Here is a 56,816-nt window from a genome sequence, read left to right as displayed (position 1 = left end):
CCGCGCATGGCATCAGGAGTCGGACCTGGGGCCGGTGGTGCGCTACGCGTCGGACGCGCTCGAGGAGCTGTCCGCGGCGCTGGTCGCGCGCCGCGTGCCGTCAGCGCTCGAGCGCGAGGCGCCGGGCCTGGAGGGCACGGACGCGCTGGCGCGCACGCAGTTGTCTCGGCTGGTGCGCCAGTTGGGGGTGCTCCACCATGCGGTGGAGCGGATGCCGCCCGCGCTGCGCGCCTCGGAGGAGGGCGCTACGCCCGCTCCAGCTTGACCATCAGCCGGCGCAGGTCCTCGTTCACGCGCACGAAGTGGGAGTTGCCCTTCTCGTCCTCCAGTTGCTTCCTCAGCGCGGGCAGGGACGCCTCGCGCAGCTTCTTCGCCGCGCCGGGCGCGTCCGCCAGCCAGTCCACCGCCTGGATGAGCGTGGCGCGCGCCTCGGTGTCGCGCTCGTTGAGCCGGGCCGCCAGCGTGGGGCCCTGGTCCACCGCCCCGGAGCGCCCCAGCTCCAGCGCCGCGCGCTGCAACAGCGCCGCGTCCGCCTTGGGCAGCCGCTGCGACCAGCAGCCCGCGTCGCCACTGCACGCCTGCGCCGCCTCCAGCACCGCCCCATACCCCTGCAACTGCTCCGCGCGCTTCTTGCCCAGCGCCGCGGCATCCTGGCACCCGTCCTCGCCCGTCTCCTGGCAGTCGGCCGCCGTGCGCGCGGGCTCCGCCGCCGCCAGCTTCGCGAGCACCGGCTGCTCCCGCGCATCCCCCAGCAGCGCGATGCCCTTCACGGCGATCTCCCGCGCGTACCAGTCCCCGGTGCCCGCCGCCTTCTCCAGCGCGGGGAGCGCGTCCCGGCTGCCCAGCAGCGTCAGCGCCCGCACGTACGCGTCGCGCACCGTCGGATCCGGCTCGCCCACCAGCCCCGCCAGCGGCTTCACCGCCTCCTGCGCGCGCATCCGCCCGAGCGCGTCCGCCGCCTGCATCCGCACCAGCGCCTGGATTTGCGGATCCGAGTGCGTGAACGACAACTGCTTCAACAGCGTGGGCACCGCGCGCTTCTCCCGCAGGTCACCCAGCACCTGCGCGGCCTTCATCGGGTAGCTGGCCGGGTTCACCCCCTGCGCCTTCGCCCACGTCAGCAGCTCCGCGTCCTTGCCCTCCAGCACCGGCAGGAGCGCGTCCGCCGCGGGCGCGCCCAACTGGAACAGCGCGAAGCTGCTCTCCACGTAGAAGGACACGCCCCGGCGCTCCTTCGTCAGCGTGCGCATCAGCGCCGGCACCGCGCGGGGGTCTCCAATCTGTCCCAGCGCCTCGATGGCCTTCTTGTTGAGGAACGGCTCCGCGGCCTCGTCCGTCGCCAACTGGATGAGCGGCTCCACCGCCGGCTTCGCCCTCAGCGCGCCCAGCACCTGGATGGCCTCGATGCGCGTGTAGTTGTCCTTGCTGCGCAGCAAGGGCACCAGCGACGGCACCGCGCGCTCATCCCCAATGCGCCCCAGCGCCCCCACCACCGCCTTGTTCACCTGCTGCGCCGGCACGTCCGCCGCGCCAGGGTCCAGCGCCGCCGTCAGCGGCTCCAGCGACGTCGGGTGGTGCAGGTCCCCCAGCACCCGCGCCACCGCCGCCTTCACCTCCGGCCGGCGCTCCGAGGACAGCCTCGCGTGCAGGAAGGGCAGGAACTGTTCATTGGCGTTGCCGGACGTGCGCAGCGACTCAATCACTCGCACCTTGTCGTCGGGGCGCTTCGCTCCCTCCAGACTGGACTGCCAGTACTCCGGCGTCTTGGGATCCTCCTTCTTGCAACCCCCCAGGGCAAGGCAGGACACGGCCAGGGACAGGGCGACGAATGAGCGGGACATGGGGCTCCTTTACGTCCGAACGTCTGGGCTTCCGTCGGGTGTAGACCTGTCCACACGAAGGACGCAAACCTCCCCCACCTCCTGGGGTACGCTGGTCAACGACATGGCCCCTGCCGAAGACAGTCGTAACGCGTCGCGTCCGACCATCGTGCGCCGGACGTACCTGCTCGACCGAGAATTCCAGCTCAAATACATCCTGCTGCTCACCGGCATGGGCGCCGGCAGCATGCTGCTGTTCGGCGTGCTGTCGCAGCAGGTGCACCGGATGTCCGCCGAAGGGGGCCTGTCCGGCGAGGAGACGCTCTGGTGGCTCACCGGCGTGGCCACCGTGGGCCTGGGCATCGCGCTCGGGCTGTTCGGGCTGCTCTTCACGCACCGTGTGGCGGGCCCCGTCCACGTGATGAGCCTCTACGTCGCGGCGCTCGCGGCGGGCCGCTATCCGCGCCTGCGTCCGCTGCGGCGCAAGGACGAGCTGCGCGCCTTCTTCGCGCGCTTCAGCGAAGCGGTGGACCGCATCCGCCAGCGCGAGGCGGACGAGGCGCTGGCGCTGGAGAAGGCGCTGGACGTGCTCAAGGACGTGGCCACCACCCCCGAGGCGCGCGAGGCCCTGTCCACGCTGGAGGCGCTGCGCGCGCGCAAGCGCCAGGCGGTGGACACCTCCGCGCCGCCCGCCACCTTCAAGTCCGTGGCCTGACGCCATTCCTTCTTCCACACGGGATTTCCCTCACATGAGCAGCCGACCCCGCATCGTCTTCATGGGCACGCCCGAGTTCGCCGTGGCCTCGCTGGAGGCCTGCTTCGACGTGGGCGACGTCGTGGCCGTCGTCACCCAGCCGGACAAGCCCAAGGGCCGGGGCAACGCCGTCACCGCGCCGCCCGTGAAGGAGCGCGCCCTGGAGAAGGGCATCCCCGTGCTCCAGCCGCAGAAGCTGCGCACGCCGCCGTTCTCCGAGGAGCTGCGCCAGTACGCCCCCGACGTCTGCGTGGTGACGGCGTACGGGAAGATCCTCCCCAAGGACCTGCTGGCGCTGCCCGCGAAGGGCTGCGTGAACGTGCACGCGTCGCTGCTGCCGCGCTTCCGGGGCGCCGCGCCCATCCAGTGGGCGATTGAACACGGCGACAGCGAGACGGGCGTGTCGCTGATGGTGATGGACGAGGGCCTGGACACCGGCCCCGTGCTGGCGATGAAGCGGCTGCCCATCGCGCCGGACGAGACGAGCGCCACGCTGCACGCGAAGCTGTCCGCGCTGGGCGGCGACATCCTGCGCGAGTCCCTGCCGCGCTACCTGAACGGCGAGCTGACGCCCCGGCCCCAGCCCTCCGAGGGCATGGTGCTGGCGCCCATCATCGACAAGGAGAACGGCAAGCTGGACTTCACGAAGCGCGCGGTGGAGCTGGACCGCCGCCTGCGCGCCTTCACGCCGTGGCCCGGCGCGTACACGCTCCTGGGGGGCAAGGTCTTCAAGGTGCACCGGATGCGGGCCGCGGAAGGGAAGGGCGCGCCCGGCACGGTGCTGTCCGCGGGGCCGGAGGGCATCGAGGTCGCCTGTGGCGAGGGCTCGGTCGTCTTCCTGGACGTCCAGCCGGAGGGCAAGCGGGTGATGCGCGCGGCGGACTTCCTCTCCGGCCACAGATTGCAGCCGGGCAGTCAGCCGTTCACGTCTTGAGCGCGCCGCCGGGCGCCATGTGGAATCCTCGCGTCATGGAGTCGTACGGATGGGCATGAAGCTGCTGGTGTTGCACGGGCCGAACCTCAACCTCCTGGGCGAGCGCGAGGACGTCGCGGGGGGGCGCCTGACGGACCTGGACGCGGCCCTGCGCGCGAAGGCGAAGGCGCTGGGACTGACGCTGACCATCGTCCAGTCCAACCACGAGGGCGTCCTCATCGACACGATCCACGCCGAGCGCAAGAACGTGGAGGGCATCCTCATCAACCCGGCGGGGTACTTCACGTCCTACGCGCTGAAGGAGGCGCTGGAGGCGGTGGGGCTGCCCGCCATTGAGGTCCTGCTCAAGCCGCCCGCCCGCGAGTCCGTGGTGGCGGAGGCGTGCGCCATGCAGGTGCTGGGGCTGCACGGCTTCGACCCGTACATCCAGGCCCTGGAGACCTTCGCGAGCGGCATCTTCCACCCCGCCATCCCCGGGCCGGTGAAGACGCTGGGCCGCCGCAAGAAGGGCGCCGACGCGGACGACGACTCCCGCCCGAAGCCCAAGCTGGTGGGCCGCGTGCACCCGCTCAAGAAGGACGACGCGCCGGAGCCCACGCCGCTGGCCGCGCCCGCGCGCTCGCTGCGGCGCACGGCGGAGGCCGGGGGCCCGCTGAAGACGCTGGGCCGCAAGTCCGTGCCCACGGTGGTGAAGGCGGACGGCAAGCCGGGCAAGACGCTGGGGCGCGCGGCGAAGGGCGGCGCCACGCCCGCGTCGGACCTGCTCACCCGGGCGCTCGTGCGCCAGAAGATCGCGGACCGGCTGGCCGGACGGCTCAGTGAAGCGGAGCTGGCCACCTGGGCCCGCGCGAAGTATCAGCAGGTCCAGCGTGGTGAACCGGCGGAGAGCGGCCACCGCGAGCTCCTGGAGGACAGCCTCCAGAGCCTGACCCTGTCCCATCTGCCCGCGACGCGGATGTCGGACGAGCAACTGGTGGACCTGATGACCCGGCTGGAAGAAGGATGAACGCCCGTATCCTCGCCATCAACATCCTCGCGCGCGTGCGCGCCACGGATGCCTACCTCAACGTGGTGCTGGACACGGTCCTGTCGGAGACGCCGCCCAAGGACCCCCGCGACGCGGCGCTCGTCACCGAGCTGACCTACGGCGCCACCCGCCGGCAGCTCGCGCTGGACTACGCCATCACCCGCTTCGCGGACCGCAAGCTGGACGCGCTGGAGGACAAGGTCCTGGCCGCCCTGCGCGTGGGCGCCTACCAGCTCTTCCACACCCGCGTGCCCGCGCGCGCCGCCGTGGCGGAGACGGTCCAGGCCCTCAAGGACGTGGGGCTCGCGCGCGCGGCGGGCTTCGTCAACGCCATCCTGCGCAAGCTGTCCGAGCTGCCCTCGCCGCCGCTGCCCTCCCAGAAGGACCCGGTGGAGTACCTGTCCGTGCGCGAGAGCCACCCGCGCTGGCTGGTGGAGCGGTGGATCCGCCAGTTCGGCCGCGAGCGCGCGGAAGCAATGCTCGTCGCCAACAACACGCCGCCCGCCGTCGTCATCCGCGCCAACAGCGCCAAGGTGACGCGCGACGCGCTGCTCGCGCAGTTGAAGGACGTGGGCGTGGACGCGCGCGCCACGGAGGCCTCGCCCGTGGGCATCATCCTGCCCTCCGTGGGCCGCGTGGAGGACGTGTACGGCTACTCCGAGGGGCTGTGGCAGGTGCAGGACGAGGCCGCGCAGTTGGTGGGCGTCTACGGCGCCATCCCGGAGACGGCGCGCGTGCTGGACGCGTGCGCGGCGCCGGGCGGCAAGGCCTGTCACCAGGCGGAGGGCCACGACGTCGTCGCGGTGGACCTGCACGCCAACAAGCTGCGGAAGATTGAAGGCGAGGCCCGGCGCCTGGGGCTGTCCGGCCGCCTGAAGGCCTACGCGCACGACGCCTCCGAGCCGTTCCCGGAGAGCTGGGGCGAGTTCCACGCGGTGGTGGTGGACGCGCCGTGCTCCGGGCTGGGCACGCTGCGCCGGCACCCGGAGCTGCGCTACCGCCGCAAGGAGGAGGACGTGGCCCGGCTGGCCACGCTCCAGCGGCGCATCCTGGAGAACTGCCAGGAGGCGGTGCCGCCCGGCGGCCTGCTCGTCTACGCCGTCTGCACGCCGGAGCCGCAGGAGGGGCAGGACCAGGTGGACATGTTCCTGCGCAGCCACCCGGAGTGGACGGCCGAGCCGCCCGTGCTGCCCGGCCTCAAGCTGCCGCTCGCGCAGGCCTGGCTGCGCACGCTGCCCGGGCCGGAGGGCTACGACGGCTTCTTCGCGGCCCGGCTGCGAAAGCTCTACTGAAGCGCCGCCGGGGCTTCAGTCGTCCTGCGGAATCTGGGCGGCCTGCTTGAAGGCCTCCAGCACCGCGGCGGACGCGCGGTCCAGGTACTTGCCCTTGCGGATGAGCAGGCCGATGGGGCGCGACACCGGCCCCTCCGCGAAGGGCTTCGCCACCAGCGAGCCGCCCTTGATCTCCGCGTGGGCCGTGGCGATGGGGAGGATGGCCACGCCCAGGCCCATCTCCACCGCGCGCTTGATGGTCTCCACGTTGTCCATCTCCATCACCGGCGTGATGTCGATGTTCTTCTCGCGGAACAGGCGGTCCAGCGCCTTGCGCGTGGGGGCCTCGCGGTCGAAGGCGATGAAGGGCACGCCCGACAGCGCGGTGAGGCTCACCTTCGCCTTGCTGGCGAACGCGTGGTTCGTCGCGCAGACCACCGCCAGCTTGTCGTCGCGGAAGGGCAGGATGTCCACGCCCGCGCGCGGCTGCGGATAGGCCACGATGCCAATCTCCGCCGCGCCCAGAATCACGTCGTCGTAGACCTGATCATTGCGCCGGTAGTTCAGGCGCATGTTGACCTTGGGGTGCGTCTTCAAGAGCTGCTTCTGCACCACGTTCAGCTCGTGCAGACCCACCGAGTAGATGGTGGACACGGTGGTCGCGCCCTGGACCTCCGTGGCCTGCTCGCGGATCTCCTGCTCCACCTCCGCGAAGCGCGCCAATATCTCCTTGCAGCCCCGGAACAGGCGCTCGCCCGCCGGCGTGGGCGTCACCTGCCGCGCGCTGCGGGAGAGCAGCTTCTGCTCGTAGCGGTTCTCCAGCGCGCGAATCTGCTGGCTCACCGCCGACTGGGTCACGTGATTGAGCTGCGCCGCGCGCGAAAACGAGCCCGTCTCGACCACGTCACAGAACATCTTCAACGATTCGAGCTGCATGGGGCGTCTCCTACCCTCAAACCTAATGGCCGGGCCAGTAGTAATTAGTTGACCTACCCCGCATGCGAAAATGGCCTACAGGGAAAAGTGCCCGGCTGCTTGCGCGCCGCGGCGGAATCCTTGGGCTCTCAACCGCTGGAGTCATGGCCGTCCTCGGGCGGACGCGGGCGGGTGAGGGCGAAGAGCGCGGCGCCCAGGGCGACGAGCGCTCCGCCAGAGAGCGTCTGCACGCGGCCCAGGTCGCGGTCCGTCTCGTGGAGGAGCTGGCACTCCTGCGGGGACAGGTGGGCGCAGTCGGCGGGGACGAAGAAGGCCCTCACGCCCAGCCCGAGCAGCCCCACGCCGCCCAGCATGAGGCCGGCGATGCCCCCGAGCGCCGCGGCGCGCAGGACGGAGGCACCCCGGTGCGAGGGCAGGGAGGTCATGGACCGGGAGGCGTAGCACCGTCCCGGGCCGGAGGGGACAGGGGAGGGTGTCCCGGGCGTATGCTTCCGGACCATGCGAATCCTGTATGGGGTCGTCGGTGAAGGGATGGGCCACGCCACGCGCTCGCGCGTGCTGCTGGAGGCGCTGACGAAGGAACACGAGGTCCACATCGTGGTGTCCGGGCGGGCGCAGCACTACCTGGCCCAGCGCTTCCAGAACGTGCACGGCATCTGGGGGCTCACCATCGCCTACGAAGGCAACTCGGTGAAGAAGTGGCAGACGGTGCTGCAGAACCTGCAGGGCGCCGTGAAGGGCTGGCCGCAGAACGTGCGCCAGTACTTCGACCTGGTGGAGGGCTTCAAGCCGGACGTGGTGGTGAGCGACTTCGAGACGTTCAGCTACCTGTTCGCGAAGAACCACCGGCTGCCCGTCATCAGCGTGGACAACATGCAGGTCATCAACCGCTGTCAGCACGACCCGGCGCTGCTCGCGGGCCATGAAGAGAGCTTCGAGGCCACGCGCGCCATCGTGAAGGCGAAGCTGCCCGGGGCCTTCCACTACCTCATCACGTCGTTCTTCTACCCGCCCGTGCGCAAGCGCCGCACCACGCTGGCGCCGTCCATCCTCCGCCCCGAAATCCTGGCGGCGAAGCCGGAGGCCGGTGAGCACCTGCTCGTGTACCAGACGGCGACGACGAACACGCACCTGCCCGAAATCCTCAAGCAGTCCGGCGTGCCGTGCCGCGTGTATGGCCTGCGCCGCGACCTCAAGGAGGACGTGGTGGAGGGCAACCTCACCTACCGGCCCTTCAGCGAGGCGGGCTTCATCGACGATTTGCGCACCGCGCGCGCGGTGGTGGCGGGCGGCGGCTACACGCTGATGAGCGAGGCCGTCTACCTGCACAAGCCCGTGCTCAGCATCCCCGTGGGAGGTCAGTTCGAGCAGGTGCTCAATGCCCTCTATCTGGAGAAGCTGGGGTACGGGATGTATGTGAAGGAGTTGAGCCTGGACGCGCTGAGGACGTTCCTCTCCCGCGTGCCCGCCTGCGCGGAGGCCCTCAAGGGCTACGAGCAGGACGGGAACGTGAAGATGCTCACCGCGCTGAACGACCAGTTGGCGCAGGCCTACGAGCACCGCGGCCACTGGCGCATGGAGCTGGCGGAGATGGACGGCAAGGCGTAGCGGCCGCCTCCTCGTCAGTGCAGGGACACCTGGTTCTCGTTGTTGCGCTCCGCCGCGCGGCGGCTCATCTCCGTGAGCCAGGAGCGGGTGAGGGGTGTCTCGCTCTGGTGGCCCTTGTGGCGCTCCGGGGTGCTGTCCTGGGGCAGCAGCCGGTTGACGGCGTCCAGCACGCGCGCGGTGAGGTTGGGCGCCAGGGCCCGGCCCACCGCGCCCAGCTTCGCGGGCATGCCCACCAGCGCCTCCGAGTCACCCCGGCGGCACGCCTCGATGATTTTGCGCGCCACGCGCTCGGCGCTCATGGACACGCCCATCATCGAGTTGCTCACGTGGAACCACGCGTACTCCTTCTCGTGGTCCCCCTTGAAGTCCGCGTTGCGCGGGCTGCCGGTGCGGATGAGGGACGGGCACGCCGTCGTCACGCGGATGCCGTCCTGGGCCAGCTCCGTGCGCAGCCCGTCCGACAGGCCCACCAGCGCGAACTTGCTCGTGGAGTACGGCACCAGGTGCGGGATGCTCAGCTTCCCGCCCATGGAGGACACGTTGACGATGCGGCCCTCGCCTCTCGCCTTCATGTCCGGCACCACCGCGAGCGTCGTGTACAGCGGCCCCCACAGGTGGGTGTCCACCGCCTGCTCGAAGTCCTCCAGCGTCATGGACTCCAGCGGGCCCACCATGATGACGCCCGCGTTGTTGATGAGCACGTCCACCGCGCCCCAGTGCTCGTGGACGGCGCCCACCATGGTGTCCACCTGCACCTGGTCGCGCACGTCGCAGCGCAGGGTGAGCACCGCGCCGCCCAGCCGCTCCAGGTCCGAGTGGGCGCGCTGGAGCGAGTCCACGTCACGTCCGCAGATGGCCACGCGCGCGCCCTCCTTCAGCAGCATGCGCGCCATCACCAGCCCCAGCCCCCGGGAGCCGCCGGTGATGAGCACCGTCCTGCCCTTGAAGCTGTAGCGGGGCCGCAGCGCGCGCTGCAGCCCCACGACGGCCCCCACCCCGGCGGCCAGCGCGCCCAGGGAGAAGCCCTTTCGCTCGGTGTGTCGTCGGTCAGCCATGGTGCGACTCTCCTGGAGGGGAAGGGTGGGCGGACAGGACGCTCAGGGGTTGGAGGCCGCGGCCTGGTCCTCCTGCTCGCGGGACACCTCGCCGTGGAGCGCGGGCGGCTCCTCACCGGGCAGGTCCTTGAGCAGCGCGCGCACGCGGCGCAGGGCGTCCTTGCCGCCGATGCGGTTCTTCAGCCGCCCATCCGTGCCGAAGAGGAGGAAGGCGGGGTGCTTGTCCACGCCATAGGCGCGGGCCATGGAGCCGTCGTCCATGGCGATGGGGTAGCGCAGGCCGTGCTCGCGCGCGAAGCCCTCCACCTTGTTGGTGTCCCGCAGCTCCGTCTCGTCGTGGGTGACGTCCACGCCAATGACCTTCAGGCCCTTGGGCCCGTAGTCCACCACCCACTGGTTCACGGCCTCGAACTGCTTCGCGCAGTCCTCGCAGTCCATGGTCCAGAAGTGGAGCAGGACGGGCAGTCCATCGAGCTCCGAGACGTGGACCGGGGCGTTCACCCACCCGCCATCCGGGTCCAGGAGCGTGAGGGGGATTTTCGTCGAGGCCATACGGGCTCCCTATGGGAAGTGGAAAGCGCTTCAACGGGACGTGACTCAAGCTATGCATGCGCCACCGGTTGCTCCCGGCTGCGCGCCCGTCCGCTCGCCTGTCCGGCAAGGGCTGTTGGCCCGCTCCGCCCACCGGTGGGCAGGCGGGCATGGAGACCGTGATGCGCATCCCCGACTTCGACCTGGAGCGGTACTTCGCGCGCTGGGAGTTCGCCGCGCCCTACCTCCTGTGCGCCTCCGACGTGGAGGGCTGGCGCATGGCGGACCTGCTGGCGCTCGCGTCGCCGGAGGACCGCGCCCGCTGGGACGGGCTGACGCTCGGCTACACGGAGACGCCCGGCCTGCCCGCGCTGCGGGACGCCATCGCGGGGATGTACCCGGGCCTGACGCCGGAGGACGTCCTCACCTTCGCGGGCGCGCAGGAGGGCCTCTTCGTCGCGATGAACGTCCTGATGGGGCCCGGCACGCACGCCGTCGTCACCTGGCCGGGCTACCAGTCGCTGTACGAGGTGGCGCGCGCCTCCGGCGCGGACGTGACGCTGCTGCCCCTGCGCGAGGAGGCCGGCTGGGCGCTGGACCTGGACGCGCTCACCGCGGCGCTGCGCCCGGACACGCGCATGGTGGTGGTGAACTTCCCGCACAACCCCACGGGCTCGCTGCCGGACCGCGCGACGTTCCAGAAGCTGTGCGCGCTGTGCGAGGCGCGCGGCATCCACCTCTTCTCCGACGAGGTGTACCGCCTGCTGGAGTACGACGCGAACGACACCCTGCCCCCCGCCGCGTCGTGCTTCGCGAAGGGCGTGAGCCTGGGCGTGATGTCCAAGGCGTTCGGACTCGCGGGCCTGCGCGTGGGCTGGCTGGCCACGCGGGACCAGGCGCTGCTCGCGCGCTGCCGCGCCTTCAAGGACTACACCTCGCTCTGCAACAGCGCCCCCAGCGAGCTGCTGTCCCTCATCGCGCTGCGCGCCCGCGACCGGGTGCTGGAGCGCAGCCGCGGCCTGCTCACCGCGAACCTCGCGCGGCTGGATGACTTCTTCGCCCGCCACGCGGACACCTTCCACTGGGTGCGCCCGCGCGCCGGCAGCGTGGCCTTCCCCCGTCTGCGACAAAACATTCCGGTCGCGCGTTTCACTGAGTCACTGGTTACCCGCGAGGGTGTGTTGCTGTTGCCCGGCCACGTGTATGGCTTTCCGGGCAATCACTTCCGGTTGGGGTTGGGGCGCGCCAACCTGCTGGAAGCACTGGAGCGGCTGGAACGCTTCGTGCGGGAGGGCGGACTCGACGCGCTGGCGTGACGTCCTCCGCCGGCGCGGTGCGTCAGGGTTTCCACTGACGGCTGGACTTTCGGGTTATCGCCTTCCCCTGAAACAACCCCTAGAGTGGTTGTCCCCTCGCCCGGCCTGCGGCCGTGCGCAAAGCCCTCTCATCCCCCCGAGAGGCCAGGAGACACACCCCGATGAAGATGCTGATTGGCGCGGCCGTGACCGCCGCGACGCTGTTGGTGGGTACCGAAGCCGCCGCGACGAACTACACGCTGTGGATCCACGGCCGCAACGGCGGCACGACGAAGCCGGGCAACTACAACGACTTCAGCTACTGGGGGCCGTCCACCACCGCGGCGGGGGTGAACAAGAAGGCCGTCAACTGGAACGGCACGCAGCGCGTGGGCGCGGAGAACTACCGCATCCGCAACGCGCTGGACTGCTTCTGCACGGGCAGCAACTCCTGCTACATCGCCGTGCACAGCGCCGGTGACCTGCAGATCGGCTACGCGCTGTCGCTGTACGGCGCCAGCACGCGGCAGGTGAAGAACGCCACGCCCAACTCCAACGGTGAATGCGGCAACGCGGGCACCGCCACGCAGAAGGGCTGGAACATCAAGTGGGTGGCCGTGGCGTCCGGCGCGGGCGGCGGCAGCGAGCTGGCGGACCACGGCGACTGGGCGATGAGCGAGCCCCTGGTGAGCGACCTGGTCACCACCACGGCGCGCGCCATGTACAACCACAACGCCACGGCCAACGTGGAGTTCCTCATGTTCGCCGGCTCCAAGGGGACGCTGTACTCCGGCATCCTCCCGGGCCAGGACGACGAGGCGGTGTCCTACCACTCCACGGGCGGCGTCTCCGGCAGCAGCGGCGGGTCCTACTGCAACCCGGGTGACTGGTTCTGCGGCGGCACGCTCAACCTGCTCAAGAACGCGTGCAGCGACGGCCGGGCGAAGTGGAGCTTCCACTCCGTGTACTTCCGCGACGACGGCGAGTCGTTCAACCACTACGCCAACGGCAACTGGGGCGGCATCGTCTCCAAGGTGCGCGAGTACATGGTCCAGTACGCGTACTAGACTGACGGCTTCCCCCGCCCCCTCCGGCGAAGCCCGCTCATGACACGCGAAGACGGCCCCGTCCCCTCCGCCTCCCGGCTGCGCCACGGCCGGTGGTTGCTTGCCCTCGTGCCCCTGGTGCTCGTGGGAGGCGCGTTCTTCTGGTGGCAGGGAAGCGAAGGGGCCGAAGCGCCGGAGGGCGCACCGGAGCCCACCTCCGCCCCGGTGCCCGACCTCCGCGAGGAGGCGCGGGCACCGGCGGGGCGCTCCAGCGCGGCCATGGCGGCGGCCGAGCCCGCCGCGCCGTCACTGCTCAGCCCGGAGGCCCGCGAACGCGAGGCCCGCCGCGAGCTGTGGCAGAAGCGGCTGGAGCGCGCGAAGCGCTCGTTGGAATCCTATGTGGCGGCCACGCGCTACCCGCCCGAGTCGCGGCCGAGCCGCGAGCATCCGGATCAACTGGAGCTGGCGGAGCCGGAGCGCACCCGGCCGCTGAGCCCCAAGGCGGCGGAGGACGGCACCTCCGACGTGCAGCTCCGGCTCAAGCAGGACAAGGTGTTCGTCGTCGGTGACGAAGCGGTGCTCTTCTCCGTGGCGTGCGAGGACTCGCGCCGGGCGCCGCGCCCGTGCGAGGTGGTGTCCGCGCTGGCGCACGAGGCGGACCACCTGGCGGACGCGGGCGGCGTGCCGGGCGTGCCGGTGACGTTCGTGGACTCGGGCCAGGGCGGCGACGCGGTGGCGGGTGACGGGGTGCTCACCGGGCGCCTGCAGCCGTCGAAGCAGGGCTTCGCGATGTTCTCCGGCACGCTGCGCGTGGTCCTCCGCGTGCGCTCGGGGTCGCTGGAGGACTCGGCGTTCTTCGACGTGCTCTACACGCCCGCGCCGCCGGCCACGTTCACCGGCAGGGTGCGCGAGGTGCTGGAGGGCGGGTCGTTGGATCTCTACCTGCCCGTCCAGGTCCGCAAGGCGGGGCGGTACGTGGTGTCCGGCCGGCTGGACGACGAGGGCGGCGTGCCGTTCGCCGTGGTGTCGTTCAACGAGGAGCTGCAGGAGGGGGCGCAGGAGGTGAAGCTCAACGTCTTCGGCAAGGTCGTCCGGGACGACAAGCCCACGTTCCCGCTGACCCTGCGCGACGTGGAGGGCTTCCTGCTCAAGGAGATGGGAGACCCGGACCGCGAGCTGATGGTCACGCTGCGAGGGCCCGTGCACACCACGCGCGTGTACTCGCTCGAGCAGTTCTCGGACGCGGAGTGGAGGAGCCCGGAGCGGGACCTCTACACCCGCGAGCTGGAGAAGGACGTCATGGAGGCGCAGAAGCAGCTCGACGCCGCGCTCAAGGACACGCCCGAGCCCTGAGCGTCAGGGCCCGGCCGCGAGGGGCTCAGGATTCGAGCGGAGGCGGCGGGGGCGTGTGGGCCGCGTCGACCTCCACGAGGTCCGCGTCCTGCACGTCCTCGACGCCGGGCTCCACTTCGGAGACGGGCGCCTCGCGCCGCGCGGGCGGGAGCGCCGTGCCCGTCGAGAGGGCCTCCGCGTAGGCCGCGGCGTAGGCGGCCTCGGCCTGGACGGCCTCCATCGTGAAGTCGTCCGCGTCCGCGAGGAAGTCATTCGACGACGGGGCGCTCGGCGGCGCATCCGGCGGCAGCGCCTCCGGCCCGCCGTCCTCCAGCGTGGCCAGGAACCCGTCCGCGTCCTCCATCGCGCCGGACGCTTCCAGGCCCTCCGCGTCGCCCGCCGCGTCCGGCGCCGGCGCGTCCACGCCCAGGTCGTCGCCCAGCGCGGCCAGCTCCTCGTCGCTCAGGCTGGACAGGTCACCGGACTCCAGCAGGAAGAGCAGGTCCTCCGCCTCCTGCGCGGAGACGGTGCTCGGCATGGTGTCCAGGTTCTGCAGCTCCCACGCGGCCGCGTCGGGCGACAGGATGTCCGAGGGGTCCAGGGACGGATCCGCCGCGGGGGCCTCCGCGCGGCGCTCCGCCTGCTGGAAGTGGCGCGCCTGCAGGAGCGGCGTGGACGCCTGGGGCAGGCCCAGCCGCTGCGCGTACGCGGGGGCGGCGGCCTCGAAGGTGCTCTCCCCCGCGAAGGTGCGCAGGTGGGGGTTCTCCAGCAGCGCGGCGCGGGTCTCCGGGGCTTCCTCCGAGGAGGCTCCGTCCGACGTCAGCCCCAGGTCCGCGAGCAGCGCGCCGGCCAGGTCGCCCTCGGCGTCCGCATTGAAGTCGCTCTCGTCGGAGAAGCCCCGCCGCACCGGCTCCACCGGCGTCATGGGCTCCTGCTTCACCGGGGCGGTGACCTCCAATTCGTTGGAGATGGACCAGGCCCGGGACGTCGAGATGCCAGAACCCACGCGGCGGATGGATGTCATGGTTCTCCTCGGGGGGTGGCCCGCAGGTCGGACAGCTCCTGCATTGTCCGCCGGGGGCGGCGGGAGTTGCTAGGGGGACGCGAGCCATCCCCATTGGCCCCGAGGCCCGGTATCCTACCGGCGCCCATGAGTCCCACCCTGGCCGCACACGTGGACGCCCATCCCGCGTCCTCCCACGAAGTCCGCCCTGGCCTCCAGGGTGTCCCGCCCGTTGAAAAGTCGCGGCGGGACGGGGTGCAGGCGACCGCAACGTCGGTCCGCGGACAGGGGCGTGCGGGGGCGCGGAGGGAACGCGCACCCGGACGTCCTCCAGAGGCGAAAACCCCATGGGGGAACCCCGGCCAGGAAGCGACCGGGCCGTTGGCCTCCCGTTTGCTGTCCGGGAGCCCAGCCAGGAGGCGGTGGTGATGAGATTCGAGTGCGCGGGGCAGACCCACATCGGCCGGCGTCCGCACAATGAAGATGCGTACTGCGTGCTGCCCGAACGCGGGTTGTTCGTGGTGGCGGACGGGCTGGGGGGGCAGGAGGGCGGGGAGGTCGCCAGCCAGTGCGTGGTGGACACCTTCGCGGGGTTCAGCGACCGGTTGGATCGCGACCGCGACGGCACCTGGCCGGACGCGGTGGACCCCGCGCGAAGCCGCGAGGAGAACTACCTGGCCGCCTGCACCGCGCTCGCCCAGCGCACGTTGCGCGTGCGCCGCGTGGGCAAGCTCAAGGAGATGGCCTCCACGGTGGTGGCGCTCGCGGTGGGAGAGCGCAGCGCGGCGGTGGCCCACGTGGGCGACAGCCGCCTGTACCGCCTGCGCGAGGGCCACCTGGAGTCGCTCACGCGCGACCACTCGCTCATCGAGGAGCTGCGCGCCGCGGGGCGCGAGCCGCCCGGCAACCCGGCCAACCTGCGCCACCTCATCACCCGCGCCCTGGGCACGGAGAACGCGGAGCCCACCGTGCGCCGGCTGGAGGCGCAGCCCGGGGATGTCTTCCTCCTGTGCTCGGACGGGCTGTATGAGCCCCTGGGCCCGGAGCTGATGAAGGAGCAACTGCGCGCGCCCTCCGCCCAGGCCGCGTGCGACGCGCTCGTCACCGCCGCCTACGAGGCCGGTGGCCGCGACAACATCACCGCCGTCGTGCTGCGCGTGGCGGCCTGAGCGTCTACCCGCCGCGTCACATGCTGGGAGTGCGTGGGCCCTGGACCCCACAGGTCGGTCCCGACCGCCGACCCGACGCGATGGGTCCGCCTGGACGGAGGGGGAGTCACCCTGCACAGGGACTTCATTCCTTCGCATCTTCCAGGTTAATCTGGGGGCTCCCCCTCGCGTCTCCCTCCCCCCTCCGAGCACCCGTTGCGTATGACGCTCAGCCTTGCCGCGCGCCTGACCGCGGCCCTCACCGCCGTTGTCATCACCCTCACGCTGCTGACCGTGACGCTGCTGGGGCTCTCGCTGCGCTCGCGCGTGGAGTCGGAGATGGCCTCCGCCCTGGCGCGGGACGCGACCCGCTGGCAGGCGTTGAAGGACCAGGAGCTGCGGGTGCTGGCGGAGCTGGGGCGCGTGGCGGCGGCCAACCCCGTGTTCACGGCGGCCTTCGCGGAGGACCCCTCGGAGGCGAACGCCCTGATGACCGAGCACCGCATGGTGCTGGGCGTGGACCTGATGGCGCTGGTGGGCGTGGACGGGACGGTGCTCGCCTCGTCCGGTGAGCGGACGCTGCCGGGCATCGACAAGGTGGTGCGCCAGCAGGGGCAGGTGCTGCTGCCGGCCACGGGCGTGCCCCTGTTCGCGGTGTCGCAGCCGCTGCGGTCCAACGGCGTGCCGGTGGGCTTCCTGGTGGTGGGCGCGGAGCTGGGCGCGGAGGACCTGCGGCGGCTGGAGGACGGGAGCGAGGACCTGGAGGCGCTGCTGCACGCGGGGCCCCGGCTGGTGGCCAGGTCGGTGCACGCGGTCCAGGCGAAGGCGCTGCTGGCCGCGGCGGGCGCGGGCGGGGCGAACGGCGCCGAGGTGGACGTGGGCGGCGTGTCGCTGCACGTGTCGCGGGTGGACGTGGGCGAGGGCCTGGAGCTGGTGCTGGCGCGCGGCGCGCAGGCGGAGTGGGCGCGGATGCGCTCCACGCTGATGGCGGTGCTGGGGCTGGGGCTGCTCGTGGCGCTGGTGGCGGGCGGGGGCGTGTTCCTGCTGGTGCGGCGGATGATGGCGCCCCTGGGCGCGCTGACGGCGGCGGCGGCGCGGGTGGTGGCGGAAGGGGACTTCAGCGGCACGTTGGACATCCACTCCCAGGATGAGATTGGCCAACTGGCGTCGTCCTTCGGGGACATGATGGCGCGGCTGCGCGCGGTGCTGATGGCGCTGAAGAACTCCGCGCAGGAGCTGGAGGCGACGGCGCTGGAGCTGGCGAACTCCGCGTCGGACCAGAACCTGGCGGTGACGCGGCAGGCGGCGGCGCTGCACCAGACGCAGATCGCCGCGCGGCAGCTCCAGGAGAGCTCGCGGGCGGCGGCGCAGCGGGCCACGGGCGTGCTGCGCGAGGCGGAGAAGGCGGGCGCGGTGGGGCAGGCGGGCGAGTCCGCGGTGGCGGGCAGCGTGGGCGGGCTCACGCACATCCGTTCGCAGGTGGAGCGCATCTCCAACACGGTGTCGGAGCTGCGGCAGAGCACGCGGCAGGTGGGCGACATCACCGGCACGGTGAAGGACCTGGCGGACCAGTCCAACGTGCTGGCGCTGAACGCGGCCATCGAGGCGGCGCGCAGCGGCGAGGCGGGGCGGGCGTTCGCGGTGGTGGCCCGGCAGATGCGGTCGCTGGCGGACCAGTCCGCGACGGCCACGGCGCGCGTGCAGTCCATCCTGGCGGACATCGGCCGCGCCATCTCCGAGGCGGTGCAGACGAGCGAGGGCGGCACGCGCGAGGTGGAGGGCGGCCTGGAGCAGGCGCGCGCGGCGGGAGAGAGCCTGCGCGCGCTGGCCGAGGTCATCCAGAACAACAGCGTGTCCGTGAAGAGCATCGCGGACATGGTGAGCCAGCAGGACGCGGGCATCGCGGAGCTGTTCGCCGCGCTGAGCGACCTGACGCGGCTGGCGGACGAGACGGTGGAGCGCGTGGCCACCAGCGCCGTGGCCGCCGCGCGCCTCACCACCGCGTCCCACGAGGTCAGCAACATCGTGGGCCAGTACCGCCTGTGACGCGGTGAGGAGCGCTACGCCGCCTCGCCGCCGTCGATGGCGTAGGCCGCGCCGGTGATGGGCGCCGCCGCCTCCGACGCGAGGAAGAGGCACATCGCGGCCACCTCCTCCGGCTGGATGATGCGGCCCATGGCGCTCATCGCGGCCAGGGCCTCGCGGGCCTGCTCCTCGCTGCGGCCCGTCGTCTTCGTGATGGCGGCCGTCGCGCCCGCGAACATGTCCGTCTCCACCCAGCCCGGGTTCACGATGTTCACGGTGACGTTCTTGCGCGCGTACTCCACGGACAGCGCGCGCGTCAGGCCCAGCAGCGCGTGCTTGGACGCGCAGTAGGCGGACGTGTACTTCGCCCCGCGCGTCGCGGTGATGGAGCCGATGTTGATGACCCGGCCGCCGCCCGCGGACGCCATGGCGGGCATCAGCTCGCGGCACAGCAGGAAGGGCGCCGTCACGTTCACGGCCATCACCTTCGCCAGGTCCGCCGTGGACGTCTTCGTCAGCGGCGCGGACACGGTGATGCCCGCGTTGTTCACCAGCACCCGGGGCGTCCCCGCCGCCAGCACGGTCTTGCACGCCGCGAGCAGCGCGGGCTCGTCCGCCACGTCCACCGTGAGCGCGCGGATGCGCTCGCCGCCTTCCTTGCGCAGCGCCTCCAGCGACTCCGCCGAGCGCGCCAGCGCCCAGACGTCATAGCCCTCGCGCGCGAACGCCAGGGACACCGCGCGGCCAATGCCCCGGCTGGCGCCCGTCACCACCACGGACTTCGTCGTCTCGTTTGCCATGGCCGGACAGCATAGGGCCAACGCGCGCGGAGCCGGGCGCACGGTGCAGGGCGAAATGCATCATCCGCGCTGCCGGAGACGCTTGCGCCGCGGTCGCCGGGGCAAGGCCTGCTGGCCGCTTCCCGCCGGAGGTTCGCGTCCACGCCCGGTCCCCGGCGTTTGACGGCTCCCGCGGGGCGACGTCAAAGTCGCCGCCATGCCCCGCGCCGACATCACCGACCTGTTCCGCATCGACGACCTGCTGTCCGCCGAGGAGAAGGCCGCTCGCGACGCGGTGGCCCGCTTCGTGGACGCGGAGGTGCTGCCCATCATCGGCAAGCACTTCCGCGACGGCACCTTCCCCGCGCACCTCATCCCGGGCCTGGCGGAGCTGGGCGTGCTGGGCGCGAACCTCCAGGGCTACGGCTGCGCGGGGATGAGCTCCGTCAGCTACGGCCTGGTGTTGCAGGAGCTGGAGCGCGGCGACTCCGGCCTGCGCAGCTTCGCGTCCGTGCAGGGCTCGCTGTGCATGTTCCCCATCCACGCCTACGGCAGCGAGGAGCAGAAGGCGCGCTTCCTGCCGGGCATGGCGAAGGGGCAGCTCATCGGCTGCTTCGGCCTCACCGAGCCCGACTTCGGCTCCAACCCCGGCGGCATGCGCGCCCGCGCCCGGAAGGACGGCGACACCTGGGTGCTCAACGGCACCAAGGCGTGGATTACCAACGGCGACATCGCGGACGTCGCGGTGGTGTGGGCGAAGACGGATGACGGGGGCCCGGAGTCCGTGCGCGGCTTCCTGGTGGAGAAGGGGATGCCCGGCTTCAGCGCGCGGGAGATCCCCGGCAAGTTCTCCCTGCGCGCGTCACGCACCAGCGAGCTGTCCTTCCAGGACGTGCGCGTGCCGGACCGCAACGTGCTGCCCGGCGTCGTGGGCCTGCGCGGTCCGCTGTCGTGCCTGAACAACGCCCGCGCGGGCATCGCGTTCGCGGTGACGGGCGCGGCCATCGCGTGCTTCGAGGGCGCGCGCGAGTACGCGCTGGCCCGCACGCAGTTCGACGGCAAGTCCATCGCCGGCTACCAGCTCACGCAGGAGAAGCTGGCGGACATGCTCCAGGAGATCGTCAAGGCGCAGCTCCTGGGCCTGCGGCTCGCGCGCCTCAAGGACGAGGGCCGGAGCAACCCCGTGATGGTGAGCCTGGCCAAGCGCAACAACGTGAAGAGCGCGCTCGACATCGCCCGCGTGGCCCGGAGCATCTACGGCGCCAACGGCATCACGGACGACTACCCGCCCGTGCGCCACATGCTGAATCTGGAGAGCGTCTTCACCTACGAGGGCACCCACGAGGTGCACACGCTGGTGCTGGGCAAGGCCATCACCGGCATCGACGCGTTCGGCTGAGGGCGAGCGCGCAACGGCCGGTGGAAGCCGCGCCTCCCCTCGCCCCCGGAAGGGGAGGAGGGGAGGGCACGGGAAGGAACGTCAGGACTGGGTGCCGCCTTCGCCGCTCGGCTCGGACGAAGGCTCTGCGGCGGGGGCCTCGGCGGACGCGTCGCCCTCCTCGGAACCCTCCGCGGCGGCCTCGGGCTCGTCGGCGACCTCCGGCGCGGTGCCGGAGGCCTCGGCGGCCTGCTGCGCCTTGAGCTCCTCGTCGTTCATGAAGCCGACGGGGTTCTCCTTGCGGTTGAGGAAGCGCACGGCCTTGGCGGACAGCGCGTACATCTGCTCGGCCGCGGCGGCGGGCACCAGCGAGTGTTCAATCTGCGCGGGCTCCGGACGCTCCACCACGCCCAGCTCGCCGTCCTCCAACTGCTTGGCCTGCGCGGGGCTCAGCTCCATGCGGCGCAGCTTTCCCTTGCGCGTCATGAAGTAGAACGCCGTCTCGCCCGGCTCCTGGGGCACCTGGGCGCCGAGCACCAGCTCGCGCAGGGCGCGGTCCAGCTCCACCTGCTTCTTGGACTCGGCGCGCTGGTAGGCCTTGGAGCCCGGCATGGGCGGCAGCTTGGGGATGGGCTTCTCCGCGGACGCGCCCGGACGCGCGCTGGCGCCGAACCCGCCCTGGGGGCCGCTCCGGAAGCCTCCGCCCTGGCGCGGCGGACCGCCCGCACCCTGGCGCGGAGGACCTCCGGCGCCGCGCGGCGGACCGCCACCGCCCTCGCGGCGCGGCGGACCTCCGCGGTCCTCGCGGCGCGGCGGGCCTCCGGCTGTCCGATTCTCATCACGACCGCGAGGGGCCGGGGCGCGTGGAGCGCTCCCCCGGCTGTCCTCCTGGCGCCGTGGCGCCGAGGGCGTGGAGTCGGACTTCTTGGCCTGCTCCTCGGAGACGAGGCCCGCTTTCAACAACTTGTCTCGCAGGTTCTGCATGGGTTGGGCGTTCTATCCCTTGCACGGCCGCACGCAAGCCACCGCTTGCCGCTCCTGTCCCCCCCACGTAACTTGCCGCCCCCGCCGTCCTGGTCGTGGAGGTTCCGTGAGAAGTCTGACGAAGTCCGCCGCCCTCGCCCTGGTCCTGGCAGCCACCGGCTGCTCCGACCCCGTCGACAAGGCGGCCAAGGCCCGCATCTTCTCTCCGGAGGACCCGCCGAAGGTGGTGGCCTCGGCGAAGGAGAAGCTGCCGCCGGAGGACGTCGCGGACAACCCCCAGGTGTCCCGCCGCATCCTGGGCATGGACGCCGCGGAGGTGACCGAGCGGCTGGGCCCGCACTCCTTCCAGTCCACCCTCGGCTACGAGTGGGCCGGCCCCAACGGGAACACCCCCGTGAAGCTCACGGAGACGCGCTCCTTCCGCGCGGGCCCCGGGGGCGTCAACGGCGACTTCCACGGCATCCTGGAGAACTCCCGGGACCAGGGCCTGGAGGTGATGCGCGTGAAGGGGCAGGTCTTCGCCCGCAACCGCTACGGCCCGTACCGCCAGCGCCTGCGCGACCGGGGCATGGCCGAGCGCACCCGCACGGAGCTGACGGGCGCCATCCGCGACTTCGACAGCCTCTTCCAGGGCCGCATCAAGCTCACCCCCGCGGGCACCGTCACCCACGAGGGGCGCACCGCGTGGAAGTACAACGTGTCCCTGGGCGCCCCCCAGGAGGGCGGCACCCCGCAGAAGCTGCCCGCGGCCTTCACGCCCAAGAACGCGGACGAGACGACGAAGCGCCGCGCCAACTTCTTCGCGCACCGGCTGCCGCGCTCGCTGGAGGGCGAGGTGCTGGTGGACGCGGCCACGTCCGTCGTCCTCAAGGCCCGGCTGGACGGGCGCATCGGCGTGCCCCAGGAGAAGACCCCGGAGGCCGCGGAGCTGCGCATGACGCTGGAGTCCGCCCTGACGGAGATTGGCAAGGACCCCCAGTTGCAGCCGCCGCAGGACTTCCTGCCGGACGCGGACAAGCCCCAGGGCATCGCGGACGCGCTGGACCACTTCGGCATCCCGCGCAACAAGGCCGGCGACTCGACCGCCACCCCGGGCGCCACGCCCGGCGCCCCCGACCCGGAAGACGAGGGCGAGGGCAACTGACGCACCCCGCCGCGCCTCGCCGGACCTCCAGGCCCCCGGAGGCTGTGACGGCCGTGTCCTGCACGGGCCTCCACCTCCGCGCGCCCCTTCCTGTAAGTGCCTGACGCGGCTGGGGAACCCCCCTGGCCCTGGCCTTGCTCTCACGGGAGGCCATGTTCCGCACCGCCCTCCCCCTGGCGTGTGCCGGGCTCGCACTCCTGGCGACCCCGGCCCACGCCGAACCCGCCCGCAACCTGGGCATCACCGTCGCCCCGCTGGGGGCCTACGTGCTCCAGGGCGACGCGGAGGCGGAGTCCACCATGGGCTACAGCGCGGGCCTGGGCTGGGCGTACCGCAAGCCGGGGGCGGTGCTGGAGGTGGGCGGCCACCTGGCGTCCAGCCGGCACCTGACGGAGGTGACGCCCATCTCCGTGCGCGTGGTGCCCCTGGGAGACACCCGGGTGCGGCCCTTCCTGGGCGTGGGGGCCAGCATGCTGGTGCCCCACTCACGCCCCCAGCCGGTGGCCCCGGACGCGCTGGGCAGCCGCGTGCTCCAGGTGGGCCTCGAGCTGTGCGGCGGCGTGGGGGTGGAGCTGGGGGAGCACCTCTTCCTCTCCGCCGAGGCGCGCTACCAGAACTTCTCCGCCAGGGGCTCCCCCTTCTCCGGGGAGCGGCAGGCCCTGCGCTCCACGTACCTGGGGCTGGGGATGCACCTGTAGCTGTAGCGGGTGGGGCGGGTCGCTACAGACTGGCAGCGCCCTGTTGGAAGAAATTTTGACGGCCCTCTTGCGTCCTCTACAATCCTCGTCGGTTGCGGCCCAGACGCATCTGACATGCTCGGGTGTTCAGGCGTGCACAACGAAGGGAGCGGAGATGGAGCGCAAGGTCGGAAGTAGCACGTTGACCGCGAAAGAGGTCAAGGCGGCGCTGGAGAAGTCCACCACGCTGACGGCCACGGAGGAGAAGGCCCTGCGCATGCGCCATGGCGCGGGCGCTCCCAGCAAGAGCGCGCCGCTGCCCCGCGCCGCCGGTGCGAACGCGGAGCTGGCGGACGAACTGCTCGTCATCGAGATGCAGTTGATGAAGGCCATGCGCGCGCGCACCGGCCAGACGCGCACCGCGGCCAACGCCTCCAAGGCGCCGGCCCGCGAGGTCGCCCCGGCCAACGCGGCGAAGGACAAGATCGTCCGCGCGCTGCGCGCCAAGAAGAAGTAGGGGGCCGGACTCCCTACTGGTTGAGGATGGCCACGAGGCGCGCTCCCGCCTCGGGCAGCGCCAGCGGCGTGCCCGAGACCTCCGTGGCCAGTCCCTCCGCGTCGGCGGCGCCGCCCCGCGCGAAGAGCCCCTTGAGCCAGGTGAAGGCGGCGGGGTTGCGCCAGAAGTCCTCGTTGAACCGCTCCAGGAGAGAAGCGGTGAGCCGGGTCTCCAGGGCCCAGGCCCGCAGGTAGCGGGTGACGTAGAGCTGCGAATCCACGTCATGCAGGAAGAAGCCCGGGTGCGGCTGCGCGAAGAGGGCGCGGCGCTGGCCGTCGGCGTACTCGTCCGCGCGGTCCGCGGAGGCGCCCTTCGTGGTGAGGGACAGCTCGTAGGACAGCTTCGCGCAGTGGCGCCGCAGCACGGCCAGGGCCTGGAAGGCGGCCAGGCGCACGACGTCCTTCGTCGTGCCGGACGGCAGGCCCAGGTAGCGCTTGAGCCAGGGCGGGGACAGGAGCAGCCGCTCGAAGGTGGCGGCGAAGGCCTCCGTGACGGAGGCGTCGCCCAGGCGGCGCAGCTCCATGGGGGCGTCCGCGTCCACGTGGGCCAGGTGCCACGCGTGGCCCAGCTCGTGGAGCAGGTCGCCCAGCGCGTCCATGCCGCTCCGGGGCTGGAGGACCAGGTGGACCTCGTGGGGCACGCGCACGGCGGCGACGAAGGGGCGTGACGCCTTGCCGGGGCGGGCCTCGTCGTCCAGGCGGATGCGGCCGCCGGCCTCCGGGTGCAGGCCCCAGTCGGACAGCCAGCGCATCACGGCGGGGACGGTGTCCTCGCGGCGGAAGTGCGCGTCCATCCACGGGGCGCGCAGGGCGTGCTGCACGTCGTGGCGCCGCGCCTCGCCGCCGGGCAGCGGGCGCAGGGTGGGCTCCAGCTTGCGCAGCACGTAGGCCAGCACGTCGCGGTAGGCGTCCTCGGTGCGCTTGAGGGTCTCCTCGGCTCCTTCCGCCAGCTTGCCCGCGTCGATGCCGGTGACGTCCTGGCGCAGCGAGGGGTAGTCCGGGAAGCCCAGCACCTCCGCGGCCTGGAGGGCGGCGTCGCGCCGGTCTCCGTAGGGGCCGCGGTGGTCCCAGAGGAAGTTGCCGACGCCGCGCTCCAGCAGGGAGCGGCGGGAGCGGTTGGACTCGCGCGGGAGCTGCGACAGGGCCTGGGCCAGGGACAGCGTCGTGTCGTCCGCGGGGATGTGGGAGCGGGCCTCCAGCGCGACGACGGCGTCCGCCGCGGGCAGGGCGAGCGACTCCTCCACCTGGGTGGCGATGAGCTCGCGCACCAGCGTGATGCGGCGGATGGCGACGGGGTCGGGGTCGCCCTTGCCCTTCGCGCGGGCGAGCGCCTCGTTGGCGGCGGCGAAGGTCTCTGGCGAGGACAGCTCCGGGAAGGAGGCGTAGAGGCGCGCGACGGGGAGGTCCGGGGAGCGTCCGGCGCCGTAGCGGTACTGGAGGGTGGCCAGCTCGGCGAGGAAGTCATCCAGCCGCGACCGGACGGAGAGCAGGGGGCGGTCCATGGCGGCGCGGAAGGTAACAGGAAGCCCGCGTCAGGGCAGGGAGCACGCGCATAGAGTGTCGCGCCATGTCCTCCGCCCCCGCCGCCTGTCCGCATGCCCCCCTGGAGTCCCGCCTGGACGGGAAGGGCGCGCGATGAAGCGCCGGACGTTCCGGGCGGAGGGGGCGCACGTGGGGCGCGCCCTGGCGGAGGCGGTGGCGGAGGAGCTGGGGCTGCCGGTGGCGGACGTGCGGCGGCTGGTGGACGTGGGCGCCGTGTACGTGGCGGGGCGGCGCGCGCGGGACGGGGCCGTGAAGCTCCAGGCCGCGCAGGTGGTGACGGTGGTGCTGGAGGAGGCGGGGCAGAGCCCGCTGGAGGCCGTGAGGCCCGCGGGCTCCTTGCGCGTGCTGTTCGAGGACGCGGACGTCATCGCGGTGGACAAGCCCCCGGGCCTGAACGCGCAGCCCACGGAGGGCCGCGTGGGCGGAAGCCTGGTGGATCTGGTGGGAGAACACCTGGGCCGGCAGGCGGGGCTGGTGCACCGGCTGGACCGGGAGACGTCCGGGGTGACGGTGTTCGGCAAGACGCCCGCCGCCACCTCCGCGCTGGCCGAGGCGTTCCGGGAGGGCACCGCGCGCAAGCGCTACCTCGCGGCGACGGGGCCGGGGCTGCCGGCGGGCGGCACGGTGGACCTGCCCCTGTCGAAGGACCCGTCGCGGCCGGGGCGCTGGCGGGCGACCCGCGCGGCCAATGGCGTGCCCGCGTGGACGGACTACCGGACGCTGTTCGCGGGTGAGGCGTTCAGCCTGGTGGAGCTGCTGCCCCGGACGGGCCGCACGCACCAGCTCCGGGCGCACCTGACGGCGCTGGGGAGGCCCATCCTGGGGGACTCGCGCTATGGCGGCGCGGCGAGCGCGGGCGGGCTGATGGCGCCGCGGTGCCTGCTGCACGCGCACGCGCTGGAGCTGGGGCATCCGCGCACGGGCCGGCCGCTGCGGCTGGAGGCGCCGGTGCCGGAGGACCTGCGGGCGTTCTTCGAGTCGGCGGGCGTGCGCGTTCCGGAGGGGCCCATCGTGGCCATGGACGCGTCCTGAGAATCTGGAAAACCCGGGCCCTGTGCTGGCGGACAGGGTGCCCGTGTCCCGCGCATCGTGTGTAGACTGGGGGCTTCATGGGTGGCGGGAGACACGGCAAGGGCCCACGGACGCCGGAGCCCTCCCTGCGCGGACCGGAGCTGGGCTCGCGAGGAGAGGACGTGCGAGGCGCGGTGGCCCGGATCTGCCGGGACGCGGCCCGGTTGCTCCAGGAGGGGCAGGCGGCGCGGGCGTATTCCGGGCTGGTGTCCGCCAGCCGTTCCCTGCCGATGACGCCCCGGCTGGCGGCGGTGCTGGTCCGGTGCGCGCTGAAGGCGGGCACGGAGCGCGCGGTCATCACCCTGCTGGACGCGGCGATGGTGACGGAGCGGGGCGAGGTGCGCCGCGAGGTCCGCCGCCAGTTGTCGCGGGTGTTGCGGCGCACGGGGCAGGAAGCGCGCGCCGCGGCGGTGCTCAACGGGTTGTTGATGGACGCGCCGGACGACGCCCGGGCCCGCTTCGTGCTCGACGTGCTGCGCGAGCGGGTGGCGAAGGCGAAGCCGGTGCCGCGGCCCCCGGCGGAGGACGACGAGTCCCGGACGAAGACCGTGGAGGTGTCCGCGCTGGCGCTGTCGGATCCGGAGCTGGGCAACACGGTGGTGGAGATGCCGGTGGTGGCGGTGCCGGCCCCGCAGGCGTGGACGCCCCGGGCCGCCACGGTGCAGGTCCCGCTGGGCGAGTGGGCGGAGCCGGCACGGGCGGCGTCGCGAGGGCCGGAGTTTCCCTGGGATGACGAGGGGCCGGGCAAGGCCCGGGTGGTGACGCCGCCGCAGGTCGCGAAGACCGTCGCACGGAGTGAGGCGGACTCCGGCATCGGGCCCGTCGAGTCACCCCAGCTCGCTGACCAGCAGGAGGCTGGCGAGAAGGGACCGGATGCGGTGCGCCCTGAAGTCGCGGCGCAAGCACCGGGCGATACGGCCCCCGAGGGCTCGGGTGCATCGTCGTCCGTGGACGAAGCGCCTCGGGTTGAGAGCGCTGTTGGCGAGGCGAACGCTTCGTCATCCGGGAACACCGCGGATGCGCCTGCGCCCGTCGTTACGCCGTCGAACACCTCGCCGTCCGCGACGGTGCCTGAACACGTCATCACGGCGTTGAGCGCACTGATGCTGTCGGGCCCGGCAAAGGCGCCGGAGCGCGTCGAAGCGGCAGCGTCGTCAGGCGCTGGAACGTCGCCAGCGAGCGCAACGCAGACGCCGCTGCTTCCGGACACGGCAGCCGCGTCCGAAGTGAAGGCCGTTGCGACCGAGTCAGCGGCGTCGGATGCGGTGCGGACACCCGACGAGAAGGTCGAAGCATCGACGCCTGTTTCCGCGCCGTTGTTCGAGTCGACGCAGGTGTTCGGCAGGAAGCTCGAGGACGCGCCGCCAGCCGAGGCCGCACAGCCCGTATCGCTGAATCCAACCGAGGAGGCTCCGGCCTCGACGATGGCGGCGTCCGCGAAGACCGCTGGTCCTGACGCGCCGGAATCGGAGCGGATGGCGCCACGTCCGCCGGATGCGGTGCTGGTGCCGGGAGCGCCTTCCCAGGCCTTCGACGCGGACGAGTCGACGTCGGAGGTCCTCCCTCCACCTCCGTCCGAACCGGCCGCTGAAGCGGAAGCCAGGGCGCCGAGAGAGGACGCATCGACCGCGAAGAAATCATCCCCCCGCCAGCCGGATGCGGTGCTGGTGCCGGGAGCGCCAGCGATGGCGTTCGACGACGAGGAGTCGACCTCGGAGATCATCCCGCCCGAGCGGGTCGAAGCGGAGAAGGGCGCTTCCGCGTCAACGCAGTCCCGGGACGGGAAGCCATCGGCTCCGCGACGGGCCTCCGTGCTCGTCCCCTCCACTTCGAAGCCCGGGTTCGACGAAGAGGAGTCAACTTCAGAGGTCGTCTTCCCGCAGGAGGGGGCCGCCACCGCCGTGCCCCCGCCACGCACCGCGGACGAGGGCTCGGAGCGGGCTCAGTCCCAGCGCCAGGAGGCGCAGCTCATCGCGCGCAGTGCGTGGCGCGAGCTGGCCCAACTGTACCTCAGGCGCGCGGACCGGGCGAAGGACGCACCCGAGCGCGCCGAAGCGCTGACGCGGCTCGCGGAGGTGATGGAGAACGAGCTCCAGGACTCCGCGGGCGCCGCGCGCATGTACCGGGAGATCGTCGAGCTGACCGGTGAGCGCACCGCGCTGCGTGAACAGGTCCGGCTGTTGTCGCAGCGGGAGGACGCGTCGCTCGTGCGCCGTGCGCTCGATGACGCGATCTCCCGGGCGAGGACCTCGCGGGCCCGCGCCGTGGCCCTGCTGACGCGAGGCGAGCGGCAGTTGAACATGGGCAACCCCGCGAAGGCGCGCGAGGACTTCGAGGCGGCGGATGCGCTCGTGCCCGGGATGCTGCCGGTGCTCGCGGGGCTGGTGCGCAGCGTCTCCGACGACGAGCGCTTCGCCCAGGTCGAGCGCCTGCGCGCCGCCTGCGCCGCCGCGCCTCGCCGCGCGCCAGATCGCCTGGAGGCGCTGCGGGTGCTCGCGCAGACCGCGGAGGAGTCCCTGGGCGACCTGCGCATCGCGCAGTGGGCCTGGGCGGAGGTGCTCGCGGAGAGCCCGGAGCAGGAACAACCCCGGGAGCACCTGCTGGCGCTCGCGCGCCGTCTGGGGGACCTGCCTGCGCTGAGTGCGTTGCTGCACGCGCAGCTCGCCCGCGAGCCTCGGGGGCCGGCCGCGCGCAAGGCGCACCTGGAGCGGGTCGCCACGCTGGAGGCGATGGGCGACGCGGGAGCGGCCCTGGCGGAGCTGCGCCAGGCCGTGCGCTTCGAGCCGGGGCACAAGGAAGCCTGGCTGCTGCTCGCGGACCGCTGCACCGAGCGCGAGCAGTTCGGCGAGGCCGCCTGGGCGCTGGAGAACGCGGCCACCGCGACGGAGGACGACGAGGAGCGCCAGCACACGTGGGAGCGGCTCGCGCTCTTCTGCCGCGAGGTGCTGCACAACACGGAAAAGGCCCGCCTCTACGCGCGCCGCGCCGAGAGTCTGCGCAAGTCCCGCGAGCAGCGCGCCCGTCCGCCGTCGCCGGAGCCCGCGCGTCCGGCGCCAGCGCAGGCCGTCGGGGTGCCGCCGCCGTCGGTGCTCGTCGCGCCGCCGGTCGCCACGGGCCGGGTGCCCGCGGCGAAGCGCAAGGACCTGTCCGACGAGGTGACGTCCAACACGGATGTCCCCTCGTTGCTCCAGGCGGAGGAGGCCTCGGCCGCCAATGCACCGGAGAAGCGCTCGCCCGGAGCGGACCCGAAGGCCGGGGCTCCAGGAGCCAGCACGGCTTCGCGCAAGGGGCGTGGCAACGCGGCAGGAGATGAACCCGACGCGTCTCCTGGCAACAAGAAGCGAGGGCGCGCGGGAGCGCGGAGTGACACGGCTGAGCGCGCGTCGCGGAAGGAACCCGAGCGAGGCTCGGGAGCGTCTCCTGGCAAGGCCCCCTCGGGACGGCACGCGTCGGTGGGAGATACCGCCCAGGGAACGGAAGCGCAGCGCCGCCCCGCATCCGGGAAGGCTCCAGTGGGAAGCCCGGTGTCCCTCGCGGATACAGTGCCGGGAGCGGAGGTCGAGCTTCCTGGCAAGGCCGCTCCGGGGCGTCACGCACCGGAGGACACCGCAAAGTCCTCCACGGAAGCCCCTCGGCAACCCAAGGCGCCCTCGGGACGTCATGCGCCGGTAGGTGCCGCACCGTCCCCTGCGGAAGCCACGCGCCAGCCCAAGGCACCCTCCGGAAGCCATGCGCCTGTCGGTACCGCCGCGCCGGGCCCAGACGCCGCACGCCAGCCGAAGACCCCGTCCGGTCGTCACGCTCCCGTTGGCGTGTCGGCCGCAAGCACGGACCCCACCCGCCAGCCGAAGGCCCCATCCGGCCGTCACGGCTCAATCGCGAGCACGCCGCCGGAAGCAGAGCCCCCGCGTCGCGCCGCGAAGGCGCCAGCGGAGAGCCCTGTCCCCGTCGCGGAGTCCGCCCCCACTCCCAGCGGCATGGCACGGGCCGCGAAGCCGTCTCGCGGCGGCTCGGCGCAGGAACCCGGCCCCACGCCGGACGACGCCACCTCCGCGCCCGACCGCAAGCCGCGCGCAGCCGCCACGCCTCCTCGCGAAAGGACCACGGCCTTCGGCGCCGCGCTCCCCCCAGACGCGGAGCCCGAAGCCCCAGCGTCGCGCAAGGCCGCGCCCACCCCCGAGGACAACGCCTCCCGCTCCTCCAAGCACGCGGGCACGCAGGTGCGTGAAGCCCCGTCCCGCGTGGAGCGTGCCCCTCGCGCCGGCCACGCGCCCCGACTCCCGCTGTCCGCCAGCGGCGTGGAACCTCCCGCCGCCCCCCGTGCCCCGCTGTCCGCCAGTGGCGTGGAACCTCCGGCCCCCGCGCCGCGCGCCATGGCCGGAGCCTCGCGCCCCGTCGCCCCTCCCGCGAAGGGCCGCGGCGCTCCCGAAGCCCCGCCCGACATCCCGCTCCTCAGCCAGATTCCGTCCGAGGACGAAGACGAGGACGCCCAGGAGCTCGGCGCCGGGCCCGTGGAGGCCACGAGCGTCATCGCGTGGGAAGCGCCTCCCGGCCGCATGGACCCCGTGCGCCGCATCCATCGCGCCGGCCGCCCCGAAGGCACCGTCTCCGGCCCGGCCCCCACGCGCCCCCAGGCCCAGGGCCGCCCCACCGTCGGCTCCACCGAGACCCGCGAGACGCCCGCCGCCGTCCCGGACCCCGCGCCCCCCGCGGACGCCACCTCCGCGGAGCCGCTCGTCTTCAAGCTCGTGCGCGAGCGCCCGCTCGACCCGAAGCCCTACCGCGGCCTCGTGGACCACTTCGACCAGCGCGGTGACGTCACCCGCGCCGCGCTCATGCGCGAGCTCGCGGACGCCCTGGAGGGCCGCGACGTCCCCGCGCCCCGCGTGCAGCGCGCGCCCCTCACCCACCAGGAGCGCGCCGGCCTGCGCCACCCGGGCCTGCGCACCCCGTCCGGCGAGCTGCTCGCGTGCGTGGGCATCGCGCTGTGCCGGCTGTTCCCGTCACCCGCGCGCATCGCCAACACCACGGAGCCCCTGCGCGCCTCCTCCGGCCCAGGCGCTGGCGCCGTGCTCGACGCGCTCAACGGCGCCGCGCGCCTTTTGGGCGTGCCCCTGCCGGAGCTCGTCGCGGGCGACGACGACAGCGCCAACATCACCCCGCTGCACACCACCGCCCCGCGCCTCGTCGTGGGCCGGCTCCTCGTGCAGCAGCCCCCGACCAACGCCGAGCTGCGCTTCCACGCCGGCCGCGCCCTGTTCTCGCTGTCGCCGGACCTGCTCGCCCTGCGCGCCCTGCGCAAGGACCACCTGCTGCGCGCGCTCGCGCTCCTGTCCTCCGTCCTCAAGAACCCCAAGGACGCCGGTGACGACGCCCGCGTGGTGCGCGAGTCCCTGTCCCCCAGGGCCCTGGAGCGCGCCGCCCTCCTGATGGAGCCCGGCACCCGGGACTTCGACGCGAGCCTCCTCGTCGCCGCCGCGCGCGACTCCGCCAACCGCGCGGGGCTCGTCGCCTGCGGAGGCCCCGGGCCCGCGCTCACCGTGCTGCGCGCCCGCCGCCCCCACGATTCAGAGCTGGAGGAGCTGGTCCGCTTCGCCGCCTCCGAGCGCTACCTCGCCCTGCGAGACGCCTCCGAAGCCGGCCGGGGCCGCTGACGCTTCAGTTCACCAGCAGCCGCAGCGTGAGCGACAGCACGCGCCCGTTCAGCCCGCCCAGGTCGTGCTGGTACGCCAGGTCCACGCCGCCGCCCCCGGGCGACAGGAAGCCCGCGCCCACCGTCACGCGCGAAATCTTCTGGAAGCCGTCGTACGTGTAGCCCGCGCGCAGCGGAATCGTCTGGTCGAGGATGTACTCCGCGCCGGTGTTGTACGTGAGCACCGCCGAGTCGCGCGTCTCGAAGTCCCCGCGCATGTCGAACGCCACCACCACCGCCTGCCCCACGTAGGCCGCGTGCGCGGAGAAGTAGCGCGTCAGCTCCACGTTCTCCGTGTCGATGAGGTTGTGCCCCGACACGCCCAGCGAAAGCTGCTCGCTCAGCCGCAACAGGATGCCCGCGTCCATCGTGATGGAGTTGGCGAAGCGCGACTGGCCGTTCAGCCGCAGGTAGTGCCCCGACAGGCCGATGAGCAGCGACTCGCCCAGCGGCAGCGCCGCGCCCAGCGTGCTCAGGTTCGCGGACGTGCGCCCCCCGCCGCGCCCCAGCGACAGCCAGTGGTAGTCCACGCCCAGCGCCAGCCGGCCGCTGCTGGAGTCCGCCAGGGTGACGCCCAGGAAGCCCTCCTTGTTGCGCGGGTCGTACGCCCCCGTGCCCTCGATGCGGTAGGCCGGGAACAGCGCCATCGCCGCCGGATTGCCCAGGAGTGCGTCCGCACCCATGCCCGTGGCCCGGAAGGCGCTGCCCATGCCCAGGGACCGTGCGCTCGCGACGTTGCGCAGCTCGTCGGCCCGCTCGGTGGTGGCGGCCCGGGCGATGAAGGGGACCGCGGACAGCGTCAAGGAGAGGGCGGCGAGGATGGCACGGAGCGGCATGGCGCCGGGGAATCTATCCGGCTTGCTGGGGTTCTGGGCCACCAATAGATTCCCCGCCCCATGTCCTCCACCGACACGAAGGCAGCGAAGCTCATCCGCAAGTGCGTCATCCCCGCCGCCGGCCTGGGCACCCGTTTCCTCCCGGCCACCAAGGCCGTGCCGAAGGAGATGCTTCCCATCGTCGACACGCCCACCCTCCAGTACATCGTGGAGGAGGCGGTGAAGGCCGGCATGGAGGACGTCGTCGTCATCAACGGCCGCGGCAAGGGCGCCATCGAGGACCACTTCGACATCGCGTTCGAGCTGGAGACCACGATGCGCGCGCGCGGCAAGACGGCGGAGGCGGACCGCATGCGCGCCATCGCGAACCTGGTGCGCATCATCAGCGTGCGCCAGAAGGAGCCGCTCGGCCTGGGCCACGCCGTGCTGTGCGCCAAGAGCGTCATCGGCGACGAGCCCTTCGGCGTCCTCCTGGGCGACGACATGATCGACTCGGAGGACCCGGGCATCGGCCAGTTGGCGCGCATCTACCAGCAGCACCAGAAGGCCGTCATCGCGCTGATGGAGGTCCCCGACAGCGAGACGCACCTGTACGGCATCGCCGCCGGCAGGGACCTGGGCAACGGCGTCATCCAGATCGACCACGTGGTGGAGAAGCCCAAGAAGGGCACCGCCCCGTCGAACCTGGCGGTGATTGGCCGCTACGTGCTGCCCCCGTCCATCTTCCCCATCCTGGAGAAGCAGACCACGGGCGTGGGCGGCGAAATCCAGCTCACGGACGGCCTGGCCACGCTCCAGAAGAGCGAAGGTCTGCTGGGCTACAAGTTCCAGGGCCAGCGCTACGACGCCGGTGACAAGGTGGGTTACCTCAAGGCGAACATCGCCTATGCGCTCAAGCGCCCCGACCTGCGCGGAGGACTCCTGGAGTACCTGCGCGAGGTCGTCAAGACGGAGAAGCCGTGAAGCGTCTCATCGCCGCATCCGCAGTCCTCGTGTCCCTCGCCGCCGGCGCCTACGTGCTGCCCGGCGGCTCCATCCTGCGGCGCATGGCCAACGCGCGGGAGGAGAAGCACCTGTCGGCCTTCCGCGTGGAGGGCTCCGTCATCTTCTCCGCCACGGGCGTGGCGGAGGCCGGGGCCGCCCTCAACGTCCCCACCGACCGCCCGGAGCTCCAGGGGGACGGCGTGCTGTCCGTGAAGATTCCGGGCCGCTGCCGCTTCGACGCGAGCTCGCCGGACAGCAGCCTCAAGTCCTCCACCGTGCAGGCCTCCGGCAGGAAGCGCGTGGAGGGCAAGGAGCTGCCCGCCATCTCCGTGCTGGTGACCCAGGTGTGCGCCATCCTCGCGCAGGACGCGGGCAGCGTGCAGGACACCAGGCTCGCCCAGGAGGCCTGGCTCCAGGGGCTGGGCGTCAACACGAAGGTGACGTCGCTCGCGCGCTTCGGCGGGGAGGTGGCCTACGTCCTGGGAGACCCCGCGGAGGGCAAGCCCCAGTTCTGGGTCTACAAGGACGCCTTCCGGCCCGCGCGCCTGCGCTACGCGGACGCGTCCGGGGCGGCCTGGGATGTGCGCTTCCTGGACTACGCCTCGCCCGCCACCGGCGACTGGATGCCCCGCACGGTGGAGGTGTGGAAGGCGGGCCAGCGCGTGGTGCGCTTCACCGCCCTCAAGGCGGACAACCGCTCGGCGGTGCCGGACTCGCTCTTCAAGTAGCGGCTTCGCTTCGATTCGCTTGCGATGGGCGGGGCTCACGGTGAAAGTCCCGCCCGTTCCAGGACCGGGATTTCCCCGGTTCCTGGCCCGGAGGCGATTCGCATGAAGCTCTATGGCAACCCGATGAGCACGTGTACCCGCAAGGTCCTCACCGTCCTGGCGGAGAAGGGCCACCAGGCCGAGTTCGTCAACATCGACCTGATGAAGCACGAGCAGAAGACGCCCGAGCACATCGCCCGTCATCCCTTTGGCGTGGTGCCGGCGCTGGAGCTGGACGACGGCTTCATCATCTACGAGTCGCGCGCCATCGCCCGCTTCCTGGACCGCACCCTGCCGGGCCCGTCGCTGACGCCCGCGGACCCCAAGGCCTACGCGCTGATGGAGCAGTTCATCGGCGTGGAGCAGTCCTACTTCTCCAACCAGGCCATGAAGATCGTCATGGAGCGCTTCCGGGGCACCAACAACGAGGAGAACATCGCCAAGGGCCGTGAGGGCATGAAGCGTCCGCTGGAGGTCCTGGACGCGGCGCTGGCGAACCGGCCGTTCCTGGCGGGCAATGACTTCACGCTCGCGGAGGTCTGCTTCGCGCCGTACATGGAGTACCTCTTCGCCATGGGCGAGAAGGACACCGTGGCCCCGTACAAGAACGTGATGGCGTGGTGGGACCGCGTGTCCAACCGCCCGTCCGTGAAGAAGGCCCACGGCCGCTAGGCCGCCCGCACGGCCCTCTTCCGCGCAGGCCACCCGGGCCTCTTCCGCACCCTGTCCTCCAGGGCCGGAAGGGGCCCTTCGTGTTTCCCGGGGCAGGGGGCATGTCAGACGCCCGGGGCACAGTGGATCCCGGGTGCAGGACGGGCGGGCCGGGGAACTGGCGGCAAGAGGTCGGTCATGGAGCAGGAGCACTTCGCGCTGGGTGGTTTTCCCCGGACACAGGGAGAGGCCCCCTCTCGCGGTTCCATTCCGTTGCGGACGCGGCGTACGGAAGTGGGAAGGGAAGTGTCGCAGCGGGAGCACGCCGCTACAGTGCGCCCCTCCGTGAGCGCCACCCCCGCCCAACTCGCCTCTGTCGCCGTGGGCCGTCCCGTGCGCGGGGAGTTCACCTACCTGGTGCCGGAGGCGCTCGCGGGCAACCTCGCCCCGGGGCAGCGCGTGCTCGTGCCCTTCGGCCGGGGTATGGCGCTGGGCTTCTACCTGGGGCCCGCGAACGCGCCCGTGGAAGGGGGCGTGCGGCTCAAGCCCATCCAGCGCGTGCTGGAGGACTCGCCGTCCCTGCCCAAGGACCTCATCGCGCTCCTGCGCTTCACCGCCGAGCACTACCGCTATCCGCTGGGCGAGGTCATCCGCGGCGCGCTGCCGCCGGGCCTCTCCACCGCGGTGGATGAGAAGGAAGCGAAGCCGGACATCCAGTTCTTCGTGGAGGCGCTCGTCACGGAGCTGCCCCCTGCGCTCGCCCGCGCCCCGGCGCAGGCCGCGGTGCTCCAGTACCTCCTGGCGGTGGGCGGAAGGGCGCCGCTGGACGAGGTGACGCACGCCATCCCCGGCGCCCGCGAGACGCTGAAGAAGCTGGCCACGCGCAAGTTCGTGAAGTGGGTGGAGGTGACGCTCCAGCCCGGCGTGCGCGAGGGCCTGGTGCAGAACCGCCCGGACCGCCTCACCCCGGAGCAGGCCCTGGCGGTGAAGGAGCTCCAGGGCGCCGTGGACGCGGGCGGCTTCCAGCCGTACCTCCTGCACGGCGTCACCGGCAGCGGCAAGACGGAGGTGTACCTGCGCGCGGTGGAGCACACGCTCGCGCGCGGCCTGGGCAGCCTGGTGCTGGTGCCCGAAATCGCGCTCACGCCGCAACTGGTGGGGCGCTTCCGCAGCCGCTTCGGCGGCGACGTGGCGGTGCTGCACTCGGGGCTGAAGGACCGCGAGCGGCTGTTCCACTGGCAGGCCTTGCGCAAGGGCACGGTGAAGATCGCCGTCGGCGTGCGCTCGGCGGTGTTCGCGCCGGTGGAGCACCTGGGGCTCATCGTCGTGGACGAGGAGCACGACCCGTCCTTCAAGCAGGACGAGAAGCTGCGCTACCAGGCGCGCGACCTGGCGGTGGTGCGCGGCAAGCAGGCCGGCGCGGTGGTGGTGCTGGGCTCCGCGACGCCTTCGCTGGAGACGCTCCAGAACACGCGCTCCGGCCGCTACAAGCTCATCGAACTGAAGAACCGCGTGGACGACCGGCCCATGCCCACCATCAACCTGGTGGATCTGCGCGTGGAGCGTCCGCGCGAGGGCCAGGTGACGGAAGAGGCGCCCATCCTGAGCCCGCAGATGCTCCAGGCCATGGAGGAGACCGTGGCCAAGGGGCAGCAGGTCATCCTGTTCCTCAACCGCCGCGGCCACAGCACCATCCTCCTGTGCGAGGTGTGCGGCCTGTCCCTCAAGTGCCACGACTGTGACGTGTGCATGACGCACCACCGCTCGCAGAACCGGGTGGTGTGCCACTACTGCGGCGTGGCGTTCCCCGTTCCGAACGCCTGCCGCGAGTGCACCGGCCCGCTGCTCAAGCTCGGTATCGGCACGGAGCGCGTGGAGGCGGAGGTCCTGGAGCGGCTTCCGCACGCACGCGTGGCGCGGCTGGACCGCGACTCCGCGACGAGCGCGGAGAAGCTCACGGAGCTGCTGGCGTCCTTCGCGCGGCGTGAAATCGACGTGCTGGTGGGCACCCAGATGGTGGCCAAGGGGCACGACTTCCCGGGCGTGACGCTGGTGTGCGTGGTGATGGCGGACACCTCCCTGGCGATTCCTGATTTCCGAGCCGCTGAGCGGACCTTCCACCTGCTGACCCAGGTGGCGGGGAGAGCGGGGCGCGGGAAGGACCCGGGGCGGGTGCTGGTGCAGACCTACAACCCGGACGCGGAGCCGGTGAAGCGGGTGCTGGCGCACGACTTCGACGGGTTCTCCAAGCAGGAGCTGGAGTGGCGCAAGGCGTTGGCCTACCCGCCCTTCGCGCGCATGGCGGCCGTCCGGCTGGAGGGCGAGCACCCCGAGCAGACCGCGGGCGTGGCGCGCTTCCTGGGGAACCTGGTGGGACGCCACATGCCGCCGGCGTCGGCGGGGGTGCGCCTTTTGGGGCCGGCCCTGGCGCCCATTGCCCGAATCCGGGGCAAGACGCGCTGGCAGTTGCTCCTGAAGGCGCCGACGCATGCGGCGCTCGCCCCATTGCTCGCCCGGTTGGAGGCGGCGTTGGCGGATGTGCCGAATGGGGTGAAGGTCGTCATCGACGTGGATCCCGGGGCCATGCTGTAGACTCCCGGGCTCCCCCATGGGCGCCTCGGTCCTCCTCGTACACGACGACATCGCCACCATCGCCGCCGTCCGGCGACTGCTGTCCCGCGAAGGGCACGAGGTCATCCTCGCGACCTCCGCCGCGGACGCGCTCATCGCCTTTGGCCATCACCTGCCGGAGCTCATCGTGCTCGCGCCGGGCGTGGAGAGCGGCCGCGGGCGCGTGGTGTTGGAGGAACTGGTGCTGCACCCGGATGGCCACAAGGCGCGGGTGCTGCTGTTGAGCGAGGCCATCGAGGGCTTCAGCGCGCCGGTGGCGCCGCTGCCCCTGGACGGGCCGAGCTTCGTGACGCTGGTGGACACGTTGATCCGCGCGCCGGCGGAGGCGGATGGCTGGCGCGTGGTGGAGAACCGGACGCTGGGCGAGCCGGTGAAGGGCAGCGCCCCGGAGCCGGACGAGGCCTGGCACGCGACGGCGCCGCGCTCGGTGGGCGGAGACCCCGCGCTGGCGAACGCGCTGTTCGGGGACCTGGCGCCGCTGAACCAGACGGACTGGGAAGTGGCGGCGATGACGCGCGAGGAGCGCAGCGCGCACGCCGTGCACCAGCAGCGCGAGCGCAGCATGAACGCCGCGCTGGAGCAGGCGCACCTGGAGGTGGAGTCGGAGGCCATCGCCTCCATCGACTCCGCGCTGTCGGTGGGCACGAAGTCGCAGTGGGCCGGGGCGGCGGTGGAGGGTGACTCCGGCGAGGCGTGGGGTGAGGAGGATCCCGACGCGAGCGTCGGCAACGAGTGGGACGCGGAGCCGCCGAACGCGGAAGGCGCGTTCGAGGGCCGCCCACCGGAGGCGCGCACCACGTTGCGCTTCCCGTTCCCGAACGAGGGGGGCACGGAGGAGGCGCCCGCCGAGGGGCGGCTCGCGTTCCGTGAAGAGCCGCTCACCCCGCCGGGGCTGAAGCCGGTGAAGCCCGCGCCGAAGCTGGGGGACGAGGGCTTCTTCGACGTCGACTCGGACGAGGACGGCGGGGCGGCGAAGGCGCCGGAGCCGGAGGGCGCCGCGCCGCTGGCGTGGAAGGAGCTGGAGCCGGATCCGGAGCTGGAGGTGCGTGCGGCGCCGGGCGGCGTGGACGACTCCGACGAGACGGACTTCGGTTCGGTCGCGGACGACGTGGCGGCGGAGGAGCGGGCCGCGGCGGCGGGTGCGTCGGAGGCGGAGGTGGAGGACGCGCCCTCGGAGCCGACCGAGGAGGAGCTGGCGGCGGCGGGCCTGTCGAACTGGGACGTGCTGGAGGCGGAGCTGAAGGCCTCCGCCGAGGCGCGCGAGCGGGAGGAGGAGTCCTCCTCGGCCGACGCGAAGCCGGTGGGTTCGGACTGGTTCGACTCCGAGACCGTCGAGGAGGCCAAGGAGGAGGGTTCCAAGCCCCTCCAGTGGACGGAGCCCGCGAGCCCGACGGGCGCGGCCCCCGCGAATCCAACCAAGGCGGCGTCGCGTCCGGAGGAGGCCACGGGCTCGCGCGAAGGAGGAACGGCGGACAGCGCCGCGCCTCGCGTGAACACCGAGAGGCCGCTGCGTGTCGCGGCCCGTGTCCCGCTGCGCGCGTCGGGCAAGAGCAGCGCGGGCGTCGTGGCGAGCGTGGGTGTCTCGTCCGCGACCCCGGGCGATGCGGCCGGCGCGGGAGGCAGCGCCGCGAATGCGGCGACCGGCGGCACCTCGACGCGTCCGGGCAATGAGTCCGGAGTGGGGGCCGGTGGCCGCGCGGCGGGCCTGGGCGACCCGTCTGGAGCTGGGGCGGAGCGGGGCGGTCGCACCGCCGCGGGGCTGAGCGACAAGCCTGGAACGGGTGAACCGGTCAGGGCCGGTGACTCCTTCGCGCATCCAGGCGGCAAGGTCGGAGCAGGGGACTCGATGCTCGCGGGTGCCTCCGCGAATTCGCGCGACGCGCTGGTGGAGCGCGCGAACGCCCGGCGGGATGACCCGGCACCGTCGGCGCCAGTGCAGGTGCCTGGAGGTCCGCGGCGGGCGGACGCAATGCGCCCCCAGGAGCAGGAATCCTCCGCTCCAGCGCGCACGGATGGGGCCGAGCCGTCGGCGGAGCTCCTCGCGGAGCTGGAATCGCTGCGCGAGGAGCTCGCGCTGGCCCACGCCGCCATCGAGGAGGCGGAGGCCCGCGCCGCCGACGCGGAGGCCCTGGCCGAATCGGAGCAGTCGCTTCGCGTCGAGCTGGAAGAGCGCATCGAGAGCGAAGCGCGAGCCCGCGAGGACGCGCGGCTCGAAGCGGACGCGGAGGTAGAGGCCCGGAGCGCCGTGGAGGTGCGGGCCGAAGCGGAGGTCCACGCCCGCGCCCGCGCCGAGTCCCTGTTGAAGCAGGCCTCGGAGGCCAAGGAGGCCTCGGAAGTCCAGGCCGTGTCGGCGACGGAGGCCCTCGCGGAGGTCGAGGCGCGGCTCGCCTCCGAGGCCGGGAGCCGTGTGGAGGCGGAAGCCCGCGCGGAGGCGGAGGCGCGCGACCGCCGCGAAGCCGAGGCCCTCGCGGAGATGGCCCGGCTCGAGATGGTCGAGCTCGAGAAGCGCCTCGCCACGGAGGTCCAGGCGCGCGAGGAGGCCGAGCTCCGGGCCCGTCAGGAAGCGCAGACGCGCGAGGAAGCCGAAGCCCGCGCCGAGCTGGAGCAGGCCGCGCGCACGGACGTGGAAGCGCGGCTCGAAGCCGAGATTGAAGCAAGGATCGCGGCCGAAGCCCGCGCGGACGCGCGTCAGCGAGCGCAAGCCGAATCCGAGCAGGCGGAGGGCCGCGACAGCGAGGACGCCGGGCTCCGTGCGGAGCTGGAGTCACGGCGCGCCGAGGCGGAAGCCAGGGCCGAGGCCGAGGCGAAGGCCCGCACCGCCGCTGAAGCGAAGGTGAAGCACTCCGCGCAGGCGCTGTCCCTGGTGGAGGTGCGAGCGCACCAGTTGGCCCAGTCGTTGGCCGAGTCCGAAGCGAAGTCGAAGCAGACCGCGCAGGCGCTGGCCCAGGCGGAGACGCGGGTGCAGCAGGCCACGCAGGCGCTGGCGCAAGCCGAGGCGAAGGCGAAGCAGTCGGCGCAGGCCCTGGCGCAGGTGGAAGCCAGGGCGCAGCAACTGGCGCAGGTGCTGCTCCAGGGCGAAGCCAAGGCAAAACAGTCCGCCCAGGCCGTGAGCCAGGCCGAGGAGGTCCGGGCCGCCGCGGAAGCCGCCGCGGAACGAAACGCCGAAGCCCTGGCGCAGGCGGAAGCCCGGGCCACGAAGGCCGAGGAAGCCCTGGCCGAGGCCCAGGCCCGAGCGGACGACGCCGAAGCGGCGAGGCAGCAGAACGAGACGCGCTTCGCGGAGACCCTGAGCCAGGTCAACGCGCGGATGGAGCAGCTCAAGCAGGCCCGTCAGCGAGCCGAAGCCAAGGCCGCGCAGCCCGCCGAAGCCCTGGTCCAGGCGGAAGCACGGGTGGAGCAACTGACGCAGGCCCTGAAGCAGGCCCAGGCCCGCGAAGAGCAGCTCAGCGCCGAAGCGAAGAAGACCGCCGAACAGCTCAAGCAGGCCCTGGCCGAAGCCAATGCTCGAGCGGAGCAGCTCCAGCAGCTCCAGACCAACTCTGGAACCCGCGAGGGCCAGTTCACGCAGGTCCAGGCCGAAGCCCAGGCCCGCATCGAACAGCTCACCCAGGCGCTCACCGAAGCCGAGGCCCGTGCGGATCAGCTTGAGCAAGCACGCACCGAAGCCCAGGTGCGCATCGAGCAGCTCACGCAGTCACGGGCCGAAGCAGAGGCCCGCGAGGAACAGCTCCTTCAGGCGCGCACCGAAGCCGAAGCCCGCGCGGATCAGCTTGAGCAGGAACGCATCGAAGCGGATGTCCGCGTCGAGCAGCTCAAGCAGGCACGAGCCGAAGCCGAGTCACGCATCGAGCAGCTCACGCAGGCACGCACCGAAGCCGAAGCCCGCGCGGACCAGCTTGAGCAGGAGCGCACTGAAGCCGAGTCGCGCATCGAGCAGCTCACGCAGGCACGTACGGAAGCGGAAGCTCGCGCGGATCAGCTTGCGCGGGAGCGCGCCGAGGCCGAGTCGCGAATCGAGCAGCTCACGCAGGCACGCACCGAAGCCGAAGCCCGCGCGGACCAGCTTGCGCAGGAGCGTACCGAAGCCGAGTCACGCATCGAGCAGCTCAAGCAGGCACGAGCCGAAGCAGAGGCCCGCGCGGATCAGCTTGCGCAGGAGCGCACCGAGGCCGAATCGCGAATCGAGCAGCTCACACGGGCACGCACCGAAGCCGAGGCCCGCGCGGAGCAGTCCACCCACGCGAGCACCGAGGCCCAGGCGCGCATCGAGCAGCTCACGCAGGCGCTGACCCAGGCCCAGGCCCGGGCGGATCAACTCGCGCAGTCCCTCGCCCAGGCGGAGTCCCGCGCCGAACAGTCCACGCACGACGCGGACGAACTCGCCCGGACGCGCCTGGCCCAGGCCGAACAGGCTCGCGCCGAAGCGGAAGCCGCCGCCGAACAGCAGCTCCAGGCCCGCACCGCCGCGGAGGCCCGCGCCCTCCAGGCCGAGCAGAAGGCCGCCGAAGCCACCGCCAAGGCCACGTCCGAAGGCCGGCTGCGCACCGTGCTGGAGGTCCGCCTCGACTCCGAAGCCCGCGCCCGCCAGGACCTCGAAGCCCGCCTCGAAACCGAGTCCCAGGCCCGCACCGTCGCGGAGTCCCGCCTCGCCGCCGAGACCCAGGCCCGCGCCGAAGCCGAAGCCCGCGCCCGCTCCGAATCCACGGACCTCACGCAGGCCCGGGACACCCTGCAAGCGCAGCTCGACGAGCTCCGCGAGGAGCTCACCCGCGAGCGCGAAACCCGCGCGAGGCTCGAAGCCGAAGCCGTCGAACAGCGCCTCCAGGCCGAACGCGAGCGCGAAGAACTCGAAGCCCGAGCGCAGCGGGACGCGGAGGAAGCCGCGGCCCAGGCCCGCGCCACCATCATCCCGCTCGAATCCCCCGGCCGTCCGGAGATGGCGGTGTCCCGCAGCGGCAGCCTCACGCAGGAGGGCCTCGCGCGCCTCATCCTCAGGCTCTGCGACGCGCGCATGGAGGTGCGCCTGGAGCTCAAGGTGATGAACGCCTTGCGCGTCCTCTGGCTGCGCGACGGAGCCCTGGTCGGCGCCGCGTCCTCCGCGCAGGGCGAGTCCCTCGTCGACCGCGCCCGCGCGGACGGCCTCATCGACGCGCGCCAGGAGGCCGAGCTGCGCCTCGTGCGCAGCGCCACCACCGGCACGCTGCTGGAAGCCCTGCGCGGGCGCGGCTACGTGCGCGAAGCCGAGTCCGTCCCGCTGGTCCAGCGCTACACCGAACAGGTCTTCCTGGACGCGCTCTCGGAGCCCTCCACGCTCTACCGCCTGGTGCCGGAGCCCGCGCCCCACGAAGTGGCGCTCGCCGCCGCCACGCGCCCGCCGCTGCACCTGCTCGCGGAAGGGCTGCGCAACACGCTCACCGCCGAATCGCTCCTGGACGCCGCGGGCTCCCTGCGCGCCCAGGTCTCCCGAGGCGACGCGCACATGCCCCCCGCGGACTTCGGCCTCTCCGCCCGCGAGCTCCAGCTCCTGCAAGCCGTGGACGGCGAGCGCACCCTGGAGTCGCTGCTCCTGGGCGCGGGCCTGCCGCAGGACGGCGCGCTCAAGACGCTCGCGGTGGCGCGGACGCTGGGCCTCATCGCGCTGCATCCGCCGTCGGAGGACGCCCAGGGCGGCCTGCCGCCGGAGCTGGACGTGCACCGCCTGGAGGCCAAGTTTGAGGAGATCCAGGACGCGGACTACTTCACCGTGTTGGGGCTCGCACGCTCGGCCGGCAGTGAAGAGGTCAAGCGGGCATACGCACTGCTCGCCGCCGAGTTCCACCCGCTGCGCTTCGCCGGCCATCCGGACCCCGCGCTCCAGCACCGCGCCCAGCAGATCCGCGCGGTGTTGACGGAGGCCGCCCGGGCGTTGGGAGACGACCGACTGCGGGGCGAGTACGCCCGTAATCTGCTCGACTGATGCCCGGTGGAACGGTTGCCCGTCGCGGTCCGGAGGGGTTAAGAGTCCCCTCCATGGTTCGCGAGATTCTCATCTGGCCCGACCCCATCCTGAAGCAGAAGGCCAAGCCGGTGGCGAAGGTGGACGACAAGGTCCGCGCGCTCATCAAGGACATGTTCGAGACCATGTACGCCGCCGAGGGCGTCGGGCTCGCCGCCCCGCAGGTGGGCGTCCTCCAGCGCATCATCGTCCTGGACACCCGGCCGCAGCAGCCGGAGTCCAAGCCCCTGGCGATGATCAACCCGGAGTTCGTCTCGCTCGAAGGGGAGACGACCTACACGGAGGGCTGCCTGTCCATCCCCGGTGAAGCCGAGGACGTGGACCGCGCCGCCGTCGCCACCGTGCGCTACCTGGATGAGGAAGGCCAGGAGCAGACGCTGCGCTGTGACGGCCTGCTGGCCATCGCCGTGCAGCACGAGACGGACCACCTGGACGGCACCGTCTTCGTGGACCACGTCTCCACGCTCAAGCGCGAGTTCATCCGCAAGCGCATGAAGAAGCTCAAGGCCTCGCGCGAGCAGGGCGCCCCGGCGTCCGCCTAATCCTTCGCGGTGGCGCGCACGCCCTTCTTCGGGCACCGGTCCGCCACCACGCAGGAGCCGCAAGCGGGCGAGCGCGCGAAGCACGTGCGCCGCCCGTGCCACACCAGCAACTGATGCCCCAGCGTCCACCGCTCGCGAGGCAGCAGCGCCTGCAGGTCCTTCTCCACCTTGTCCGGGTCTTCCTGCGAGGTGAAGCCCAGCCGGTACGCCAGCCGCTTCACGTGCGTGTCCACGGGGAAGGCCGCGTCGCCGCCCAGGTGGATGCACACCACGCCCGCCGTCTTCAGCCCCACGCCTGGCAGCTCCGCCAGCGTGTCGCGCACCAGCGGCACCTGTCCGCCATGCTCCGAGACGAGCGCGCGCGCCGTGGCGACGATGTTCTTCGCCTTCGCGCGGTACAGCCCGCAGGTGCGGATGAAGGGCTCCACGTCCGAAGGCTCGACGCGCGCGTAGGCCTGGGCATCCGGGAAGCGGGCGAACAGGGCGGGGGTCACCAGGTTGACGCGCTTGTCGGTGCACTGCGCGGACAGGATGACGGCGACCAGCAGCTCCAGCGGCGTGCGGTAGTCCAGCTCGATGCGGGCGTCCGGCATGGCTGCTTCCAGACCGTCCAGGACCGACACCGCACGCTGCCGCTTCTCACCCACTGTCTCTCGCCGGGCCACGCGGGCGTTGTATGTCACGGGGCGGCCCCGCCCAAGCACCATGGCGGGGCGCCCCTTTTCACGCACCGAGGAGAACCATGAAGCCCATCGACTTCCGCTCCGACACCGTGACGAAGCCCACGCCCGCCATGCGCAGGCTCATGGCCGACGCGGAGGTGGGCGACGACGTCTACGGCGAGGACCCCACGGTGCGCCGGCTGGAGGAGCGCGTGGCCGAGCGGCTCGGCCTGGAGGCCGCCGTCTTCGTCCCCTCCGGCACGCAGGCGAACCAGATCGCCATCGGCGCGTACTGCCGTCCCGGCGACGAGGTGCTCACGGAGGAGGGCAGCCACATCCTCCAGTACGAAGGTGGCGCGGTGCCGGCGCTGTGGGGCGCGCAGCCGGGGCCGCTGCCGGGCGAGCGCGGCCTGCTGAAGCCGGAGACCGTGGCGGCGGCGGTGCGCGAGGACAACATCCACAACCCGCGCACGCGCCTGCTGTCGCTGGAGAACACGCACAACCGCGGCGGCGGCACGGTGTGGCCGGTGGAGCGCTTCAAGGCGGTGGTGGAGGCGGGGCGCAAGGCCGGGCTCGCGGTGCACCTGGACGGCGCGCGGCTGTTCAACGCGGAGGTGGCGGCGGGCAGGCCCGCGTCCGCGTGGGCGTCGCTGACGGACTCGACGTCGGTGTGCTTCTCGAAGGGGCTGGGCGCGCCGGTGGGCTCGGCGCTCGCGGGCAGGAAGGACGTCATCCGCGAGGCGCGGCGGCTGCGCAAGCGGCTGGGCGGCGGCATGCGGCAGGCGGGCATCCTCGCGGCGGCGGCGCTGTACGCGCTGGAGCACCACGTGGAGCGCCTGGCCGAGGACCACGCCAACGCGCGCCGGCTGGCGGAGGGCCTGGCCCAGGTGCCGGGCGTGAAGGTGGACCTGTCCCGGGTGGAGACGAACATGGTGTTCGCGGACCTGGTGCGTCCTGCGGCGGAGGCCTCCGCGCTGCTCCTGAAGCAGGGCGTGCTCGCCAACCCCACCGGCCCGCACTCCATCCGCCTCGTGTGCCACCTGGACGTGTCCACCGCGGACATCGACGACGCCCTGGCGCGCATCCGTCAGGCCTTCGCGAGCTGACACGGACGGCACCCCGCCCGGGTCCGCCGCGGCCTTCCAGAACCTGTCCGACTGTCGGACAGGTTCTGACGGGCCACCGCGGACGGCCCGTGTCGGCGGAGCGACGGTCCTCCGGGACCCGGGGGCGGGCCCCCTCCACTGCGTCAGGTGCGGACCGCACGCCCCCGTGCGTCAGGGGATGATCCACGGCCCGGAACAGGTGGACGGCCCGGCGCGTGGTAATCTCGCCCCGCCGTGCGCCGACCCGCCGTCCTTGCCCTGCTGGCCCTCTCCGCCTGCGCGACGCCGCGGCCGGGGAAGATGAGCTTTGAGGAACTGTACGCGACCTCGGGCGACAGCGGCTTCGCCAACAGCGGCACGCCCTTCCTCCCCCGCGAACCGGACCGCGCCCGGGGGCCCCTGGCGCCGGAACGCTCCCCGGAGCTGGACGCCGCCCTCACCGCGTTCACGCAGCAGGCCCAGGCCTACCGCGAGAAGGTCCAGCGCGGCAGCGCCATGCCCGCCGAGCAGGTGCGCAACTGGGAGGCGATGAACGCGGCCCTGGACGCCTTCCTGGCCCGGCCCGTGGAGCACACCGACACCCGCGACCTGACGCGCGCCCGGGGCGTGATGGAGGCGGAGCTGGAGCAGGACGCGCGCCTGTACGGCGACATGCCGGGCCCGCTCGCGGAGGCCGTGGTGGTGCGCGTGGGCCGCCTCATCGTGCGCGCGTCCACGCTGCGCCGCTGGGAGCAGCCGCCGGAGCCCTCCGGCCCGCCGCGCCTCGCCTGGCCCGTGGAGCCGGTCACCATCACCAGCCTCTACGGAGACCGCTGGCACCCCATCACCGGCCAACTGCGCCGCCACTCGGGCGTGGACCTGGCGGCGCGCCGGGGACAGCCCGTGGGCGTCGCGGACCGGGGCGTCGTCCTGCGCGCCGGCTGGAACGGCGACCACGGCAAGATGGTGGAGGTCCAGCACGACGGCCAGTGGGTGACGCGCTACAGCCACCTGTCCGAGGTCCTGGTGACCACCGGCGAGGTGCTGGCGAGGGGCGACGTGGTGGGGCTCGCGGGGGACACGGGCCTGGCGACCGGCGTCCACGTCCACTTCGAGCTCTGGCACGACGGCGCTTCGTTGGATCCGCTGGAGGCGCTCGTCGCCCCCGAGTCGGGCCCGGACGCCTCCGACAACGAGCGTCCCGTGGCCCGCATGCCCGCGGAGTCCCCCGTCCTCACGTCCCAGGGGCGCCACCCGGCCGCGGGTTCGCGCCCCTGAGGGGGACGGGCCTTCACGACGGCCCTGCGACTACAGCGAGTTCTTCAGCTCCTTGGCAGGACGGAAACCGACCGTCTTCGACGCCTTGAGCTTCATCATCTCGTTGGTCTGCGGGTTGCGGATCTTCCGCGCCTTGCGCGAGCGCAGCGACCACGTGCCGAACCCGGGGTAGCTGAAGCGCGTGTCCTTCTTCACCGCCTTGCCGATGTTGGTGAAGACGCTGTCGAGGATCTGGGCAGCCTGCTTCTTCGTGAGCCTCGACTGCGCAGCCACCACCTCCACGAGCTCTGCCTTGGTCATGACACCCCTCCCTCTTGCGTTGTCTGGCGTTGAACGAGCGGATGGCGGAGGTAACAAATCGAGGTTTCGACTGTCAATGCGCCACCTGCTCCCAGGCCGGAAATTCGGCCTCCGGATGAAAACTGGCCTCTGAAAATACACCCTGTAGAGAGAGGGAGGATCGCATCTTTTGATACATCCTCACACTCCTGCTTTTCACATCACGGGAAGTGATCGCCTGATGATCGGTTTTGGGTGAAAGGCATTGGAAAATCGATCACTTAGCAGTCGCCGCTGATCCAGCTCCAGCAGGGCGCCATCAGGGGGCTAGAGTGCCTGCCCGCGTGCCCACCCGACTGCTTCCATGGCTCCTCGTCCTGCTGTGCGCCTGCTCGCGGCCGGCCCCACGGCCCCAGGTGGCGGCCGAGCTCTGGGTGGACAGGGCGGCCTCGGGCGGCGACGGCACCCGGGAGCGCCCCCTGCGCTCACTCACCGAGGCCCTGGCCCGCCCCGGCCCGAAGCGCGTGCACCTGGCCTCCGGCCGTTACGAAGGCCCCTTCCGGCTGCCGGAGGGCACCCGGCTCGTGGGGAGGGGCCCCGCCACGATCCTGGCGGCGACGGACCCCGGTCCCTCCGTGGTGGAGGCGACAGGGGACACCGCGCTGGAGGCCCTGGTGGTCGAGGGAGGAGGCTGGGGCCTGGAAGCCCGGGGCCCCATGAGTGTCCACGCCGTGACCTTCCGGAGTCAGACCCGGGGCGCCATCCGGCTGGGCGCGGGTTCGCTGGAGGGCAGGGGGCTGCGCTTCGAGGCGGGGACGGCCAGCCAGGCGCCGGTCGTGGTGGGCGTCCTCGTGGAGGCCGGGACCCCGGGGGCCTCCGCGCCCTCGCTGATCCTCCGGGACAGCGCCTTCGAGGGAGCCTACGACCGCGCGGTGCGGGCCCGGGGAGGGGCCACGGTGCGCCTGGAGGGGGTGGACTTCCAGGGCCCCCGGATGGCGCTGAGCCAGGAGGGCGGCGTGGCGGAGGTCGAGCGGGCGCGGGCCTCGGGGGGCACGGGCGCGGCGTTCTCCACGGTGGAGGGAGCGCTGACGCTGGTGGACGCCCGGGTCCAGGGACACGAGTACGGCGTGACGGCCAACCAGGCCCGGCTGTCGGTGCGGGGCTTCCGCTCGGAGCACGCCACGCGCGCGGGGATGGGGCTCACCGCGACGACCGGTCTGCTGGAGGACGTGACCGTGAAGGACGCGGGCAATTACGGGGCGCTCCAGCTCACCGCCTCGGACCTGGAGGTGCGGCGCTTCCGCCTGGAGGGTTCACGGGAGTACGGCGTGGTGGCGCTGCAAGGGCGCGTGCGCCTGCGGGACGGGGTCATCCAGGGCGTGAGCACCGCGGATGGCATCGCGGGGGACGGGCTCCACCTGCGTCAGGTGGACGCGGACGTCGACACCGTGACCGTCGAGGGCGCGAAGGGCACCTGCGTGCTGGCGACGCAGCGGGCCCGCGCCGTGCTCCGCGACGCCCGGCTCTCGGGCTGCGGGCTCGCCGCGCTGGCGGTGGATTCGAAGGCCACCCTGGAGTCCCGGAACGTCGACGTGCGCGACACGCCGGGGTCCATCCTGGTGGCCATTGAAGAGGGCCAGTTGCAGGTGGAGGGCCTCACCGCGAAGGACGCGCGGGGCGAACTGGTCTCCACCGACTGCGAGGGCCAGACGCGCGTCCGCCTCCGCCACGTCGACGCGAACACCACGCGAGGCCTGCGCTCCCCCTGCGTCCAGCTCGACGCCCGCTCGCCTCAGCCCTGAGCGGGCGCGGGCGTGGGCGGCAGCGGCGTGGCGCGCTGCTCGAGCCACTCGCGAATGACGGGGTAGACCTCCAGGGGCGCGCCGGTGCCGAAGATGAGGTCGCCGTGGCCGTAGTCCATCTTGTCCCCGCGGTCCCGGCCAAAGACATGCAGTGTGCGATCCGGTGACGTAAGCAGCGCGTACTGCGCCTCCACGTTGGCCGCGGTGGCCAGTCGGTCCGCGCTGCCGCCCATCACCAGCACGGGCAACTGGAGCTTCGCGATGCCCGCGCGCCAGTCCGTCTTGCGGTCGTAGGAACGGAACGCGTCGTGGGAGATCCAGTCCTGGAACTGGAGCAGCACCTTGCGGCTCATCGCCGCCATCATGTTCACGGACAACTGCCGCAGGACGCGCGGCGGGACATGCCGGGGGTTCACGACGATGTCCGACAGGGGCAGCGCGAGGTAGCCCAGGAAGGGCGCCATGCTGGCGCTCACCCACGCCTGCCGGATGCTCCCGGGCCACGCCGCGCGCACGCCCAGCGAGATGAGCGTCCGCAGGAACGGCTCCGACTTGAGGTACACCGGCGCGCCCAGCTCGAGCAGACCCGCCAGCTTCCCGCCCTCGGGCCCCTGCGCCACGCCGTACCCCACCAGGCCCCCCAGCGAATGGCCCAGCCAGAAGGCCTGCTTCGCGCCGGTCTCCTTCAGCGCCAGCTCCAGCAGGGCCGGTCCGTCGTGATGGATGTGGTCGTCCACGGTGAAGTCCGTGGGCCGCCGGCCCCTGGGCGGACGTTGCGAGTGCCCGGTGCCGCGCCACTCCACGCTGAAGCAATCGAAGCCGGCCTCGGTGAGGTAGTGGGCTACGGAGTAGGGCGGCTCGAAGTCGAAGGTGAAGCGGTTGGCCGCCAGCCCGTGGCACAGCAGGACGGGCTCCGCGAAGCGGCGCACCGGTGCCCGCCGGGCGTGCACGGTCAGCTCCCACCCATCCGCGCACTTCACGCGCAGCATCTCGGGGAGAGGGCCCTTGAGGCGGTACCAGCGCCTCACGAGCAGGACCCACCCCACGTTCACCAGCAGCAGGACGGCCGCCGCGGCCAATCCCCACAGGGCCCACTGCCCGTACGGCATTTCTCCTCCCATAGGACCGGGGACTGACTCCGGCGCGAATAAAACCCTGCTAAGGTCCGTTCCCTCGCCGTTTCTGCCACATGGGCAGCCGACCACCTGGGGAAGTCGAGGGAACGATGAAGCTGCGGAAACTGATGTTCGTGCTCCCGAACCTCTTCACCGTCACCTCCATCTTCTGTGGCTTCTACGCCATCACCCTGTGTTCGGGTGAGGCTGAACCGGTGCAGATGTACCAGGCGGCCCTGGCCATCCTCTTCGCCATGTTCTTCGACGGGTTCGACGGACGGGTGGCCCGCCTGACGAAGACGCAGAGCGACTTCGGCATGCAACTCGACAGCCTCGCGGACGTCATGTCCTTTGGCGCGGCGCCGGCGCTCCTCGTCTACAAGTGGGCGTTGGCCCCCATGGGCTTCTGGGGCCTGTTCATCTCCTTCGCGTTCATGGCCTGCGGCGCCATGCGGCTGGCGCGCTTCAACGTGCTCGCCATGCGCAACCCGCACGGCGGTGGCGGCGGCTTCTTCGTGGGGCTCCCCATCCCGCTGGCGGCCGGCGTGCTCGTCTCGCTCATCATCTCCCACCACGTGGCCACCCAGGGCGAGGCGCTCGGTGACGGCGCGCGCGTGCCGGTGGCGGTGGCGGTGGGCGCCCTGTCGCTGCTGATGGTGTCCACGGTGCGCTACCGCACCTTCAAGGACGCGCGTCCCAGCCGCAAGACGGCGCTCGTCTTCATGGCCATGGCGCTCACGGGCGCGTTCATCGCCCAGCGCTTCCACCCGGCATGGGTGCTGGTGACGTACTTCGCCGCGTACCTGGTCATGGGGCTGGTGGAGTCCGCGGTCTCCGTGCGCAGCCGCCTGGCGTCGCGCAAGGTCGGCGCCGTCGCCGCGGTGGCGGTGGCGGCCGGGCTGGACGAGGACGACGACGAGGACTCCGAGCCCAACGCCACGGACGACGGTCCCGCGTTCCTCTGAGCAGCCGAGCGCGGGAGCTGGGACGCGGACCGTGCCGGCCGCTAGGATGCCCGGCCCATGCGCGTCGAGCTGCTGTGCACTGGTGACGAGCTCGTCACCGGCCTCATCACGGACACCAACAGCACCTATCTGGAAGCCCGCCTCTTCGACCTGGGTGTGAAGGTCGCGCGGGTGACGGTGGTGGGTGACGTGCGCCCGGACATCACGGGCGCGCTGCTGGAGGCCTCCGCGCGCGCGGACGTGGTCATCGTCTCGGGAGGCCTGGGCCCCACTGCGGATGACTTCACGCTGGAGTGCGCCGCCGCCGCCGCGGGCGTGTCCATGGAAGAGGACGCGAGGGTGCTCGGCTGGCTGAAGGAGCGCTACGCCGCGCGAGGCATGCCCCTGAATCCAGGCGCCCTGCGCATGGCGCGCATCCCCTCGGGCACCGAGCCCGTGCGCAATCCCCAGGGCTCCGCACCGCTGGTCATCCAGCGATTGGGCCGAGCCCACCTGTTCTTCCTCCCCGGGGTCCCGCGTGAATACCGCGCCCTGGTGGACGGAGAGGTGCTGCCGCGCGTGCGGACCTGGCTCGCCGCCGAGCCCGGTCGCACGTTCCGGGCCTTCCGCCTGCTGAGAACCGTGCGCCTGCCCGAGTCCGTGCTGAACGAGCGGGTGATGCCCCTGGCCCCCAGCCACCCGAGGGTAGTGTTCGGCTTCCGGACGCACGCACCGGAGAACCACCTGAAGCTGATGGCGGAGGCCCCCACGCAGGCGGAGGCCGACGCCGCGCTCGCGGCCGCGGAGGCCGCATGCCGGCAGGTGCTGGGCACGCACGTCTACGGCGCGGATGGCAGCGAATACGCCCCCGTCCTCCTCGACCTGCTGGCGCGCGGCGGCCACACGCTGGCGGTGGCGGAGAGCTGCACGGGCGGCCTCGTCGCGCAGGAACTCACGGCGGTCCCGGGCTCCAGCCGGGTCTTCATCGGAGGGGCGGTCGTCTACTCGGAGAAGATGAAGTCCGCCTGGGTGGGCGTGCCTCCGGACATCCTGGAGAAGCACAGCGCCGTGTCGTCCCAGACGGCGCTCGCCATGGCGGAGGGAGTCCGCGCCGCCTGCGGCGCCACGTTCGGCCTGTCCGTCACGGGCTACGCGGGCCCCGGCGGAGGCACCCCCGAGGACCCCGTGGGCACCGTGTACTGCGGGCTGGCCGGCCCCGGAATGGAGCCCCGCTTCGAGCGGCTCTCTCTCTCGGGTGACCGGGACCGGGTCCGCCTGTTCGCCGCGTCCCACGTGCTGGAAATGTTGAGGTTGCACCTGCTCGCCGCCCCCGTGTCGCCATGAGTCGCTCCAAATCAAAGCGTCCCCGTCCTTCCGCCCTGGAAGCGCCATCCACGGTGCCCCCGGCCACGCCCGAGTCCTCCGCGCAGCTCGCCAGCCCCACGGCGGAGACGGAGCCCACCAGCCCCCCCACGTCGCCGGCCGGAGCAGGAGCACATCCGGTGCGAAGCGCGGTGCGCCTGTGGCTGTCGGCCTACCGGGTGGAGGTGGTGCTGTTCCTCGTCGCGTTCGCGGTGCTGTCCAGCTTCAGCTCGCAGCGCTTCCTCCGGCAGAGCGCCGCGCCGCACTTCATCTACCAGGCGCAGTCCTGGCTGGAGGGGCGGCTCGACGTGGATCCGCGGGTGTTGCCCAACCTGGAGGACTGGGCCTGCGTGCGGCTGGTGGACGGACACAAGGTGCGGTGCGAGGGACGCCCGCTGCGCGATGACCGCTGGTTCGTCAGCTTCCCGTCCTTCCCCGCGGTCGCGATGCTCCCCTTCGTCGCGCTGCACGGCTACCAGTTCAACGACACGTCCTTCGGCGTCTTCGTGGGCGCGCTCGCGGTGGCGCTCTTCTATTCGCTGCTGCGCTTCCTCGCGCAGGAGGGGGAGACCGAGCGCAACCGCAATGACAACGTGGTGCTGTCGCTGGTGCTCGCCTTCGGCACGCTGTTCTTCTACTGCGCCATCCGGGGCGAGGTCTGGTTCGGCGCGCAGGTGATGGGCGTGGCGCTCACGTGTCTGTACGTGCGCAACGCCGTGAAGGCGCGGCGCCCCGTGCTCGCGGGCCTCTTCTTCTCCATGGCCGTGCTCACCCGCACGCCGCTGGTGTTCGCGGGCCTCTTCTTCGTCCTGGAGGCGCTCTGTCCCGGACCGGACCGGCTGGCCCAACTGAAGGCCCTTCCCACCGCGTGGAAGCCCGCCCTCCGCAAGCTGGCACTCTTTGGCGCGGGGGCCGCGCCCCTCGCGGTGCTCGCGGCCGCGTACAACGTCTACCGCTTCGGCAAGCCCGGCGAGTTCGGCCACTCGTACCTCTTCAACAACCGGGTGAACGTGGACATCGACCGCTTCGGGCTCTTCAACATCGAGTACCTGTCGCGCAACCTCCAGGCCGCGTTCCTCAAGCTGCCCCAGGTATCGCTGTCTCCGTTGAAGCTGTCGTACGACCCGCACGGGCTGACGCTGCTGCTCACGCTGCCCCTGCTGGTGTTCCTGCTGGTCCCCCGCACGCGTCCCCGGCTGCACTGGCCCCTGTGGCTGACCGTGGCGGTATGCGCGCTGCCGGGGCTCTTCTACCAGAACACCGGTTACATGCAGTTCGGCTTCCGGTTCAGCCTGGACTACACGCCCTACCTGCTGCTGCTCTTCGCCATTGGTGGATGGTCGCTGCGCAACCGCGCGGTGGTGGCCGTGCTGGCGCTTGGCGTGCTGGTGAACTTCTGGGGGGCCGTGGCCTTCCGTGGCTACACGGAGTTCGTGCGGAACTGGTAGGCCTCCAGGCTCCGGCGGCTTGAATCCGCCGGACCCGAACCGCACATCAAGGGTGACATGCAACCTCCTACCGGCCAGCCCCCTCCAGGCAAGCGTTGGCACACCCGTGAGGACAGCGGCATCCGTCTGGATGCGGCGCTGCGCTGGTGGCACGACGACGAGCCCATCGAGCACCCGAAGATCATCGAACTCTTCAACGCCTCGCTGGTCCTGGATGACGACGGGCGCTACCAGCTCCGCATCGCCCCGGACTGGTGCTACGTCCAGGTGGAGGACGCGGCCTACGAGGTCCGCACCGTGGACGTCACTCCGGACGAGCGTGTGTCCCTGCGCCTGAGCGACCGGACAGCCGAAGCCCTGGACCTGGGGTCGCTCCAGCTCACGCCGGACGGAGTCCTCACCTGCCGCGTGAAGCAGGGCAGGGCGAAGGCCCGGTTCTCCCGGGATGCGCAGTACCAGTTCGGTGAGCTGCTGGAAGAGCGCCCCGGAGGGCACCTGGTGCTGCGCGCGGGCCAACGCCACTGGGAGGTCCCCCTCTCGCTGGATGCGTTCCAAGCCGCGACCTAGGCCGCCGCGGCGTCCGCGGACGGCACGGAGGGCGCGGCGGCGCCCACCAGGTCTCGAGCGAGGGACTCCAGGACGTCGGGGTGCTCCCGCAGCCACTCGCACGCCCGCTCGCGGCCCTGGCCGATGCGCTCACCCCGCAGGCTGAAGTGGCTGCCCGACTTCTCCACCACGCCCGCGCTCACGGCCAGGTCCAGCACCTCGGCGGCGCGGTGGATGCCCGTGCCGTAGAGCACGTCGAACTCCGCCTCCTGGAACGGGGGCGCCAGCTTGTTCTTCACCACCTTCACGCGGGCCCTCGAGCCCACCACCGCGTCGCCTTCCTTGAGGTTGCCCGTGCGGCGGATCTCCATCCGCACCGACGCGTAGAACTTCAGCGCGTTGCCACCCGTCGTCGTCTCCGGGTTGCCGAACATCACGCCAATCTTCATGCGGATCTGGTTGATGAAGATGATGCAGGTGCCGGAGCGGCTCACCGCGCCCGTGAGCTTGCGCAGCGCCTGGCTCATCAGACGCGCCTGGACGCCCATGTGCGCGTCGCCCATCTCTCCTTCGATTTCCGCGCGGGGGACCAGCGCCGCCACCGAATCCACCACGATGAGGTCCACCGCGCCCGAGCGCACGAGCTGCTCGGTGATTTCGAGCGCCTGCTCTCCGGTGTCCGGCTGCGCCACGAGCAGCTCCTCCGTGCGCACGCCCAGCTTGCGCGCATAGGACAGGTCCAGCGCGTGCTCCGCGTCGATGAAGGCCGCGACGCCTCCCACCGCCTGCACCTGCGCGATGGCGTGCAGGGTGAGGGTCGTCTTGCCAGAGGACTCGTTGCCGAACAGCTCCACCACGCGCCCTCGCGGATACCCCCCCACGCCCAGCGCCCGGTCCAACCCCACCGAGCCCGTGGGAATGACCGCCACCTTCTGCTCCGGTGCGTCCGCGCCGAGCGTCATCACCGCGCCCCGGCCGAACTGCTTCTCGATGGACGCCACCGCCGCCGCCACTGCCTTCAACTTCTCCGTCAGCCTGCTCATCTCGTCTGCCTCCCTCGCCGCCCTGCGGGCTGGATGCCTCGGCGGTGGGCAGAGCAACGCCCGTGCCGCGCGGGCCTCCAGGAGGAAGGGCCTGCAAGGCCGTCCAGGTTCGCCGGAGCCGTCCGGATTGGCGGAGCGGCGTGGCTGTCTCCCACGCGCTGAGAAGGCGCAAAGGTGAGCGCGTCTCCGCATAAGCAGGCACGACGGGACGTGACAGGCCGGCTTGATGGGATGGAAGGCTTTGCGTTGAATCCCTGGCGCGTCGCGGTGACATCCCTCACGTGAATACGACCCGTGAGAACCTTCCCCATGTGGTCATCCTGGGAGGCGGCTTCGGCGGCCTCTACGCGGCCCGGTACCTGCGAAAGGCAGGGGTTCGCGTCACGATGGTGGACCGTCACAACCACCACCTCTTCCAGCCCCTGCTGTACCAGGTGGCCACGGCGACGCTGAGCCCCAGCGACATCGCCGCGCCACTGCGGGGGATGCTCGGACGCAATCACGTCCAGGTGCTGCTCGCGGAAGTCACTGGCGTGGACACCGCGCGCAAGCACGTCCTCCTGGCGGATGGCGAGCTGGCGTACGACTTCCTCATCGTCGCCACCGGGGCGACGCACTCGTACTTCGGCAATGACGCCTGGTCGCGACACTCGATGGGATTGAAGACCGTCGAGGACGCGCTGGAGATCCGCCGCCGCGTGCTGCTCGCCTTCGAGCAGGCCGAGCGCGAACCGGACCCCGAGCGCCGCCGCGCGCTGCTCACCTTCGCCATCATCGGCGCGGGGCCCACGGGCGTGGAGCTGGCGGGGGCGCTGGCGGAGATCAGCCGCAATTCCTTGTCGGGCGACTTCCAGAACATCGACCCACGGGATGCGCGCGTCATCCTCATCGAGGGCATGGACCGCGTGCTGCCCACCTACCCCGAGAACCTCTCGGCGGAGGCCCGCCGGGTGCTGGAGGGGCTCGGCGTGGAGGTCCGTACGGGCACCCGGGTCACGAACATCGACGCCGCGGGCGTGGACATGGGCCCCGAACATCTGGCGGCCCGCACGGTGCTCTGGGCCGCGGGAGTGGAGGCCTCGCCCGTGGCCCGCTCGCTCGGCGTGACGCTGGACAGGGCAGGGCGCGTCCCGGTGACGCCCGAGCTCACCGTGCCCGGGCATCCCGACATCTTCGTCGTGGGGGACCTGGCGCTCGTGAAGCAGGAGGACGGGAGCGCGGTCCCGGGAGTGGCGCCCG

The 56,816-nt window shown here is 72.2% G+C and carries 45 protein-coding genes (2 of these 45 running past the window's edge); 31 read left to right on the top strand and 14 right to left on the bottom strand.

The genetic code is table 11. From position 1 onward, the window contains the following. Window positions 1–265, top strand: the 3' end of a protein-coding gene (locus K8556_RS17515) for an FUSC family protein (protein ID WP_223741219.1). The gene continues 1,934 nt to the left of window position 1, outside the view; the window shows 265 of its 2,199 coding nt (coding positions 1,935–2,199); its start codon lies off the left edge, out of view; its stop codon occupies window positions 263–265. Here K8556_RS17515 and K8556_RS17510 read toward each other — a convergent pair. After that, the gene (locus K8556_RS17510) at window positions 246–1,841 is read right to left on the bottom strand and encodes a HEAT repeat domain-containing protein (RefSeq protein ID WP_223741218.1); all 1,596 of its coding nucleotides are present in this window, start codon (window positions 1,839–1,841) and stop codon (window positions 246–248) included. The two genes, K8556_RS17515 and K8556_RS17510, sit on opposite strands and share 20 nt — an antisense overlap. A gap of 103 nt (window positions 1,842–1,944) precedes the next feature. Between K8556_RS17510 and K8556_RS17505 the strand changes: the two genes are divergently transcribed. Genes K8556_RS17505 through rsmB form a run of 4 tightly spaced genes read left to right on the top strand, consistent with a single transcriptional unit; the run spans window position 1,945 to window position 5,827 of the window. After that, entirely contained in the window at window positions 1,945–2,535 is a 591-nt protein-coding gene (locus tag K8556_RS17505) for a signal protein (RefSeq protein ID WP_223741217.1), read from the top strand. Window positions 2,536–2,569: 34 nt separating this feature from the next. Further along, on the top strand, window positions 2,570–3,508 hold the full coding sequence (fmt, locus tag K8556_RS17500; RefSeq protein ID WP_223741216.1) for a methionyl-tRNA formyltransferase: 939 nt from the start codon (window positions 2,570–2,572) through the stop codon (window positions 3,506–3,508). 49 nt (window positions 3,509–3,557) lie between these two features. Then, window positions 3,558–4,514 (top strand): type II 3-dehydroquinate dehydratase, encoded by a 957-nt coding sequence (locus tag K8556_RS17495; RefSeq protein ID WP_223741215.1) that lies wholly within the window; start codon window positions 3,558–3,560, stop codon window positions 4,512–4,514. Further along, entirely contained in the window at window positions 4,511–5,827 is a 1,317-nt protein-coding gene (gene rsmB, locus K8556_RS17490; protein ID WP_223741214.1) for a 16S rRNA (cytosine(967)-C(5))-methyltransferase RsmB, read from the top strand. Before K8556_RS17495 ends, rsmB begins: the two co-directional genes overlap by 4 nt. A 15-nt stretch (window positions 5,828–5,842) precedes the next feature. Here rsmB and K8556_RS17485 read toward each other — a convergent pair whose 3' ends face one another. Continuing rightward, the gene (locus K8556_RS17485; protein WP_223741213.1) at window positions 5,843–6,742 is read right to left on the bottom strand and encodes a LysR family transcriptional regulator; all 900 of its coding nucleotides are present in this window, start codon (window positions 6,740–6,742) and stop codon (window positions 5,843–5,845) included. Between the two features lie 128 nt (window positions 6,743–6,870). Continuing rightward, the gene (locus K8556_RS17480) at window positions 6,871–7,167 is read right to left on the bottom strand and encodes a hypothetical protein (RefSeq protein WP_223741212.1); all 297 of its coding nucleotides are present in this window, start codon (window positions 7,165–7,167) and stop codon (window positions 6,871–6,873) included. A 73-nt stretch (window positions 7,168–7,240) separates the two neighbouring features. Here K8556_RS17480 and K8556_RS17475 point away from each other — a divergent pair, with 73 nt between their 5' ends. Continuing rightward, window positions 7,241–8,350: an MJ1255/VC2487 family glycosyltransferase gene (locus K8556_RS17475; RefSeq protein WP_223741211.1), complete on the top strand. Its 1,110-nt coding sequence runs from the start codon at window positions 7,241–7,243 to the stop codon at window positions 8,348–8,350. A 14-nt stretch (window positions 8,351–8,364) separates the two neighbouring features. Here the strand turns inward: K8556_RS17475 and K8556_RS17470 are convergent, their stop codons facing one another. Together K8556_RS17470 and K8556_RS17465 are read right to left on the bottom strand one after the other, a co-directional pair. Further along, a complete protein-coding gene (locus K8556_RS17470; RefSeq protein ID WP_223741210.1) occupies window positions 8,365–9,405 on the bottom strand; it encodes an SDR family oxidoreductase in 1,041 nt (346 codons plus the stop codon). 42 nt (window positions 9,406–9,447) lie between these two features. Beyond that, window positions 9,448–9,957: a peroxiredoxin gene (locus K8556_RS17465; RefSeq protein WP_223741209.1), complete on the bottom strand. Its 510-nt coding sequence runs from the start codon at window positions 9,955–9,957 to the stop codon at window positions 9,448–9,450. Window positions 9,958–10,118: 161 nt separating this feature from the next. On the opposite strand from K8556_RS17465, the gene K8556_RS17460 reads away from it, so the two are divergent. The 3 genes from K8556_RS17460 to K8556_RS17450 all read left to right on the top strand — a co-directional run bounded on the left by K8556_RS17460 (window position 10,119) and on the right by K8556_RS17450 (window position 13,630). After that, window positions 10,119–11,252, top strand: a complete 1,134-nt coding sequence (locus K8556_RS17460; RefSeq protein WP_223741208.1) for an aminotransferase class I/II-fold pyridoxal phosphate-dependent enzyme — start codon at window positions 10,119–10,121, stop codon at window positions 11,250–11,252. A gap of 161 nt (window positions 11,253–11,413) precedes the next feature. Then, window positions 11,414–12,298, top strand: a complete 885-nt coding sequence (locus K8556_RS17455) for a hypothetical protein (RefSeq protein WP_223741207.1) — start codon at window positions 11,414–11,416, stop codon at window positions 12,296–12,298. Window positions 12,299–12,337: 39 nt separating this feature from the next. Further along, window positions 12,338–13,630 (top strand): hypothetical protein, encoded by a 1,293-nt coding sequence (locus K8556_RS17450; RefSeq protein WP_223741206.1) that lies wholly within the window; start codon window positions 12,338–12,340, stop codon window positions 13,628–13,630. Between the two features lie 25 nt (window positions 13,631–13,655). Here the strand turns inward: K8556_RS17450 and K8556_RS17445 are convergent, their stop codons facing one another. Then, window positions 13,656–14,633 carry a hypothetical protein gene (locus K8556_RS17445; protein ID WP_223741205.1) on the bottom strand — a complete coding sequence of 326 codons (978 nt, stop codon included), beginning with the start codon at window positions 14,631–14,633 and terminating at the stop codon, window positions 13,656–13,658. 407 nt (window positions 14,634–15,040) lie between these two features. On the opposite strand from K8556_RS17445, the gene K8556_RS17440 reads away from it, so the two are divergent. Then, the gene (locus K8556_RS17440; RefSeq protein WP_223741204.1) at window positions 15,041–15,781 is read left to right on the top strand and encodes a PP2C family serine/threonine-protein phosphatase; all 741 of its coding nucleotides are present in this window, start codon (window positions 15,041–15,043) and stop codon (window positions 15,779–15,781) included. A gap of 201 nt (window positions 15,782–15,982) precedes the next feature. Further along, a complete protein-coding gene (locus K8556_RS17435) occupies window positions 15,983–17,806 on the top strand; it encodes a methyl-accepting chemotaxis protein (protein ID WP_223741203.1) in 1,824 nt (607 codons plus the stop codon). Window positions 17,807–17,820: 14 nt separating this feature from the next. On the opposite strand, the gene K8556_RS17430 is transcribed toward K8556_RS17435, so the two are convergent. Beyond that, a complete protein-coding gene (locus K8556_RS17430) occupies window positions 17,821–18,585 on the bottom strand; it encodes an SDR family NAD(P)-dependent oxidoreductase (protein ID WP_223741202.1) in 765 nt (254 codons plus the stop codon). A gap of 196 nt (window positions 18,586–18,781) precedes the next feature. On the opposite strand from K8556_RS17430, the gene K8556_RS17425 reads away from it, so the two are divergent. Next, on the top strand, window positions 18,782–19,963 hold the full coding sequence (locus K8556_RS17425) for an acyl-CoA dehydrogenase family protein (protein WP_223741201.1): 1,182 nt from the start codon (window positions 18,782–18,784) through the stop codon (window positions 19,961–19,963). 81 nt (window positions 19,964–20,044) lie between these two features. On the opposite strand, the gene K8556_RS17420 is transcribed toward K8556_RS17425, so the two are convergent. Continuing rightward, the gene (locus K8556_RS17420; protein ID WP_223741200.1) at window positions 20,045–20,926 is read right to left on the bottom strand and encodes a DUF2058 family protein; all 882 of its coding nucleotides are present in this window, start codon (window positions 20,924–20,926) and stop codon (window positions 20,045–20,047) included. A gap of 106 nt (window positions 20,927–21,032) precedes the next feature. Here K8556_RS17420 and K8556_RS17415 point away from each other — a divergent pair, with 106 nt between their 5' ends. From K8556_RS17415 to K8556_RS17405, 3 genes are all read left to right on the top strand, one after another. Beyond that, window positions 21,033–22,070: a hypothetical protein gene (locus K8556_RS17415; RefSeq protein WP_223741199.1), complete on the top strand. Its 1,038-nt coding sequence runs from the start codon at window positions 21,033–21,035 to the stop codon at window positions 22,068–22,070. Window positions 22,071–22,222: 152 nt separating this feature from the next. After that, window positions 22,223–22,768, top strand: coding sequence for a hypothetical protein (locus K8556_RS17410; protein WP_223741198.1), 546 nt, complete (start codon window positions 22,223–22,225; stop codon window positions 22,766–22,768). A gap of 154 nt (window positions 22,769–22,922) precedes the next feature. Next, complete coding sequence (locus K8556_RS17405; protein WP_014394173.1) at window positions 22,923–23,264, top strand: hypothetical protein; 342 nt, start codon at window positions 22,923–22,925, stop codon at window positions 23,262–23,264. 13 nt (window positions 23,265–23,277) lie between these two features. On the opposite strand, the gene K8556_RS17400 is transcribed toward K8556_RS17405, so the two are convergent. Further along, entirely contained in the window at window positions 23,278–24,804 is a 1,527-nt protein-coding gene (locus K8556_RS17400; protein WP_223741197.1) for a peptidase M3, read from the bottom strand. A 133-nt stretch (window positions 24,805–24,937) separates the two neighbouring features. Between K8556_RS17400 and K8556_RS17395 the strand changes: the two genes are divergently transcribed. Together K8556_RS17395 and K8556_RS17390 are read left to right on the top strand one after the other, a co-directional pair. Beyond that, the gene (locus tag K8556_RS17395) at window positions 24,938–25,876 is read left to right on the top strand and encodes an RluA family pseudouridine synthase (protein WP_223741196.1); all 939 of its coding nucleotides are present in this window, start codon (window positions 24,938–24,940) and stop codon (window positions 25,874–25,876) included. Window positions 25,877–25,953: 77 nt separating this feature from the next. Then, window positions 25,954–31,569 carry a hypothetical protein gene (locus K8556_RS17390; RefSeq protein WP_304503977.1) on the top strand — a complete coding sequence of 1,872 codons (5,616 nt, stop codon included), beginning with the start codon at window positions 25,954–25,956 and terminating at the stop codon, window positions 31,567–31,569. Window positions 31,570–31,573: 4 nt separating this feature from the next. On the opposite strand, the gene K8556_RS17385 is transcribed toward K8556_RS17390, so the two are convergent. Continuing rightward, complete coding sequence (locus tag K8556_RS17385) at window positions 31,574–32,443, bottom strand: hypothetical protein (RefSeq protein WP_223741195.1); 870 nt, start codon at window positions 32,441–32,443, stop codon at window positions 31,574–31,576. Window positions 32,444–32,503: 60 nt separating this feature from the next. On the opposite strand from K8556_RS17385, the gene galU reads away from it, so the two are divergent. The 6 genes from galU to def all read left to right on the top strand — a co-directional run bounded on the left by galU (window position 32,504) and on the right by def (window position 44,013). Then, window positions 32,504–33,406, top strand: a complete 903-nt coding sequence (gene galU, locus K8556_RS17380; RefSeq protein WP_223741194.1) for a UTP--glucose-1-phosphate uridylyltransferase GalU — start codon at window positions 32,504–32,506, stop codon at window positions 33,404–33,406. After that, complete coding sequence (locus K8556_RS17375; protein WP_223741193.1) at window positions 33,403–34,155, top strand: hypothetical protein; 753 nt, start codon at window positions 33,403–33,405, stop codon at window positions 34,153–34,155. The genes galU and K8556_RS17375 overlap by 4 nt, the downstream gene beginning before the upstream one ends. Before the next feature lie 102 nt (window positions 34,156–34,257). After that, window positions 34,258–34,866 carry a glutathione S-transferase family protein gene (locus K8556_RS17370; RefSeq protein WP_223741192.1) on the top strand — a complete coding sequence of 203 codons (609 nt, stop codon included), beginning with the start codon at window positions 34,258–34,260 and terminating at the stop codon, window positions 34,864–34,866. A 177-nt stretch (window positions 34,867–35,043) separates the two neighbouring features. After that, a complete protein-coding gene (gene priA / locus K8556_RS17365) occupies window positions 35,044–37,437 on the top strand; it encodes a primosomal protein N' (RefSeq protein ID WP_223741191.1) in 2,394 nt (797 codons plus the stop codon). Between the two features lie 16 nt (window positions 37,438–37,453). Then, window positions 37,454–43,432 (top strand): response regulator receiver protein, encoded by a 5,979-nt coding sequence (locus K8556_RS17360; RefSeq protein WP_223741190.1) that lies wholly within the window; start codon window positions 37,454–37,456, stop codon window positions 43,430–43,432. Window positions 43,433–43,485: 53 nt separating this feature from the next. Then, entirely contained in the window at window positions 43,486–44,013 is a 528-nt protein-coding gene (gene def / locus K8556_RS17355; protein ID WP_223741189.1) for a peptide deformylase, read from the top strand. Here def and nth read toward each other — a convergent pair. After that, window positions 44,010–44,720 carry an endonuclease III gene (gene nth, locus K8556_RS17350; RefSeq protein ID WP_223741188.1) on the bottom strand — a complete coding sequence of 237 codons (711 nt, stop codon included), beginning with the start codon at window positions 44,718–44,720 and terminating at the stop codon, window positions 44,010–44,012. The genes def and nth overlap by 4 nt on opposite strands. Before the next feature lie 35 nt (window positions 44,721–44,755). Between nth and ltaE the strand changes: the two genes are divergently transcribed. Next, a complete protein-coding gene (gene ltaE, locus K8556_RS17345; RefSeq protein WP_223741187.1) occupies window positions 44,756–45,781 on the top strand; it encodes a low-specificity L-threonine aldolase in 1,026 nt (341 codons plus the stop codon). Window positions 45,782–46,015: 234 nt separating this feature from the next. After that, window positions 46,016–47,038, top strand: a complete 1,023-nt coding sequence (locus K8556_RS17340; protein WP_223741186.1) for a M23 family metallopeptidase — start codon at window positions 46,016–46,018, stop codon at window positions 47,036–47,038. A gap of 30 nt (window positions 47,039–47,068) precedes the next feature. Here K8556_RS17340 and K8556_RS17335 read toward each other — a convergent pair whose 3' ends face one another. Further along, window positions 47,069–47,338, bottom strand: a complete 270-nt coding sequence (locus K8556_RS17335; protein WP_120550461.1) for an HU family DNA-binding protein — start codon at window positions 47,336–47,338, stop codon at window positions 47,069–47,071. 323 nt (window positions 47,339–47,661) lie between these two features. On the opposite strand from K8556_RS17335, the gene K8556_RS17330 reads away from it, so the two are divergent. Further along, window positions 47,662–49,119 carry a DUF1565 domain-containing protein gene (locus K8556_RS17330; protein WP_223741185.1) on the top strand — a complete coding sequence of 486 codons (1,458 nt, stop codon included), beginning with the start codon at window positions 47,662–47,664 and terminating at the stop codon, window positions 49,117–49,119. On the opposite strand, the gene K8556_RS17325 is transcribed toward K8556_RS17330, so the two are convergent. Further along, window positions 49,110–50,228: an alpha/beta fold hydrolase gene (locus tag K8556_RS17325; RefSeq protein ID WP_223741184.1), complete on the bottom strand. Its 1,119-nt coding sequence runs from the start codon at window positions 50,226–50,228 to the stop codon at window positions 49,110–49,112. The genes K8556_RS17330 and K8556_RS17325 overlap by 10 nt on opposite strands. Before the next feature lie 116 nt (window positions 50,229–50,344). Between K8556_RS17325 and pssA the strand changes: the two genes are divergently transcribed. Genes pssA through K8556_RS17305 form a run of 4 tightly spaced genes read left to right on the top strand, consistent with a single transcriptional unit; the run spans window position 50,345 to window position 54,555 of the window. Beyond that, window positions 50,345–51,199, top strand: coding sequence for a CDP-diacylglycerol--serine O-phosphatidyltransferase (pssA, locus tag K8556_RS17320; RefSeq protein ID WP_223741183.1), 855 nt, complete (start codon window positions 50,345–50,347; stop codon window positions 51,197–51,199). Window positions 51,200–51,256: 57 nt separating this feature from the next. Next, window positions 51,257–52,522 (top strand): CinA family nicotinamide mononucleotide deamidase-related protein, encoded by a 1,266-nt coding sequence (locus K8556_RS17315; RefSeq protein ID WP_223741182.1) that lies wholly within the window; start codon window positions 51,257–51,259, stop codon window positions 52,520–52,522. After that, window positions 52,519–53,988 (top strand): hypothetical protein, encoded by a 1,470-nt coding sequence (locus K8556_RS17310; RefSeq protein ID WP_223741181.1) that lies wholly within the window; start codon window positions 52,519–52,521, stop codon window positions 53,986–53,988. Before K8556_RS17315 ends, K8556_RS17310 begins: the two co-directional genes overlap by 4 nt. A gap of 57 nt (window positions 53,989–54,045) precedes the next feature. Further along, a complete protein-coding gene (locus K8556_RS17305; RefSeq protein ID WP_223741180.1) occupies window positions 54,046–54,555 on the top strand; it encodes a DUF1285 domain-containing protein in 510 nt (169 codons plus the stop codon). On the opposite strand, the gene recA is transcribed toward K8556_RS17305, so the two are convergent. Beyond that, a complete protein-coding gene (gene recA, locus K8556_RS17300) occupies window positions 54,552–55,577 on the bottom strand; it encodes a recombinase RecA (RefSeq protein WP_223741179.1) in 1,026 nt (341 codons plus the stop codon). The genes K8556_RS17305 and recA overlap by 4 nt on opposite strands. A gap of 281 nt (window positions 55,578–55,858) precedes the next feature. Here recA and K8556_RS17295 point away from each other — a divergent pair, with 281 nt between their 5' ends. Next, window positions 55,859–56,816: the 5' portion of an NAD(P)/FAD-dependent oxidoreductase gene (locus K8556_RS17295; RefSeq protein ID WP_223741178.1), read on the top strand. 422 nt of this gene lie beyond the right edge of the window; only the first 958 of its 1,380 coding nucleotides appear in the window; the start codon lies at window positions 55,859–55,861; its stop codon lies beyond the right edge, outside the window.

The sequence above is a fragment of the Corallococcus sp. AS-1-12 genome (assembly GCF_020036995.1).
Classification (GTDB): Bacteria; Myxococcota; Myxococcia; order Myxococcales; family Myxococcaceae; genus Corallococcus.
This window is presented reverse-complemented; position numbering and strand designations above follow the sequence as displayed.

What these genes read in the sequence shown, in the direction of transcription:
- K8556_RS17510 (WP_223741218.1), bottom strand. Translation starts at nt 1,841, where the DNA reads ATGTCCCGCTCATTCGTCGCCCTGTCCCTGGCCGTGTCCTGCCTTGCC.
- K8556_RS17505 (WP_223741217.1), top strand. Translation starts at nt 1,945, where the DNA reads ATGGCCCCTGCCGAAGACAGTCGTAACGCGTCGCGTCCGACCATCGTG.
- fmt (WP_223741216.1), top strand. Translation starts at nt 2,570, where the DNA reads ATGAGCAGCCGACCCCGCATCGTCTTCATGGGCACGCCCGAGTTCGCC.
- K8556_RS17495 (WP_223741215.1), top strand. Translation starts at nt 3,558, where the DNA reads ATGGGCATGAAGCTGCTGGTGTTGCACGGGCCGAACCTCAACCTCCTG.
- rsmB (WP_223741214.1), top strand. Translation starts at nt 4,511, where the DNA reads ATGAACGCCCGTATCCTCGCCATCAACATCCTCGCGCGCGTGCGCGCC.
- K8556_RS17485 (WP_223741213.1), bottom strand. Translation starts at nt 6,742, where the DNA reads ATGCAGCTCGAATCGTTGAAGATGTTCTGTGACGTGGTCGAGACGGGC.
- K8556_RS17480 (WP_223741212.1), bottom strand. Translation starts at nt 7,167, where the DNA reads ATGACCTCCCTGCCCTCGCACCGGGGTGCCTCCGTCCTGCGCGCCGCG.
- K8556_RS17475 (WP_223741211.1), top strand. Translation starts at nt 7,241, where the DNA reads ATGCGAATCCTGTATGGGGTCGTCGGTGAAGGGATGGGCCACGCCACG.
- K8556_RS17470 (WP_223741210.1), bottom strand. Translation starts at nt 9,405, where the DNA reads ATGGCTGACCGACGACACACCGAGCGAAAGGGCTTCTCCCTGGGCGCG.
- K8556_RS17465 (WP_223741209.1), bottom strand. Translation starts at nt 9,957, where the DNA reads ATGGCCTCGACGAAAATCCCCCTCACGCTCCTGGACCCGGATGGCGGG.
- K8556_RS17460 (WP_223741208.1), top strand. Translation starts at nt 10,119, where the DNA reads ATGCGCATCCCCGACTTCGACCTGGAGCGGTACTTCGCGCGCTGGGAG.
- K8556_RS17455 (WP_223741207.1), top strand. Translation starts at nt 11,414, where the DNA reads ATGAAGATGCTGATTGGCGCGGCCGTGACCGCCGCGACGCTGTTGGTG.
- K8556_RS17450 (WP_223741206.1), top strand. Translation starts at nt 12,338, where the DNA reads ATGACACGCGAAGACGGCCCCGTCCCCTCCGCCTCCCGGCTGCGCCAC.
- K8556_RS17445 (WP_223741205.1), bottom strand. Translation starts at nt 14,633, where the DNA reads ATGACATCCATCCGCCGCGTGGGTTCTGGCATCTCGACGTCCCGGGCC.
- K8556_RS17440 (WP_223741204.1), top strand. Translation starts at nt 15,041, where the DNA reads ATGAGATTCGAGTGCGCGGGGCAGACCCACATCGGCCGGCGTCCGCAC.
- K8556_RS17435 (WP_223741203.1), top strand. Translation starts at nt 15,983, where the DNA reads ATGACGCTCAGCCTTGCCGCGCGCCTGACCGCGGCCCTCACCGCCGTT.
- K8556_RS17430 (WP_223741202.1), bottom strand. Translation starts at nt 18,585, where the DNA reads ATGGCAAACGAGACGACGAAGTCCGTGGTGGTGACGGGCGCCAGCCGG.
- K8556_RS17425 (WP_223741201.1), top strand. Translation starts at nt 18,782, where the DNA reads ATGCCCCGCGCCGACATCACCGACCTGTTCCGCATCGACGACCTGCTG.
- K8556_RS17420 (WP_223741200.1), bottom strand. Translation starts at nt 20,926, where the DNA reads ATGCAGAACCTGCGAGACAAGTTGTTGAAAGCGGGCCTCGTCTCCGAG.
- K8556_RS17410 (WP_223741198.1), top strand. Translation starts at nt 22,223, where the DNA reads ATGTTCCGCACCGCCCTCCCCCTGGCGTGTGCCGGGCTCGCACTCCTG.
- K8556_RS17405 (WP_014394173.1), top strand. Translation starts at nt 22,923, where the DNA reads ATGGAGCGCAAGGTCGGAAGTAGCACGTTGACCGCGAAAGAGGTCAAG.
- K8556_RS17400 (WP_223741197.1), bottom strand. Translation starts at nt 24,804, where the DNA reads ATGGACCGCCCCCTGCTCTCCGTCCGGTCGCGGCTGGATGACTTCCTC.
- K8556_RS17395 (WP_223741196.1), top strand. Translation starts at nt 24,938, where the DNA reads ATGAAGCGCCGGACGTTCCGGGCGGAGGGGGCGCACGTGGGGCGCGCC.
- K8556_RS17390 (WP_304503977.1), top strand. Translation starts at nt 25,954, where the DNA reads ATGGGTGGCGGGAGACACGGCAAGGGCCCACGGACGCCGGAGCCCTCC.
- K8556_RS17385 (WP_223741195.1), bottom strand. Translation starts at nt 32,443, where the DNA reads ATGCCGCTCCGTGCCATCCTCGCCGCCCTCTCCTTGACGCTGTCCGCG.
- galU (WP_223741194.1), top strand. Translation starts at nt 32,504, where the DNA reads ATGTCCTCCACCGACACGAAGGCAGCGAAGCTCATCCGCAAGTGCGTC.
- K8556_RS17370 (WP_223741192.1), top strand. Translation starts at nt 34,258, where the DNA reads ATGAAGCTCTATGGCAACCCGATGAGCACGTGTACCCGCAAGGTCCTC.
- priA (WP_223741191.1), top strand. Translation starts at nt 35,044, where the DNA reads ATGGAGCAGGAGCACTTCGCGCTGGGTGGTTTTCCCCGGACACAGGGA.
- K8556_RS17360 (WP_223741190.1), top strand. Translation starts at nt 37,454, where the DNA reads ATGGGCGCCTCGGTCCTCCTCGTACACGACGACATCGCCACCATCGCC.
- def (WP_223741189.1), top strand. Translation starts at nt 43,486, where the DNA reads ATGGTTCGCGAGATTCTCATCTGGCCCGACCCCATCCTGAAGCAGAAG.
- nth (WP_223741188.1), bottom strand. Translation starts at nt 44,720, where the DNA reads ATGGTGCTTGGGCGGGGCCGCCCCGTGACATACAACGCCCGCGTGGCC.
- ltaE (WP_223741187.1), top strand. Translation starts at nt 44,756, where the DNA reads ATGAAGCCCATCGACTTCCGCTCCGACACCGTGACGAAGCCCACGCCC.
- K8556_RS17335 (WP_120550461.1), bottom strand. Translation starts at nt 47,338, where the DNA reads ATGACCAAGGCAGAGCTCGTGGAGGTGGTGGCTGCGCAGTCGAGGCTC.
- K8556_RS17325 (WP_223741184.1), bottom strand. Translation starts at nt 50,228, where the DNA reads ATGCCGTACGGGCAGTGGGCCCTGTGGGGATTGGCCGCGGCGGCCGTC.
- pssA (WP_223741183.1), top strand. Translation starts at nt 50,345, where the DNA reads ATGAAGCTGCGGAAACTGATGTTCGTGCTCCCGAACCTCTTCACCGTC.
- K8556_RS17315 (WP_223741182.1), top strand. Translation starts at nt 51,257, where the DNA reads ATGCGCGTCGAGCTGCTGTGCACTGGTGACGAGCTCGTCACCGGCCTC.
- K8556_RS17310 (WP_223741181.1), top strand. Translation starts at nt 52,519, where the DNA reads ATGAGTCGCTCCAAATCAAAGCGTCCCCGTCCTTCCGCCCTGGAAGCG.
- K8556_RS17305 (WP_223741180.1), top strand. Translation starts at nt 54,046, where the DNA reads ATGCAACCTCCTACCGGCCAGCCCCCTCCAGGCAAGCGTTGGCACACC.
- recA (WP_223741179.1), bottom strand. Translation starts at nt 55,577, where the DNA reads ATGAGCAGGCTGACGGAGAAGTTGAAGGCAGTGGCGGCGGCGGTGGCG.